The organism is Rhizobium sp. KNZ14-9A (assembly GCF_056755015.1).
In genome coordinates this window covers 1009772-1062830 of the sequence record NZ_JBPGXB010000002.1, presented here as the reverse complement: position 1 = coordinate 1062830, position 53059 = coordinate 1009772, and the positions used below count along the sequence as shown (strand labels likewise).

The window sequence follows — 53059 nt, the reverse complement described above, 5'->3', positions numbered from 1 at the left end:
GCTGGCGTCGGGTATGCGCTCCGGCGACAGGGTGCCGAGCGCCAGCCGCGTCGGCGGCAGCAGGCAGAACATGATGGCGACGCCGCGGATGATCTGCGGCCAGAACATCGCGTCATAATCGGTCTGCGGATCCTGAAAGGCGCTCATGCCGATGCCGATGGCAAAGAGCGTAAAGCCCGCCGCAGACAGCAACCGGGCATCCATCCGCTTTTCCAGGGCCACCGCGATCGGCGCGGTGACGAGCTGAGCAATGCCCGTCACCAGCATCGTCATGCCGATTTCGAGCGCATTGTGGCCGCGCACGAAGGCGAGAAAGACGGGCATGAGATAGACGGAGCCGAAGAGGCCGATGCCAAGAATGAAGCTCATTGCCGAGCCGGCCAGAAAGTTCCTGTCGCGGAAATTCCGGAGCTCGACCAGGGGTATGCGTCGGCGCAGCGACCGCCATGCGAACACGAATCCGGAGACCGCCGACAGGGAGATGAGGCCGGCGACATAAAGCGAGGTCCAGCCGCTCGTCGGCGCCTCCTTGAGGCCGAGTTCGAGTGCGGCAAGGCTCCCCGCCATCAGCAGCAGTGACAGGGCATCAAGATGCCACAGCTCGGAGAGGTTGACGCCCTCCCGAGGGAGCGAGCGCATGGCGACGAGCGCTGCCACAATACCGGGAATGATATTGATCAGGAACAGCCAGTGCCACGAATAGGTCTCTGTCAGCCAGCCGCCGACGATCGGCCCGACGGTCGGCGCAAGAACCGCAAGAACGCCGGCAATCGTCGTCGCAAGCGCCTGGCGCTCATCGGGAAACAGGATGAACACGGCCGAAAACACCGAGGGAATGAGCGTGCCGCCGGAAAAGCCCTGAATGACCCGCCAGGCAACGAGACCGCCGAAACTGTCGCTCATGGCGCAGCCCGCCGAGGCGATCACGAACAGCGACAGCGACGTCACGAAGAGCCAGCGCATCGTCAGCAGGCGGGTGAGAAACCCCGTCAGCGGTATCGCCACCACTTCAGCGATGAGATAGGCGGTCTGCACCCAGCTCATCTGATCCGGATGGATATCGAGCGCGGACTGGATGGTCGGAAGCGATGTTGCGACGACCTGAACGTCGAGGATCGCCATGAACATGCCGAGGCACATCGCTAGAAAGCCGATCCATCTCAGGTGTGATGGAGCTGCCGATAAAACGAGTTCAGACCGGTCGGGCATGGAATGGTCCTAGAGCGGTTCCAGCAAAAGTGCGCGGCGGTTTTGCGTCCGGAATTGCGTGAAAACAAAGAGATGGAGCATCGTTCTCAGCCCTGATCTACATGTCAGGATCAACGCATTGACGACGGACAATAGCAGGGCATCGAGTGGCATGCCAAAGCATAATGGGAGGATTGCGACTGCCGTGATCACAAAGAGGTGGTGTTCGGCAGATGCCGCTACCGCGCTGCTGCGATGAGAAGAAAGGCAATAATGGAGAGCCCTCCGAGGGCAGCAGTGATGCCGAGCGATGGCGCAATGCCGATATTTGCCATGCCGAAGGCCAGGACGAAGGGAGCGAGTGCGGAAAGGATCAGCCGCGCCGCCATCATCTTGCCCTGCAGCTTGCCGTAGCCATCACTGCCGAAAAGCTGCAGCGGCAGCGTGCCGGTGACGATGCTGAGAAGGCCGTTGCCCATGCCGAAAATGACGGCAAAGAGCATCGCGCCCGCCACTGATGGTGCCGTCAGCAGAAGCACCAGCACGCCGCCGGGGATCAGCACTGCCGAAATCAGCGCCAGCGAGAGTGCAGGCAGCCCCTTGCCGAAGATCATATTGATCAGCCGGCTACCGACCTGCGAGGGGCCGAACAAGGTGCCCACCAGCGCCGCGGTGCCGCCGAGCCCTAGTCCTGACAAGAGCGGCACCATATGCACCAGCATCGCCGAACCGACAAGCGACATCAGCGAAAAGCCCGTGACCATCAGGCAGAATCCAAGGCGGCGGCGCGGCGGCGGCAGAATGCCTTCCACATGCGGCGCAGCTGTTGATGCCGTTGCCAGCCGCTCGGCCGCACCGCGCGAAAGCCACGCATGAAGGGGCACGCAGACGACCATGTTGAGGGCAGCAAAGACCAGATAGACATTCTGCCATGAAAGGGCGGCATGCAGCGCCGTGGTAACCGGCCAGAAGATCGTCGAGGCGAAACCGGCAATCAGCGTCAGATAAGTGATGCTACGCGAGGCGACCCGCGGCCTGAGCTGCACGAGCAGCGCGAAGGCAGCCCCATACTGCACGAAATTGGCGGCAACCTCGATGGCGATAAGGGCCGCGACATAGGATGCCTTGCCGGGCGCATAGGCGCAGGCAAAGAGCGCGAGCGCGGCAACGGCCGAGCCCGATGCCATCACCCGCCCTGCCCCGATCCTGTCGATCAGCACGCCGAGCCACGGCGCCGTCAGGCCGCCGGTCAAAAGTGCCACCGAAAGCGCCCCGAAAATCCATTCGTTCGACCAGCCGAACGTAGCGGCCATATCGGAAGCAAGAATGCTGAAACTGTAATAGAGGGTGCCGTAGCCGATGATCTGGGTAATGCCGAGTGCGATAATGGCAGAGACCGGCACGCGCTCAGACAAGGCGCTTACCATCAGCATCGAGAACCTGCTCGCCGTCTTCCTTGGTGAACGGGCCTTTATGCGTATCGGGCAGAATGTCCAGAACCACTTCCGAAGGCCGCGCGAGGCGCGTGCCGAGCGGCGTGATGACAAAGGGGCGATTGATCAGGATCGGGTCTTTCAGCATCGCATCGAGCAGTTGCTCGTCCGTCAGATCAGAACTGTCGAGGCCGAGCTCGGCATAGGGCGTGCCCTTTTCGCGGATCGCATCGCGGACGCTCAAACCGGCATCCGCAATCATCTTGATTAGCTGTTCGCGCGACGGCGGGTTTTGCAGATATTCGATGACCGATGGTTCGATGCCCGCATTGCGGATCATCGCCAGCGTGTTGCGCGAGGTGCCGCATTCCGGGTTGTGATAGATCGTAACATCAATAGTCATGAGGCGGATTCCGTCTTGGTGAGGGTCTCAGGATTGCGGGCGTCCATCAGCAGCCATCCCGCGAGCATCAGCGCCAGCAATGCGCCGAGGACTTCGGCGATGATGAAGCCCGGCAGATCGATCGGGCGGATGCCGGAAAACGTGTGCGTCAGCGATCGGGCAATCGCGACTGCCGGATTGGCAAAGCTGGTGGAAGCGGTGAACCAGTAGGCAGCGGTGATATAGAGGCCGACCAGCCATGCCACGGCATCGGCGCGAAAGCGAATGCCCGCGAGGATGACGAAGACGAGGCCGAAGGTTGCCGTCGCTTCGGAAAGCCATTGCGCCCCACCTGATCGTACGGTTTCCGAAGCCTGCAGCAAGGGCAGTGCGAACATGCCATGCGCAAGCATCGTGCCAGCAACGCCGCCGGCGATCTGGGCGATGATGTAGGCCGGAAGCGACGAGGCTGGCAGTTCACGCCGGAGCGCGAAGACCATCGAAACAACAGGGTTGAAATGCGCGCCGGAGATCGGGCCGAGAACGTTGATCAGCACGACGAGCATTGCCCCCGTTGCCAGCGTATTGCCGAGCAGCGCAAGTGCCGTATCGTCCGTCAGGCTATCGGCCATAATGCCGGAACCGACGACGGTTGCCACGAGCAACAGCGTGCCGAGCGCTTCGGCGACCAACCGCCGCGACAGAGGAAATACCGCACTCATTCCGCCAGGCTCCGGACCATCAGGGCGGCGGATGCCGGGCACAGGCTTGCGGCCTGGCGCGTCGTCAGGATGGCGGTCGGCGCTTCATTGCGGGCGATCGGACGAAAGCCGAGCGATTGAAAGAAAGGGGCGGCTGATTCCGTCAGCAGATAGACGGCATCTGCGCCCTTCCTGTGAGCCTCATCGAGCAGGCGGAGCGTGATCGCATGGCCGAAACCGAAGCCTTGCCGATCGGACAGCACGACGATGGATCGCAGAAGTGCCGCCTCGCCATAGAGTTCCAGCCCGCCGAAGCCGATCGTCTCGCCATCACGCGAAAACCGATAGAAGCTGCGGCCGGCATCTGTGAGATCATCGACCGGAAGTCCGGCGCCGGAAAGTGCGGCGCGCAGGCTTTCGTCATGGCCTTCCAAGGGCTGCTGATTCAAATCGAAACCCATCAGCTCGCCCTGGGCTGCTTGATGCTGGCGCCTTCCATCGAACCGATCTGGTGCAGGTGCGATTCCAGCGCGAGCTTGTCGATCGAGGCGAGCGGCAGGCTGATGAAGGACATGATGCGGTTCTTGAGGAAACGGGCGGCCTGTGCGAAGGCACGGCCTATTTCCACTTCGCTGCCTTCTACGGCGGCCGGATCCTCGACGCCCCAATGGGCGGTCATCGGATGGCCGATCCACACCGGGCAGGCCTCGCCGGCGGCACTGTCGCAGACCGTGAAAATGAAATCCATCTCCGGCGCACCCGCTTCGGCGAATTCATCCCAGCTTTTCGAGCGGAAGCCCGTTGCAGGATAACCCAGCGCTTCAAGCTCCTTCAGCGCATGCGGATTGACCTCGCCCTTCGGCTGGCTGCCGGCCGAATAAGCCCTAAAGCGGCCTTTGCCTTCCGTGTTCAGGATGGACTCCGCCAGGATCGAGCGAGCGGAATTACCCGTGCAGAGAAAGAGCACGTTGTAGACGCGGTCAGTGTTCATTGCAGTTTCTCCTCCGTTTTAGGGGTGCAGCAGGCCGCGACCTCAGCGGCAGGCGCACAGATCTCCGGATGACCGGAGCAGCAGTCTTCCATCAAGAAGCGGATAAGGCCGCCGAGCGCTTCATAATTCGCCGTGTAGATGATCGAGCGGGATTCCCGCTGCTGCGCGATCAGGCCGGAGCGTTCCAGTTCCTTCAGATGGAAGGACACATTCGACGGCGACACCTCGAGCTTTTCCGCAATCGCGCCGGCCGCCATGCCGTCAGGGCCGGCGACGACAAGCATGCGGATGATGTGCAGTCGCGTCTCCTGCGACAGTGCGCCGAATGCGATCAGGGCTTGACGTTGATCCATATTTCAACAATCCTTGAATAATTGAAACGAGGAATAACGCAGATGAACGCGATCGACAACAGCAAAATGCAGAAGGACGATATCGCCCTCGGCGAGCTCATGAGCACCCTCTCCGGCGCCAAGGATTCACCGCTGGTTTTTTACTATGATGGCCGCCCGGTGAAGCCCGGCTATCATGTGACCGAAGTCAAGGCCGGGCAGTTCTCGGCGCTCGACTGCGGCGCCAATCCGGAAGCCTGGAGCGAGATCTTCATTCAGCTTTGGGATATCGAAGAAGACGACCGCACGCATATGCCGGCCGGCAAATTCCATGCGATCATCCGCAAGGTCACCGAGCATGTGAAGCTTGATGATTCGGCCAAGCTGACATTCGAAGTCAGCGATGGCGTTCAGCCGATGCAGCTCTATTGCGCGGCAATGCCGACGCTTCGCGCCGGCGCCGTCCATGTCGAGCTTTCACCGCGGCCGGCGAGCTGCAAGCCGCGCGATCGGTGGCTCGCCGAACAAAGCCAATCGACCTCCTGCTGCGCTCCGACCAGCGCCGCCAAGTGCTGCGGCTGAACGACCACCGTGTGAACGATCCGCCGATTTCCGCGGCCGCTCGCTCAGCGCCAGAGCCGCGGCACTCGCCGGCCCCCAGCTGATTGTTGCAGCGATACACGCAAGCAGGAAATATCGGAGATTCCAGCTTTCGCCCCTTGCAATCCGCCTCGCCGCGTATCATATCCCGGCTTCACCTGAAAACGGACTTGCGCTTGGTATCGACGTTGGTCGAGCCGCGTTCGAGTTCACAGGACAAGGGCGCTCCCCGCAGGGGTTGAGCGCCCTTTTGATTCCGGCCGATGGGCGGGAGGGCCGTACCATCAGGCCACGCTTGTCACGGTGCTTGCACGATGCGGCCGCTGCCTCTTATCTCCGAACGTCGAATGGTTGGGTTACCGGACAGTTCGACATTGCCACTTCCGAATATCGAGATATCCGCATCCGCCTTTGCGGTCATTTGCGCGTCGCCACTGCCGCGGATCAGGATCTGTGCGGACTTGGCGGTCAGATCCTTGAGCCGCGCCGCTCCCGAACCGGAAATATCCACGCCGACCGTATCGGCGGCTCCAGTCGCGGCAACGCTGCCGCTTCCGCGGATGCTCAGCCGCAGTTGAGGCTGATTGATCTGCGATAAGGTCAGGTCGCCACTGCCGAGCAATTTCCAATCGGTAATCGCCGGTCCCGACACGCTGACATCGAGTCCGGACGCAAACCAGCCCGGATCACAATCCAGGCTCAGCCTGCTGCCCTCCAGCCGCACATGGTCGAGAAGCGTTGGATCGCCGCTCACGACAGCTTCCGCCGTATCTCCGGGCTGATAGCGCACCGAAGCCGGCAAATCGATCGTCAAGCCGTCGCCTGCGGTCAGCGGCAACGCAATCTTCTGCCGGATGGAGGCGGCCGATCCGCACGTGGACTGCGTCGCATTCCACAATTCCCTTGCATCGGTCCAATCCCGGCCGGAAAGTCCGATACCCAGCGCCAAAAAGACGGCTGCACCAATCGTTCCCGCCGTGGCGACGAATGCCAATTTTCCGATCATTGTCCAGTTCCCTCACACACTGTGATGAATGTTCAAACGCGGCCCTGATCCACCTGAGCCAGGCGGAAGTGTAGCCGGGCATAGTGGCCAAGCACGCGTATGCCCGCGCCCAGTCCCATCAGCAGCAACGCACCGCCACCCAGCAGGCAGCTCAAAAGCCCGGCGCCGATAAACAGGCGCGCTACGACTGCCGTCACTGGTTCACCGAACTGGAACAGCAATGTGGTGAAGATGATCTTCACACCGACTGCGCCGAGGACTGCCAGCCCGATTGCAAGGCCGGTCGCAACCGCAATGGTGACGATCAGCAACGGCAGCAGGAAAAGAATGTCGACGATCGCAAGGCCGGCGAGCGCCATCGCGGCCGCCGCAAGGTTCGACAGGCTCCACTGCGCTTCGAAACGGCGCAGTCCGGCGTCGGCGCGCAATTCCCTGGCAGTTCTGGCCGGATCGCCCAACGCAGCCGCGACCTCCTCCTCGCTGCGGCCAGAGGCATTGGATTCGGCAAAATGGGCGGCGTAATCGCCGACGATCTCTTCGATCTCCTGAGGCGGCAGACCCGCAAGTCCCAGTCTCAGCGTGCGTAAGAAGGCATCCTTCGTCATGGCAAATCCTCGAGAAGTTTATCGACTGCGTCAGCGAAGGAGCGCCAGTCACGGCGATGAGCTTCGAATATCGTCTGGCCGAGCGGCGTCAGCCGGTAATATTTGCGCGGCGGCCCGCTGCTCGAACTCGACGATACGGGTGGCCACCAGGCCGTCATTCTGCATCCGGCGCATCAGCGGATAGATCGTGCCTTCCCCCATGCCCACGGCATCGACCAGTGTGCTGGCGATTTCGTAGCCATAGCTCTCACCGCGTGAAAGCACGGCCAGTACGCATAGGTCGAGGGCGCCTTTCCGCAATTGAACTTGGATCGAGTTGGTCATGGATACCTCTGCTTTAAAGATTAGATATAACAAGCTATCTGTTTATACAAGGTAGTGTCGAAAATTTCTGACGCGACCGGTCAAGACCTTGATGCGGCGGCTTCACCTGAAAACAGACTTGCGCTTGGTATCGACGTCGGTTGAGCCGAGCTCACAGGACAAGGACGCTCCCCCGCAGACGTGGAGCACCCATTTTTATTCGAGCAGAATCAGGCGTAAGCCGTGCCCGCCATGGCCGCCTTCACACCTGCACTCCCCTGATCGACGAGCGCGAGAAAGACAGCCTTCGCCTTCACCGTATCCCGCCCCTGCCGAAAAGTCCGGTGCGCCTCGACGAAGGCCACACTCCAACTCGCCAGCAGCATCGCGGCCGCGAGCTTGGCGGTCGTATCAGCGGGGTCTTGGCCCACGGATTCGGCGAGCGCCACCGCCAATTCCCGAGCGATCTCGTCGCGGATCGCCCGCGCCCTCGCCTTCAGCGTTTCGCTGTTCTCCACGGTCTCTATGAAACCCTGGCTGGCGGTGGAAAATAACAAATAAGGCGTCTGCTGCCTGACGAGTTGATGCGCGAGCAAGCGTAGTGTCTCGATGGGAGAAACGCTGCTGTCGCGCTGCCGCAGCGCTTCGCGCAGGGTCTCGCGCGCCTCCTCGTCGCGATCGAAGAACATGTCCTCCTTGCGCGGGAAGTGGTTGAACACGGTCATCCGCCCGACATCGGCAGCGGCAGCGATCTCGTCGACCGTCACATTCTCGAAACCGCGCTCGAAAAACAGCCGGTCGGCGGCAAGCGAGATGGCGCGCCGCGTGGCGAGGCGCTTGCGGGATCGCCGGTCCAGCGGCCCCGAATCCGAGACTTCCACATCTGAAGGGGCTGAGGGTGTTTTATCTGATGGCTTCGGCATGGCGCTCTCAATAGCAGGATTTATGTACTGAGTACATCAATCTTGACAGCGAGTGTCCGAGATCCTATTACTGTACTCAGTACATATTTGGATGAAGTACAGCATAAATCCGTTAAACCTGTTCCCGTGGAGGCGCGCGGCCGTGCTCGTGACCGCGAACGGAATAGCTGTGCCCTGCATCCGCCGCCCCGAAAGGACAAACACTTGAAAGCTATTCAATTCAGCCGCTATGGCGGCCCTGAAGTCCTCGAATTCGTCGAGATCGAGGCACCGCATCCCGGCCCCCGCGAAGTGCGGATCGCGGTACGCGCCGCCGGCGTCAACCCGTCCGACTGGAAGCGCCGCGAAGGGCAATATCGCGCCTTCGAGGAGGTGCACTTTCCCGCAGCCCTCGGCGTCGAAGCCTCCGGCATCGTCGATGAGGTCGGCCCCGATGTCTCCAATACCTATGTCGGCGATGCCGTCTTCGGTTATGGCAACGGCACGATGGCCGAACATGCCGTCCTCACGCACTGGGTCCACAAGCCGGATGACCTGCCCTTCGAGATAGCCGGCGCCATCCCCGTCATATCGGAGACGGCATGGCGCAGCCTCGACGAACTCTGCGTCAAAGCCGGAGAGACGTTGCTGGTCAGCGGTGCCGCAGGCGGCATCGGCTCCGCCATCCTCCAGCTTGCCCGCATCAGGGGCATCACCGTCATCGGCACCGCCAGCCCGCAGAAACACGATTACCTCAGGGAACTCGGCGCCATCCCGACGGCCTACGGGCCCGGCCTCGCTGAGCGGGTGCGGCAGCTTGCGCCCGATAGCATCGACGCGGCAATCGACGTCGCCGGCTCCGGTATCATCCCCGAACTGATCGCGATCACAGGCGATCCCGCTCACGTTCTCTCCGTCGCCGATTTCTCGGCCGAGGAGTACGGCGCGAAATTCTCGCACGGCCCGCCGAAAGAGCCGGAACGGATCCTGGCCGATGTGGCCCGGCTCTATTCCAAGGGCCTTTTCCGCCTGCGTATCGAGCAAGCCTTTCCGCTGGAGAAGACGGCCGAAGCACAGATCGTCAGCGCCGCCGGCCGTGTCACCGGCAAACTCGTCATTTCTCCATGAGCTCCCCCATGAACAAATCTGGCATGAACAAACCGCTCGTCGTCATCTTCACCGCCATCTGCCTCGATGCCGTCGGCATTGGGCTGATCTTCCCCATCCTGCCCCACCTTCTTCAGGACGTGACCCAGACGCAGGACATCGCCTTCTATGTCGGCCTCATGACGGCGCTCTATGCCGCCATGCAGTTCGTCTTCGCCCCCGTGCTCGGCGCGCTCAGCGACACGATCGGCCGGCGCCCCGTGCTGCTGATCTCGCTTGCCGGTGCCGCGATCAATTACGCCATCATGGCCTTTGCGCCATCCCTCACTCTGCTGCTGATCGGCCGCGCCATCGCCGGCCTCACCAGCGCCAATATGTCGGTCGCCTCCGCCTACATCACCGATATTTCACCTGCGGATCAGCGCGCGCGCCGCTTCGGCCTGTTCAACGCCATGTTCGGCGCCGGCTTCATCATCGGCCCGGTCCTTGGCGGGTTGCTCGGCGATTACTGGCTGCGCCTGCCCTTCATCGCCGCCGCCGTACTCAACGCCTGCAATCTGCTGCTTGCCCTCTTCGTCCTGCCAGAATCCCGCACACTTGAATCTTGCACACCGTCTCGCCAGAAGATCGATCTCGCCACGCTGAACCCGCTGCGGCCGCTGAAATGGATCGTCTCGATGAAAGGACTTCTGCCCATCGTGCTGGTCTATTTCGTCTTCAGCGCCGCCGGCGAATCCTACGGCACCTGCTGGGCGCTCTGGGGCTTTGACACTTTCGGCTGGAACGGATTCTGGATCGGCCTGTCGCTCGGCGCCTTCGGCATCTGCCAGACCCTCTGCCAAGCCTTCCTGCCGGGGCCGGCAACCCGCCTGCTCGGCGAGCGCTGGTCGGTCATGACAGGCATCGCCGCCGCCGCGATCGCCCTCCTCGTGATGGCACTGGCCAACCAGGGCTGGATGATCTTCGCCATCATGCCGGTCTTCACCCTCGTCGGCATCGGCAATCCCGCCTTCCAGGCGCTCGCCACCCGCACGGTCGAGCCCGACCGCCAAGGTGAACTGCAGGGCGTGCTCGCCTCCACCGTCTCCCTCGCCTCCATCATCGCGCCGCTCGGCTTTTCATCCCTCTATTTCGTGACGCGACAGAACTGGCCGGGCGGTATCTGGCTCTCGGTGATCGCCCTCTACGCGATCGCGGTGCCGCTGGTTCTGATGAGCACGAGAACCCGTTGTGAATGTCTCGATCATCAACGGTGAAACTCCCTGAAGAAGTTCCACACCTCAACCGCTGTCTCGATATCGTTGCTGCATCCGCCGAAACGGGGTCCATCTACCGGATCATCATGACCGGAGCTGGTATCGGACTTGGCGAGACGGGGCCAGCAATGGCCTCCGTTTTCGATACGATACAACTGAACCCCCGTATCGGCCTGGCATCCGGACCATTGAACCAGGCTGGCGCGGGTCAGGTCATGCGGGTCGAGATGCGGCAGCGCCGTGGCATTTTCCCCGGTGCAGCCGTCGATCCGGCGCCAATATTCCGTTGTCTCCGGAACGGAAAGCAGCCTGCCGAAGGAGCGGATATAACCATCGTAGCGCTGCACGTCATCATCAGTGCCGTTCACCATCATGACCGGCATGGTGTGGCCGGGCTTGCAGTCTTCGACCTGCGCTTCGTTTATCGCGCTGGCGACGGGAGCAATCGCTGATATCCTGTCAGGAAGCGCGCAGGCCAGCGTATAAGTCATCAGCGCGCCGAACGAGAAGCCCGTGGCATAGACCCTTGTGCCGTCGGCAATCTTCCGGCTCACCAGATCGTCGATCATGGTGCGGAAAAAGCCGATGTCATCAACCGGCTCGCCATTGATGACAGGCTTCCTGTTTTTGATATTCCAGGCGCCGTCGATCGCTTCCGGATAAAGGGTGATGAAGTTCTCGCTGTCAGCGACAGCATCAAATCCGCTGTTTTTCTGGAAGTTGGCGGCCTTGTCGTCTGACCCATACATCACGATGACAAGCGGTGCGGGGTGTCCTTCCGCTCCCTTGGGAATATGCAGGATCGCCGTGCGGTCCACGCCCTGCCACTTGTAAGTCAGAACTTCATCGGCATGAGCGGCCGTCCAGCCGAGAAGAAAAAGGAAGGCGGCGAATGGCAGGCGGAGCAATGCGCGGCACATGAAACATTCCCGCTTTCGAACGAAAATACAGCGACGAAACATAAGTCATTCGGTGTCGCTGGCAATGACCGAAAGTAGCGACGCCTAGGGACACGATGTCGCTTCCGGCGGATCGTGGACGAGGCGCGAAGTCCGCTCCCGTCCCATCGGTTTCCCGCAAGATCGAAAACACCCTCAGCGCTCAGGCAAGCCCGCCTGTCGCAAACCCTCGGCGGTCTGGGCCGCCCATTGCGGCACCCCCCGAAACACAGGCCTCGACAAATAACGCTCTATCGTAAAATGCGGCTCGATCTCCATGAGCTTGCCCGCAGCCCACCGGGCCGTCTTCACGTCACCGCTCATCGCCGCCCAGGCCGCCATCATCCGGTAGCACCAGGTCACATCGGGATGTTTGTTGACGACCTCCCGGGCAATTGCGACGGCCTGCGAAAGGGAGCCGGCCATGGCGAGCGACAGGGCCATGCCCATGCGCATGTTGAACGCAAGCGGATCCGCCGGGCTCAGCGTCAGCGCCCGTTCGAACCGCTCCGTAGCGCCAGTCTCGCCCTTGTAGCTTGCAACCCAGCCATAGCGCGCCCATGCCCAGGCATTGTTCGGGTCGAGCGCCAGCGCCCGTTCAAGATAGGCCGCCGCCCGCTCCTGATCGCCGCAATGGCTGAGTGCCCCGCCGACGGCGGTCAGGGCGGTCGGATCATCATCGATGGAGCCCACTGCGGCTTCGACAGATTTTAAAGCCCGCTCCAGATCCCGCTCCGGTTCCTCGGTCCAGATGTAGCCAAGGTGCTGGGCGTAGCACCATGCCAGAAATGCGTGGGCGCGGCCGTAAGCAGGGTCGATCGCGATGGCATCCAGAAGCAGCGGTATTGCCCGCTCGTTCGTCGCCTTGCTCTGGCCCCAGAGATACGGGTAGGCGCGCATGACGAGATCATAGGCGCGCAGGCTGCTGGGCGGCTTGCGCTTCGACAGCTCGGTTTCGGCACTCTGGATGGCCGGATGGATGGCGCCGGTCACCTGAGCCGCGATCCTGTCCTGAAGCTCGAATATGTCCTCGGCCGCGCCCTCATAACGCTCTGACCAGAACTGCATGCGCGTCTCGGTATCGACCAGCTGCACGGATATCCGCAGCCGCTCTCCTCCGCGCCGAACCGTACCCTGGACCACGTAGTTGACGCCGAGTTCCCGTCCGAGGTCACGCACGTCGACGAAGCGTCCCTTGTAGGTGAAGGCGGACTGGCGCGCGATGACGAAGAACTCCCGAACGCGCGAGAGCGCCGCGGTGATTTCCTCCACGACCCCATCAACGAAATACTCATCGCCCTGACCGCTGAGATTGTCGAAGGGCATGACGACGATCGACGGCTGGTCTCTGCCGAAGCGCGGCGCAAGTGACGGCGTTAGCCCTGGCCCGGCCTCCCCGCTTTCAGCCGCCTCCTGCCAGTCGACCCGAAAGACGGAAATCGGCCTCGGGATATTCTTCATAGAGCGTTCGCCAAGGCTCGTCAGCGTGAACGGCACCTTGCCATAGAGATGCTCGCGTACCGACCCGGAAATGCATATGCCTGCCGGCGGCGCCATCTCCTGCAGGCGCGCGGCGATATTGACGCCGTCGCCGAGCAGATCGTCACCCGACACAATGACGTCACCCAGATTGACGCCGATGCGGAACTCCAGGCGGCGATCCCCGGGGATGTCTTTTGGATTGCTCGAGAGGCGTCGCTGGATTTCGACCGAGCACCGGATAGCCTGAACAGCGCTTGCGAACTCGGCGACAAACCCGTCACCCGCAGTGCCGAAGATGCGGCCGTCATGCTCGCCCACTATTTCGGCGATCTGGCTGAGGCACGCGTTGAGAGCACGAACCGTGCCCTCCTCGTCCAGCGCCGTAAGGCGGCTGAAACCGGCAACATCGGCGGAAAGGATGGCTGCGAGCTTTCGATCCACAGCAGTGATTGCTCCGGCGGCGTATCATACCGTTGGATGAATATGCGCGGATTTTGCCAAATTCATAGAGTTTTGTCGCAAAGGGGACGGATGAATGACCGCCTTTGGCATGGCGTATCGCTGCGCTCTGACACCTGTCGGCCCGAAGCAGACCAAGCTTTGAGGCGCACTGCCAAACCTGCCCCGATCCTTCGCCGCTCCTGGCGTCACATATCCTTCACCGTTCCCGATTAGGCAGACCGAAATCCGGAGACTGCCCATGGACTCGACCACCCAGCCGAACCGCCCAAAGATCGCCGAGACCGTCATCCACCCGACGGCAAACCTGAGGGATTCCAGCGTCGGCAAATGCTGCGAGATCCTTGAGAATACCTCTCTGCACACGGTCGAACTCGGGGATTATTCCTATCTCGGGCAGCGCTGCATCGTCGGCGATGCCTCGATCGGGAAATTCTGCGCCATCGCCGCGGAAGTCAGGATCGGCGCACCCAATCACCCGATGGACCGCCCGTCGATGCACCGCTTCACCTATTGCGCGGAATATTACTCCGCAGACGCCGCGCGCGATCACTCCTTCTTCGCCGAACGAAAGGCGGACCGCGCCATCATCGGCAATGACGTCTGGATCGGCCATGGCGTCATCGTGCTTCCGGGTGTGACGGTTGGAGACGGCGCCGTGCTCGCGGCAGGCGCGGTGGTGACCAAGGACGTTGCGCCCTATACGATCGTCGCCGGCGTTCCCGCCAGGTTCCTGCGCGAGCGCTTCTCGCGAAACGTTGCGGAAAAACTTGTCGCGATCGCTTGGTGGGACTGGCCATTCGAGACCATCATGGCACGGCTCGCCGATTTTCAGTCCAGCGATATCGAAGCCTTCTGCGAGCGCTGGGCCTAGTTTGGGATTTCATTGAGAGAGACAAGCGGATCATGAGCGACGAGAGACATGAGCATAATGCGGCCTGCCACTGCGGCCGCGTCAAATTCCGGCTCCGGTTGGCGGACGAATTCAACACGATCCGCCGCTGCACCTGCTCCTACTGCCGCATGCGCGGCGCAATCGCCGTCTCGGCTGAGCTTGCGGATATCGAGTTCGTAGAGGGCGAAGACAACCTGACGCTCTATCAATTCAATACCCGCACGGCGAAGCATTATTTCTGCAAGACCTGCGGCATCTATACCCATCACCAGCGCCGCTCGAATCCGAACCAGTTCGGCATCAATGTCGCCTGCATCGAGGGTATCAGCCCCTTCGACTTTCCGGAGGTGCAGGTCATGGATGGCGTCTCCCACCCCTCCGATTCCGGCACCAAGGCGAGGGTCGCCGGCATACTTCGCTTCGAGCCGGCAAAGTGAGGTCATGCCAGGCGGGCGCTCCTGCCCCGGAACGGCTCCAGCGGCATACGGCCGCCAAAATGAAACGAGGCCCAGGCATTCGCCGGGCCTCGCTGATTGAGACGGATATGAGCCACGCTCAGCCTGGTGCGGCGTGACACGACCCCGTCAATAATCCCAGAAGATCGGCACCCAGCGAAAGGCTTCGCCGTCGACCGCCACATGGCCGATGGACGGGAACGGCAGGTGCGTGGCCACCAACAGTTCGCCGGTCGCCGCCAGTTCGCGCAGAAGTCGGATCCGAACGCGGACCGCTTCTTCGGGGTCGTGTTCGAAACCGTTGAACCAGTCGGGATGTTCGAAGCCCACCGCGAATACGGCGTCGCCGGCAAACATCAGCTTGTCGCCGCCGGAGGCCACGCGGACCACGCTATGCCCGGGGGTATGGCCACCGGTGCGGGAGACGACGACACCCGGCGCCACCTCGTATTCTTCATCGAACAGCCGCAGCTGGTTTTGGTACTCCTTGGCGAACCGCTTGGCGGCTGCCCGAAGCGCGTCCGGAAAGCCCGGCGGCATGGAGACGTGAGAGAAATCGGGCACCTCCCAGAATTTGACCTCGGCGGCGGCCACATGGATGCGCAGGTCCGGACGCAGCCGTTCCTTCACCCCTTCGACGAGCAGCCCGCCAACATGGTCCATGTGCATGTGGGTCAGCACAACGTCGGTCACGGAACCAAGATCGATGCCTGCGGCCTCCAGTCGCTTGATCAACTGTCCGGCCCGCGGCAGGTTCAAGTCCGGGTCGATCCCGAGCCCCGCATCGACGAGGATGGTCTGTGCGCCGCTACGCACCACGACCACGTTCAGCGACCAGTCGAAAGCGTCCGGCGGCAGGAACATGTCGCCCAGCCAGCCGGCCCGCACCTTCGGGTCGGCGTTGTGTCCCAACATCGCGGTTGGCAGCGGCAGAACCCCATCGCTGACCACCATCACCTCGATGTCGCCGATATCAAGCGCATAGCGCGACGGAACCAGCTCGCCGGGCTTTGCTCCACCGGGAGCCGAACTGTTCTGCGAGGACATATTTGTCTGTTGCGGACCCGTGCTACGGGCTTTTGTTTCTAACTGCGACATGACGCGCTCCTGTGTTGCGTGGACACCAGCCTGTCACTGTCCATTCGGTAATACGCGGATGTCGCATACCAGCATGGATCCGGCGCTCGAACCTCACGTTTCCAGACGTTTCCGTTTTCGAGCGCTCTTTGGTGTCGGCCCCTAACAACTACAGCCGCCCTCAGGCGCCCGTAATCCAAACTTACGTTTAAGACGCGGCGGCTGACCGTATGTCGCCTTTCGATCATGTTGCCAAAAGAGCCGGCACGCCGTTCAAACAAGAAACGAAATCAGGCTCTTACCATCGAAGGCGAGCTCGCACGTCTGCTTTCAGGATGATCCACGCAGCAGGGAGGCGATAGGATTCAGGGCCTAAGCTGCCATTCGCTTAGTGAGAGCCCTTCGTCAAAACTGGCTCCAAGGCATCGAGCAGAGCGCTCGGCGATACTGGCGGCCCGCCAGCTTTCCAGGAGTTCTGGAACTCGGCAATTTCTATCCCGACGAAGCCATGTTCTGCGATAACCTTGCAGCAGGCTCGCACATCATCCAGCGACAGGCCGCCTTCGCATTCGTAATCTGTCGGCACGATGCCGGGCTCCAAGACATCGCAGTCGAAATGCACATAGACGGAGCGGCCGGCGATCGCGCTCCCAAGGTCGGTCGCGAGATCGGCTCCTGGTTTGATATGCGGAATGTCGTGTTTCGCGATCAGATCCAGTTCATACGGATCGAGGTCACGTTGACCGACGAGAACAACCTGATCAAAGCTTAAACCCGCACCGAGACCGGAATTCCAAAGGCCAAGTGGCCCCGCAAGCGCCAGCCCGCCGAGATATCCGGTGGGGCTGGCCTCTGGTGGATTTAGATCGCCATGTGCATCGAACCACACGATGCAGGCCGCGGGATGGTGCTTCGCAACGGCTGGAAGGGTTGCCAGCGAAACCGCGCACCGGCTGGTGGCGGCGATCGACGCCGCGCCTGCGGCCAACACCTCGTCAAACCGGGACTGCAACTCTCTGAGCGACGGCAGGGCCGCATCGAGCTCTTCGCGCCATCCGCCATTCACGGCGGGCTCCGGGGTGCCGATCACTGCAGGAGAAATGCCGGTTCGGCGTTCCAATTCCTCGCCGATCGCCTTCGCACCCGGCATGGCCAGGTCGTTGTGATCGCCTGCGCGTCCCTGGAACACGGTATATTCTGCTTTTCCAGCCATCGCTTACAACCTCGCAACGTGTTGTTCCCACCCGTTTAACTGGATTCCGTGCGGAAAGCGAGAAGGTCAGCAAGCGCCGCGTTGCACCCATGTCGTCTGGGGTTTCAGCAATGTGCCCTACCCCGGAAACGGCTTCAGCGCCCCAACCCAGGCAACGAGCGCGACAACACAGGCGGCGATCACGAGTTCCCCCACGAACGGCATCTTTCGGGTGCTGTGGTCCAGTGCGCCATGGCGCGATCTGCCGGAGCGCTACGGCCGCGCACGACGACCGGCCCAACCGGACGTCGGAGGCCCCGATCAATCGGAGCCCCCCTTGCCTTGTGTCAGCCAACGTCTTGTGTCAGCGAACGCGCTTCTGGAACGACTTCTTCACATCATGCCGCCCATGTCAGGCATGCCGCCTGCTGCGGAATCTTTCTTGGGTATATCGGCGATCATGGCTTCCGTGGTCACGAGAAGCCCGGCAACCGAAGCCGCATTCTGCAGCGCCGTACGAACGACCTTGACCGGGTCGACGATGCCCATGGCGATCATATCGCCATATTCAGACGTCTGGGCGTTGTAGCCGTAGTTGTCTGTATTGCTCTTGAGAATGTTGCCGACAACGATCGAGCCTTCATCACCGGCATTTTCGGCGATCTGGCGAACCAGCGACTGGAGCGCCTTGCGGATGATGTTGACGCCGGCATTCTGGTCGTCGTTCTCACCCTTGACGTCAAGAACGATAGAGCAGCGCAGCAGGGCCGTGCCGCCGCCAGGAACGATACCCTCTTCGACAGCAGCACGCGTCGCGTTGAGAGCGTCGTCGATGCGGTCCTTCTTTTCCTTCACTTCGACTTCCGTCGAGCCACCGACGCGGATAACGGCAACGCCGCCAGCGAGCTTGGCAAGACGTTCCTGCAGCTTTTCGCGGTCGTAGTCAGAGGTGGTTTCTTCGATCTGGGCCTTGATCTGGGCAACACGGCCTTCGATGTCGGACTTGGCGCCAGCGCCGTCGACGATCGTGGTGTTTTCCTTGGAGATCGAAACCTTCTTGGAACGGCCGAGCATGTCGAGGGTGACAGACTCGAGCTTGATGCCGAGGTCTTCGGAGATGACAGTGCCGCCCGTGAGGATAGCGATGTCTTCCAGCATGGCCTTGCGGCGATCGCCGAAGCCCGGAGCCTTGACGGCGGCAATCTTCAGGCCGCCGCGCAGCTTGTTGACGACGAGGGTCGCAAGAGCTTCGCCTTCGACGTCTTCAGCGATGATGAGGAGCGGCTTGCCGGTCTGAACGACAGCTTCGAGAACCGGGAGCATGGACTGCAGGTTCGAGAGCTTCTTTTCGTGCAGCAGGATGAAGGCGTCTTCGAGGTCAGCAACCATCTTTTCCGGGTTGGTGACGAAGTACGGGCTCAGGTAGCCGCGGTCGAACTGCATGCCTTCGACGACTTCGAGCTCGGTTTCAGCGGTCTTGGCTTCTTCGACGGTGATGACACCTTCGTTGCCGACCTTCTGCATGGCATCGGCGATGTACTGGCCAACATCCGTCTCGCCATTGGCCGAGATCGTGCCGACCTGGGCGATTTCTTCCGACGTGCTGATCGTCTTGGCCTTGGAAAGCAGGTCCTTGACGACAGCAGCAACGGCAAGATCGATGCCGCGCTTCAGGTCCATCGGGTTCATGCCGGCTGCAACAGCCTTGCCGCCTTCGCGAACGATGGCCTGTGCGAGAACCGTGGCGGTCGTGGTGCCGTCGCCGGCGATGTCGTTGGTCTTCGACGCAACTTCGCGGACCATCTGGGCGCCCATGTTTTCGAACTTGTCATCCAGTTCGATCTCTTTGGCGACGGCGACGCCATCCTTGGTGATGCGCGGAGCGCCGAAGGACTTGTCGATCACGACGTTGCGGCCCTTCGGACCAAGCGTGACCTTCACCGCATCGGCGAGAATATCGACACCGCGCAGCAGCTTTTCGCGCGCATCACGGCCGAATATGATTTGTTTGGCAGACATGGAAACCTCCCGGGCTGATCGCCCAATGATCATTATAAAACAGAATAGGGATGCGGTCGACGATCAGGCGATAATGCCCATCACATCCGCTTCCTTCATGATCAGCAGATCCTCACCGTTGATCTTGATCTCGGTGCCGGACCACTTGCCGAACAGGATGCGATCGCCGGCCTTGACGTCGAGCGGAACGATTTTGCCGGCTTCGTCACGAGCGCCGGAACCGACAGCGACGATTTCGCCTTCCTGCGGCTTTTCCTTGACCGTGTCAGGAATGATGATGCCGCCCTTGGTCTTGGCTTCAGCCTCGATCCGGCGCACGACGACGCGGTCGTGTAACGGCCGAAAATTAATCTCTGTCATTGTGGGGTTCCTCGGCGGGATCGCAGCCGAATGGCCAATCCCGATGAACCGTTTTAGCAGTCTTACGTTGAGAGTGCTAGTGAGATTCGTGTTTTGGTAGAATCCGAGAGTGTGATCTCCACCGGGCCTTGAATGACTGCGGATCGGTGCGGCCCACTTGTTTAAAATCTTTTGGATCTTATTTAAATTTTTTAAGGATCGAACGTCTGGCATCGATGGAATTCGAACCGGAATAGTTGCGGTCGCCATGCGAACCTCGTGCACCAAGAAGAGCTCAAATCTGCCTGATATCGGCCACCCAAGGAGACGCGATATGATCGAATTCCGGAAAAAGAGTGAAAACGAAGTCAGATCTGCCGAGATAGAAGCAAGTCTGAAGAAACTGGATGCGGAAATGGCCTCCCCGAACATCAAGGAAGTCAAGCATGAAGAGCTCTCCAAACTCCGCGATCAGCTGACCATCGAGCAGGCAGCAATACGAGAGCCAACCAAGCGCGTTTGAGAATGGAAAGCTTCGCGGCAGCCTGATCGCCGCGAATGGGCTCCAGATGACCTCGACTTCGTCCTTGCCCGTTTATGGATGGATGAGCATTTTCCGGCTTAGCTCCGGAAGGTGGCGTTAAGCAGCGCCCTACCCCGGAAACGGCTCCAGCGTCCCGAACCAGGCGACGAGCGCCACAACGCCAATGGCAATGACGATCTCCCCCACGGTCCCCGCCGCCAGCGCTTTCCCGGCGAAGTGCGACCGCCCCATGCGCGGCACCAGCCCATAACGGTTGAAGACGGCAATCAGCATCATCAGCAAGGCAAGCGCGATCTTCAGGGAAAGCAGCCGCTGATACGGCAGGCTCCAGTCAAGCGGCAAGCCGCCGATGATCAGCAGACTATTGGCAACCCCGGATAAAATGACCAGGGCCACCGCGACATGCCCCGCCGTCGAGAAGCGGATCAACGCTGTCAGGGCATCCGCCCCTGCCGCGCTATCACCAAGCCGGGAAAGCACGAGCGCCACGGGGATCAGCGCCCCGACCCAGGCGCCGCCCGACAGCACATGCACCATGTCGTTCGCCCGGTGCAGCACCCGCAGCCACCCGTCATTCATGGACGCATGGCCGGTCAGCGACAGGCCGCAGAGAAGAAGCGCGGAGACGACAGCCGTAGCGGCAACCTGCTGCCGTAACGGCAGCAATGTCACCGCCAGGAGAAGTGCGGCAAACACCGCCTGCCAGGCCCAGGCAGTGCCGACGGAGGTTCCCGTCAGCACTGAAGTCATCACATCCCCATCCAGCCCATCCGCCCAGCCATTGCCGAGCATGGCGCAGCGCACCGGCAGCAGCACCAGCGTCACGAGGACAGCCAGTGCCACCACGGCAACACGCACGGCCCGGAGCTTCACCCAGATGCAGCCGCTCAAGCCCTCGGGCACGAGCAGCCACAGATAGGCGGCGCTGCCCCAGAGAAACAGGACAGCCCCGTCGAAGACGAAACGGCAGCCGATGTTGGCGGTATCAGGTGTCATCAGGGCTTTACGGTGAAGGTGAAGTTGCCCTCTGTCTTGTGCCCATCGGTCGAAAGCACATGCCAGTCGACCGTATAGCTGCCGGGAGCGAGCTTATCAGACACCGGCACCATCAGCACCTTGCCGCCATCCTCGAGCATGGTGTCGCCGAGTTTGATCTCTATCTTGTCCGGCCCGGTGACGGTGACGCCGCTGAACTTGAGGTTCAGTTCCTCGGTGAAGGTGAGATCGAGTTCGCTGAGGGACGCGACGGCGGCCTTGTCGGCTGGAGCGGAGCTTTTCAGATGCGCATGCGCAAAGGCCTGGCCGGCAAGCGCGATGCTTGCGATGGCGGCGACGGAGAGAATGCGGGTCAGTTGAGACATCAGATCATGCCTTTCGGTTTCATTGGGACAGGCGATGGCGTTTGGCCCTTGCCTGGTTAGACAGTCGGAGAGCGGATTTATTCCGGGCGATGCTGCAATTTGCTGCTGGGGTTTGCGCTTTGTGCGGAGGAACGTCATCTCACAGCCCTCCGCCGAGCAACACATCACGGATCTTCGCCAGCGCCTCATCCCGATCCGTGCCATACGGAATCAACCCCTTCAGCCGCCCATCGGCGCCGATCATCAGCAGCGAAACCGTGTGGCTCATGTGATAATTGCCGTCTTCGCTCGGCAGCTTCGACGCATGGATGAACCAGCCGTCGGAGACCTTCCTCATCTCCGCCGGCTCACCGGTAATGCCCGTGATGCGGCTGGAGAAGGCGGTGACGTAGTCATGCATCACTTCTCGCGTGTCGCGCTCCGGATCGATCGAGAAGAAATAGGCCTTCAGCGCCCTGCCCTGATCGCCGAGCGTCACCAGCCAGTCGGCCACCTCGTAGAGCGTCGTCGGGCAGGCCTCCGGGCAATGGGTATAGCCGAAATAGACGAGCGCCGGATGCCCCCGGAAGATCGACTGGTCGACCGCATTGCCCCTGTCGTCGACGAGAGAAAAATGCGTGTTGAAAGGCCCGGTGCGCGGCTCCGAAAGATAGAGCGACACCATCAACGCGACGAGCGCGCCGACGAAGACCGCACTTGCGGCAAAGCCTGAAATGGCAAGGGTGCGCGCGCTCATTGGCCATGCCCCTCATGGCCGCCCTGACCGGCATCACCAGCCTCGCCCGCCATCATGACGGTGCCTTCGAAGCTCGCAAACAGCGCCAGCACTTTGGGGTCGAGCCTCGCTTCAGCCTCCGCGAGATCCGCCGCCAGCGCCTTGGCATCGTCAGCCGAAAGCCCGGCCTTCTCCAGCGCCGCCGCTTGCCTGATCCCATCACCGCTGCAGAGAAAGACGCTCCAGCCATGATGGCCCTTCTTCAACAGCGCTCGTCCGCCCCGCCCATCCTGCTGCCAGCCGGCAATCGCCCAGTCATTCCTGACGACCACGGGCAGAATGGTCAGCGGCTTGTCCGGCCGCTCGAACATCGTCTTCAGCGTCGCTGGAATGGCCTCTTCAGGCGGCGGCCCCGACATGTCCATGCCTTCCATGCCAGGCATATCCATCGCCCCATGGTCCATGCTGCCATGGTCCATGCCGCCATGATCCATGTGACTGGCCCCGCCGACATCGTCCAGCGGTCCAGCGATCTTGCCGACGGCGAAATCGACCGTGATCTCACCAGCCTTCTCGAAGCTCAGCACCGCCCGGATCGTCTCGCCCTGCTTGAAGGGCTTTTCGACGTTCTGGAACATCAGATGATAATTGGGCTCCAGCGTCACCGTCTGCCCGGCCGGAATGGCAAGCCCGCCCTTCAGCTCGCGCATGGTCATGATGCCATTTGCCATGGTCATCTGGTGCAACTGCACGGTCTTCGCCCGATCCGAGCTTGCGGCAACAAGTCGGTCCGGCTGGCTGCCTGTATTGGTGATCGTCAGGTAGCCGTCGCCGACCTTGGCGCCCGGCACCATGGAATGTGAGGCCGCATGGTCGATCCTGATCGTCGGCTCCTGCGCCACCGCAGCCGTCGCAATCATCAGGCCCACGAAGAGAGAAACAATCGTCTTCATCATCATCCCCTCCTCAGGCAAAGGCGCGCTTCAGCGGCGGCACGAAGCGGATCACCATCTGGTCGAAGGCGATCATCACTAGGATCACCAATCCGCTCATCGGAAAGGCGATGGCGAAGGCGAGCACAATGGTCCAGAGCCCGAGATAGACCGAGCGTCGCGGCGGCATGGGCGGCACTCCGAGCCTTCCGGCCGGCCGCCGCTTCCACCACATGACGATGCCGGTTACGCAGGAGAGGATGATGACGAGGCAGGTCGCCAGCATCAGCAACTGGTTGAAGAGCCCGAATTCCTGGCCCTGATGCACGTTGATGCCCCATTCGATCGCCCGGCCGAAAAAGGGATACTGCCCGAAGGAGAGATCGATGAGCGGTTTGCCGGAATATTGGTCGATATGAAGCGTGCGCTCGTTGGTGAGATCGTCAGGATAGACCGCCGCCGTATAAACGCCCGTCTCGCCGCCGGGAATGGCAAGATCGAAACCCGGCGCCATGCCAAGACCCCGCGCAATCTCCACCGCCTTGTCAAGCCCGATCGGCTTCTTCGACTGCGCCGCCGCAATCTCCGACAGCGGCACTGGCGCCTTCTCGACGATCCAGCCGGCCTTGGGAAGAATATCCTCCGTCACCTTCTGCGATTTCGGCACGGCATCCCACAGCTGCACCGGATAGCCGAGATCGTGGCTCGTCAGCCAGGCGTTGGCATTGGCGCCCCAATAGCCGGACCAGGGCATGCCCGTCATCGCCATGAAGAAGATCAGGATACCGGCGAAGGCACCGGTCACCGCATGGAGATCGCGCCAGAAGACCCGCCGCGAAGGCGTGCCGCGCACGGTTACCACCCCACCCGTCTGCCGCCGCGGCCACCAGAGATAGATGCCGGTCACGACCAGCACCATGGCAAAGCCGCCCGTGATCTCGATCAGCTTGTTGGGCAAGCCGCCGAACAACGCAAGGCTGTGGATGCGCTTGACGACATAGTTGAACTCCTCGGTGGAGCCCACCGTATCAAGCACCTTGCCGTCATAGGGATTGACGAAAACCAGCGTCTGGCCGGCATCCGAAGACACGGTTACGATCGCTGACCGGTCGAGCCCGGCCGGGTCCCTGTAGGAGCTCGCAACCGAGCCCGGAACAGCAGCCGCCGCTATATCGGCAATCTTCTGCGGCGACAGCGCCTCGCCGGCGGGCTCGACGATATAACGATAGGCAAAGACCGTATCGTTGATCTCGTCCTTGAAGAGATAAAGCGAGCCGGTAATGGCGAGATTGAGCAGGAAGGGAATGACCAGCAGGCCGGCAAAAAAGTGCCAGCGCCAGATGGCGCGATAGAGCGAAACGCCTGGTACGGCGTTCTCTGCCGCCTCAGTGGCAGTGGTGATAGACATGAAAGTGGATCCGAATCCTCGGCCGGCGGCGTCAATGCGGCCCGGCCATGATTGCAAGACGCATCACGGCCTTGGCCGCAATGCGGGTTCAGGCAAGGATCGGGTTTGCAGGCGGGGCGCGCGGCCCGGTATTCGGCGGGAAAAGCTGGCGATGGAAAGCCTCCACGCGGCGCGGCAGCTCCACCTTGAACGTAAAGCCGATGCGCGCACCGGTGATATCGGCCGGCTGCGGCAGCACCACGGAAGCGCCGATGCGGCAGGCTTCGCACGGATTGAGATGCGCAATCTTGCCATGCTCCTTGCCGTGGTCGTCGACAACGGTGACGCAGAGCGTTGGAAGCGTGCCGTCGGGCAGCACATATTGGGCAAGCGCCGCAGGGCTCAGAGCATCTTCGGCAGCTGCTGGAACCTGATGCACAAGACCGACGAAGACGAGCGCGATGGTGCACAGAATGCGCACCAGCCATTGCTCGATCCTGTCCAGACGATGTTGCATCGTTCCCCTGCGCCGCGAGGCCCCTACCTCGGTATTGAATCCGTGATAGCGGCATCTCGCGCAAAGCTCAATGCGACATTCATGACCAGACGACGGATCATAGCGGCTCAGGCAGCCGGATTGAATGGTGACGGATGGGACGGAAGCAAGGTCGCCCCATCCGTCGAAATCCCGCTACACGCATCCACGTCGGTCAGATGCGCCAGTTCCATCTGGGCCTTGAGGCCAGCCGGTCGCCCGAGTTAAGCGCGATCGAAGGCGGCGCGGTTTTGCTCGACGAAAGCCTCCACCGTCATTGGCGGCGTTCCCGTGAACTGCTCGATGACGTCGTTGGTGCCCGCAAAGACGCCGTTGCGGCAGTCCTCGGCGATGCACAGGAAGTGCTGGATGATGAAATCGTCAAGGCCGAAACTCTTCAGGCGCGCCGTATAGGCTTCGGCAGTCGCCGGCCGGTAGCCGATCTTGCGGCCGAGCACTTCGCTCATCCTTGCGGCGATCTCCGCCTCGCTGAGCTCCACCGGACCGAACAGCGGATAGATCTTGCCAGCGTGTTCGGCCGGGTTTTCCAGCATGGCCGCAATCAGCCGCGCCTGGTCCTCGCCAGTAACAGGCGCATGCCTCCCCTCGCCATAGGGCAGCTCGATCACGCCCTCACTGGCAATGACGTCGCTCACCCAGGGGAATGTCAGCCATTCGGAGAAGAAGGTCGGGCGGATATGGGCGGTCGGCACACCCGACCAGTCCAGCACGCGCTCGGCGACCCAATGGTTGCGGGCAGCATGGCTTTTCGCCACCTCGCGCGCCGAAATCTGCGACATGTTGACTATGAGCTCCAGCTTTGCCCGCCGTGCGGCATCGGCAAAATAGGCCGTCACATCGATGAGATCCGGGCGGATCGGATAGCAGAGATAGGCGGCATTCACGCCCGCGACCGCGCTGATGACGGCATCATGATCGGTGAGGTCACCGACCACGACCTCCGCCCCTGCCGCAGCGAGTGCTTGAGAACGCGCATCTTCCTTATGCACGAGCGCGCGTACCTTGTGGCCCTTTTCCAGGAGGATGCGGGTCGTATGCTTGCCGGTTTTACCTGTGGCTCCGGTCACGAGATAGGTCTTGGACATGGTCTTCTCCAGTTGTGAAAAGGGCGCAGGATTCCACCGGAGCGAACCACAAGGCTCGCCCGTTACAAATCGCCCGCCCTTGAAATTTAGATTACGAGTGACATCTAATTAGATGTTGGTTACAATCTAAATTGTCAAGGTGCGGGAGACCGGAAATGCGAAAATCAAACGAGGAAGCGGCAAGGACGCGCCAGACCATCGTCGCCACCGCAGCCGACGAGATCAGGCGTTCGGGCATTGCTGAAGCAAGCGTCGCCGACATCATGGCCGCTGCCGGCCTGACACCGGGCGGCTTCTACCGCCACTTCGAAAGCAAGGATCATCTGGTCGCCGAAGCGCTGGAAAAGGCGGGAGATCAGGTCGCCGGAAGCATGCGCAAAGTGCGCGACGAGGCCAGCTTCGACGATGTCGTCAACGCCTATATCGACGGCACCCGGGCCGGCGGCAAAGCCGTGCCCTCCTGCCCCATCTCCTCCCTCGGCAGCGAGCTCGCCCGCTCCGGCCCAGAGACGCGTGAAGCTGCCACCAAAGTGATCGAAGACATGTTCTCCGTCTTCAGCTCTGGCCCCGCCGGTACCAAGGCCAGCCGCCGCAAGGGAATGGCCGCCTTCGCCACGCTGGTGGGCTCACTGACTTTGGCGCGTATTGTGACCGATGAAGAGATGGCGGATGAGATTCTTGATGTAGCCCGGCAGAAGCTGCACCGGGCGGAGTGACCCCGCTCATTGGACACTCTTGCGAATCGCATAAGTGTATGCTTATGTGTTGTCATGATGGAACACGATATTTTTCGCGCGCTCGCCGACCCGACCCGCCGCACGATCTTCGAGAAGCTGGCGAACGGCAGCATGAATGCCAGCGCGCTTCGCCAGGGCATGGATATCAGCCAGCCGGCCATGTCCCAGCATCTCGCCGTGCTGCGTTCGGCACGGCTGGTGCGCGAACAGAAGGAGGGCCGTTTCGTGAATTACGAGGTCGATCCCGAGGGGCTCACCCTCATCGCCCAATGGCTGGCGAAATATCGCGCCTACTGGCCAGCCCGCATCGATGCTCTCAAGCTCTTGCTGAAGGATATGGACCAATGAACGAGGTGAAGACCGAGATACAGACCAAGCAACAAACCGGCTTCGAACAGAGATACGAGCTGGATGCGCCGCCGGAAAAGGTCTGGCGTGCGATCAGCATCGCCGATTTTCGCGAGAGATGGCTGCCGAAGGAAGCGCTTGCCGATCCGCAATCGCTCTCCGAAACACCGGGAAAGGAGGTTCGCTACAGATTGCGCGACGACAGCCCGCCCTTCCTGGAAAGCATCGTCACCTTCGCGATCGCACCGAATGCATCGGGCGGGACCAGCCTGCGGATCGTCCACGAGTTGACTGGTGACACTTTCGAGCGGCTTTCGAGATCGGTCGCCAACAGCAACAGCCAGACTATGATGCTCGCCGCCTGACGCGGCAGGCCTTCCCGCTTATCAATTCTGAAAGATTGGAGTTCGCCGATGCGCGAAGCGATGCAACTCGTCCCCATGGTCGTCGAACAATCCTCCCGAGGGGAGCGATCCTTCGACATCTATTCCCGCCTCCTGCGCGAGCGGATCATCTTTCTGAACGGCGAGATCAACGACGGCGTGTCCGCCCTCGTCTGCGCCCAGCTTCTGTTCCTGGAGGCCGAAAATCCCAAGAAACCGATCAACCTCTACATCAATTCGCCGGGCGGCGTCGTGACCAGCGGTTTTGCCATGTACGACACGATGCGTTTCATCCGCGCGCCGGTGCACACGCTCTGCATGGGAACGGCCCGTTCCATGGGCTCCTTCCTGCTGATGGCCGGCCAGCCGGGAGAGCGATATGCCCTTCCGAATGCCAGCATCCTCATCCACCAGCCCCTCGGCGGCTTCCAGGGCCAGGCGTCCGATATGCTGATCCATGCCGAGGAAATCAGGAAGACGAAGCAGCTCATGACGCGGCTCTACGCCGAACATTGCGGCCGATCCTATGACGAGTTCGAGCAGGCCATGGATCGCGATCGTTTCATGACGGCGCAGGAAGCCCTGGAATGGGGCCTGATCGACCGCATCCTGCAGGAGCGTGAAGAGATGGCGGACGCGCTACCGCAATAGTCCCTGATGTCACGGACCACGACCACCTTGCGAGATCAGCCGTCCCTGCCCTAAATAAGTGAGCGACACCTCATAGTTGCCCACCACTCCTGAAGGCAGGTCAGAAATGAAACGCCATGATTTCGATGATCTCGCCGCCTTCGTCATCGTCGCCGAGGAGCGCAGCTTCACCAAGGCCGCCGCCCGCCTCGGCATTTCCTCCTCCGGTCTCAGCCACATGATGCGCCAGTTGGAGGAGCGGCTCGGCATGCGGCTTCTTGCCCGCACCACCCGCAGCGTGGCCACCACGGAGGCCGGCGAGCGCCTGCTTCTCACCCTCCAGCCCGCCTTTGCCGAGATCAACCGCGGCCTGCAGGAACTCGGCAATCTCCGGGAAAAACCCTCCGGCACAGTACGCATCACCGCAGGCAAACATGCCGCCACCGCGCTCGTCATGCCCATCCTGCCGGAATTCCACCGCACCTATCCCGAAATCAAGGTCGAGTTGATCGTCGGCGACCGTTTCGAGGATATCGTCGCCTCGCGTTTCGATGCCGGCATCCGCTTCGGCGAGCGCATCGACAAGGATATGATCGGCCTGCGCATCGGCCCGGATATCCGCGCCGCCGTCGTCGGCTCTCCCGATTATTTCGCCCGCTACCCGCAGCCGAAGACGCCCCACGATCTCGCCGATCATGATTGCGTCACCTATTACATGGCTTCGTTCGGCGGCGCCTACGCCTGGGAATTCGAGGAGGATGGCCGCGACATCGAGGTGAAGGTGTCGGGCAGCTTCATGGTCAATGATTCCGACATGATGATCGAGGCTGCGCTTTCAGGTTCCGGCCTCGTCTATGCCTTCGAGGATTTCACCGAGCAGCATGTCGCCAGCGGCCGGCTGATCCGCGTGCTGGAGGATTACTGCAAGCCCTTCAGCGGCTACTCCCTCTATTATCCGAGCCGGCGACAGATGCCGCCGGCCCTTTCGGTGTTCATCGAGGCGCTGCGCGCCATCCCGAAGCGGTCAGGATATCAAGCTGCCTGAGCCACAGGCATCGTCGCCATGTCGATGACGAAACGGTAGCGCACGTCACCGCGCTCCAGCCGCTCGAAGGCTTTGGCGATGTCCCCCATGGCGATCATCTCGCATTCCGGCAGGATGTTCTTGCGGCCGCAGAAATCCAGCATCTCCTGCGTCTCCTTGATACCGCCGCTCGGCGTGCCGGCAATGCGCCGGCGCCCCATGATCAGCGGCAGGTTGCTGAATTTGGGCGTATCGACCAGCGAGCCGGCGATGACCAGTGTCCCGTCGGTATCAAGCGTGTTGAGATATGGGGTGAGATCGTGCTCGTAAGGCACTGTATCGATGATAAGATCGAAGGCGAAGGCGGCAGCCGCCATCTGCTCGGCATCGGTCGACAGCAGCACCTTGTCGGCGCCGAGCGCATGGGCCGTATCGACCTTGCCTTCCGAGCGCGTCAGCACCGTCACTTCAGCGCCGAGCGCAGAGGCGAATTTCACGGCCAGATGCCCGAGCCCGCCAAGCCCGATCACGCCCACCCGGCTGCCGGGGCCGACATTCCAGGTGCGCAGCGGCGAATAGGTGGTGATGCCGGCGCAGAGCAGCGGCCCGACGCGCGACAGATCCAGCCCATCGGGAACGCTGAGCACGAATTCCTCGCGCACGACGATATGATCGGAATAACCGCCATAGGTCGTCTCGCCGGTCACCCGGTCCTGGCCGTTATAGGTGACGGTGACGCCCTTGTAGCACATCTGCTCTTCGTTGCGGCGGCAGTTGGGGCACTCCATGCAGCTGTCGACGATCGTGCCGACGGCAACATTGTCGCCGACCTTGAAGCGCGACACGCTGCTGCCAATGGCAGAAACACGCCCGACGATCTCGTGGCCGGGTACCACGGGATAGACCGAAAATCCCCAGTCGTTGCGCGACATGTGCAGGTCCGTATGGCAGACACCGCAATAGAGAATATCGATCGCCACGTCCTCGGGACGCAATTCCCGGCGATCGAAGGAGAAAGGTTGCAACGGCGTGTTCGCATCGGTTGCGGCAAATCCTGATGTTCTCAATGGCTTATCCCTCGCAATGCTGTTGAAAGCTGACGGGCAGCAGAAGCTGCACCGAAGGGATATAGCGTCCACGGACTATCCGAATTAGACGAGGCAGGCGGGATAGGCTTGTGAGCCGGGCTCAGCAATCGATTATCAATGCGCATATGGCGGTGGGATCAGCGCTTGCGCACCGCCATCCGATGAAAAAGCCGGCCAAACATCAAACGAGGCCAGCCCGATGCGTAGATTCAAAGAGTTAGAGCGCCGTGCGTCCGAATGGACGCACGGCGCTCTGGTTTCTCAAAAATCCGACAGCCAGGGCTGGACAGGGCAAACGTAACTTTATAACAACGGGAATGTAATGTTATTACATTAAAGGAGGTTTCATGTCCCGGCGCCTTTTCGCTATCTTCGCAGTCGCCACCGCGCTCACATCCGCCGCCTTGCCATCGGCTTCCCGCGCCGAGGAGGAACAGCAGGAAAGCTGGCGGCTTTTCGTGGCTGATCACAGCCTGCCGGTCGTCCACGCCATCGACCTTGCAAGCGGTAGACAGATCGGTCGCTTCGATCTCGAAGGTTATGCCGCCTTGTCGCTGAGCGACACCGGGCGCACGGTCTTTGCCGTCCAGGGCGAAGAGAATGTCGTTCATGCCATCGATACCGGCATTGCCCTTTCCGATCATGGGGAGCATCGCGATCTCGAGGTGGCGCCGCCAAAGCTGATCGGCACGACGATAAAGGGCGAGAAGCCCGGTCATGTGGTGACGCATGGCGATGACGTGGCGATCTTCTACGATCGCACCGACCGCTTTGATCTCTTGAAAGAAAGCAGCTTGCTGCAGGAAAAGCCGGAGCCGAAGGCTGTCGATACCATCGCCGCCCATCACGGCGTCGCGGTGCCGATGGGTAATCACCTGCTGGTTTCGGTGCCGAACATGCAGGCGCCGGTCAAGGAGGGCGAACTGCCGCCGCGCCTTGGCCTGCGGGTGCTCGATCGTGATGGTCGGCAGATCGGCGATGTCGCGCCCTGCTCCGGCCTGCATGGCGAGGCGACCTCTGCTCGTCTCGTCGCCTTCGGTTGTGAGGAAGGCGTGCTCGTTGCGCGTCCGGGCGGCGCGGAAGGCCCCACGGTCGAGATGCTCGCCTATGGCGTGTCGCTGCCGCGGGGCAAGGTCTCGACGCTGCTCGGCGGCCGCTCCATGCAGTTCTTCCTCGGCAATTACGGGGAGGACAAGCTGGTGCTGATCGATCCTGACAATACGGACGCGCCTTACCGCATCATCGACCTTCCGACGCGGCGCGTCGATTTTGTACTCGATCCGGCAAAGTTCCAGAATGCCTATATCCTCACAGAAGATGGCAGGCTGCATCTGCTCGATACGGTAAAGGGCGAGATCGTCAGATCGGAAACCGTCACAGAGCCCTACAGCAAGGACGGCCATTGGCGCGATCCGCGTCCTCGGCTGGCCGTGGCCGGCGATGATATCGCCATCACCGATCCTCGCCACAGCCTGATCCGCCTTGTCAGTAGCGAAACACTGAAGGAAACGCGCACGATCCCCGTCGAGGGCCAGCCTTTCACGCTGGTCGCCGCCGGCGGCTCGGGCACCAGTCACTGAGCCTGTTGGCCGACCATACTTCGCATTCCCCACGCTTGACGTAGCCCATGGCGGCGTCATAGATCGGGGTGACGGTTCCCCGAGGAAGACTCCAAGGGGATTAATAGGGAACACGGTGCGGACGACCCAATAGGGACCAAGACCGTGGCTGCCCCCGCAACTGTAAGCGGATTGCCGGTTATATCCGGAATGAATGCCTCGTCGTTCATTCCAGGAAATCACCGGCGAGCTGGTCATATCGGGAGTGATCGCTTGCGATCATCTCCGCCGGCCTCAGGGCCATGCCACTGCGCGCGAGCGCGGGAAGGCAGATGACCGGCTGACATCCGCGAGCCAGGAGACCTGCCGTCAATCGCAATCCAATCAGCCAGGCGGGGATGCCTGGACAAGGAGCAGATATGATTGACCTTATTTCCTGCCGCTTGCCGTACGCGATCCGTCCCGATTGGACCACCCGCCGCTAGCCCTCCTCCACGCTTGGCTCACGCATCTGCGCGTGCCGGCGTCTGCTAGCCCTTTTCCTTCCGATCGAGAGTTTCCAATGCGCCAGATTATTCCAGGCTTTTCCCTTGCGCTCGGGCTCGCCAGCCTTTGCCTGGCCGGCCTTGCAGCACCCGCCTTCGCCGCCACCCAATATCCCCTGACCCTCAGCAATTGCGGCCAGAATGTCACTTTCGACAAGGCCCCGGCCAAGATCGTTTCGATCGGCCAGGGCATGACCGAAGTGCTCTTCTCGCTCGGCCTTGCCGACAAGATCGCCGGCACGGCCGTCTGGGTCGGCCCGGTCCTGCCGCAATATGCCGAGGCCAACAGCAAGATCAGACGGCTGGCCGATAACGATCCGAGCTTCGAATCCGTCGTCGGTGCCGAGCCCGATCTGGTGGCTGCCGAATTCGAATGGCATGTCGGCATCCAAGGCTCCGTCGGCAAGCGCGAGCAATTCAAAGACCTCGGCATCAACACCTATATCGCGCCGGCCGATTGCGTCGCCAAGATCAACACCGATGGCGGAGACGGCGTGCGCAAGGAGCTGTTCACGATGGACCTGATCTATCAGGAAATCGCCGAACTCTCCGAAATCTTCAACGTGAAGGACCGGGGCGATAAACTGATCGCCGACCTGAAGAAGCGCGAGGCCGCGGCCGTTGCCTCCGTTTCAGGCGCTGCAGCCAAGAACCTGCCCGTCGTCTTCTGGTTCTCCAGCAAGGAGGTGAAAGGCGATGCCTTCATCGCCGGCAAGAACAGCGCGCCGGCCTATATCCTGAAGACGCTCGGCGCAAAGAACGTCGTGACGACTGAAGAGGAATGGCCCCTCGTCGGCTGGGAAACGATTGCGCAGGCCAATCCCGCCGTCATCGTCATCGCCACTATGGACCGCCGCCGCTATGCCGCCGACGATCCCAAGGTGAAGGTGGATTTCCTGGAAAACGATCCGGTCACAAGGGAGCTCGATGCCGTCAAAAACAAGCGCTTCATCATGATGGACGCGCAGTCGATGAACCCGACGATCCGCACGATCAACGGCATCGAAATCCTGGCAAAGGGCATCGCCGCCTCCGGTCTGGCGCAGTGAGCCAGGCTGCCTTGCCACAGAGACGATGGTGGGTGCTTGCCACGCTCACCATCGCCGCCTTCATCCTGCTCGGTATCATGATCAGTCTCGCCGTCTCGATCGGCGAGATATCGATCCCGCTCGCCACCACGGCAAAGGCGGTCTCCAACCGCCTGTTCGGCACGGCATTCGAACTCAGCCGCATCCACCAGGGCATCGTCTGGGATTACCGCCTCAGCCGCGCGCTGGTGGCGGCCGGTGCCGGCGCGTCGCTGGCGCTTTGCGGCACGGTGCTGCAGGCCCTGCTGCGCAATCCGCTCGCCGAACCCTATGTGCTCGGCATTTCCGCCGGCGCCTCCACCGGCGCCGTCTGCGTCATGATCCTAGGCCTCGGCTATGGCGTGCTCGGCATTTCCGGCGGCGCCTTCATCGGCGCCGTCGTCGCCTTTCTTCTGGTCGGCATTCTGGCGGCGGGCGCGGGTGGCACCAGCGAGCGCATCATTCTCTGCGGCGTGGCGGGCTCGCAGCTCTTCAATGCGCTGACGTCCTATATCGTCACAACCTCGGCCAATGCCGAACAGGCGCGCGGCGTACTCTTCTGGCTCGTGGGGTCGCTCAGTGGTGTGCGCTGGCCGGATGTCTATCTCTCCGTGCCGGTCGCGCTGACAGGCTTGATCGTCTGTCTTGCCCATGTGCGCGCCCTCGATGCCTTTGCCTTCGGCACGGATGCCGCAGCCTCCCTCGGCATCGCCGTGCGCCGCGTGCAGTTCACCCTGCTCGGCGTGACGGCGGCGATGACGGCAGGCGTGGTCAGCATGGTCGGTTCCATCGGCTTCGTCGGTCTCGTCATTCCCCATGCCGCCCGCTTCCTCGTCGGCCCCGCGCATGGCCGCCTGCTGCCGGCGACTGCGCTTGGCGGAGCGATCTTCATGGTCGGCGCCGACATCGTCTCGCGCATCATCATTCCCCAACAGATCTTGCCGATCGGCGTCGTCACCGCGCTCTTCGGCGCACCGGCCTTTGCCATCATCCTCTATCGCGTGCGGAGAAGCGCATGAGCATATCAGTCGACAAGGTCACCTATGCCGCCGGCAATACCGTCATCGTCAACGGCATCAGCATATCAGTCGAAAAGGGCAAGGTGCTCGGCCTGCTCGGGCCGAACGGTTCCGGCAAATCGAGCCTGCTACGCCTGATCTGCCGGCTGCGGCAGGTCAAAAGCGGCGTCATCCGCCTCGGCGACGACGATGTCTCCGGCCTCTCGCGCGCTGCCCTTGCCCGCCGCATCGCCTTGGTCGAGCAGCAGTCGACGACCGACACGCAGCTCACCGTGCGCGATATCGTCCGCCTCGGCCGCACCCCGCATCGCGGCCTCATCGCCTCCTGGGGACCCGATGACGATGCCGCCGTTGCGGAAGCACTCGCCCGCGTCGACATGACCGCGCGCGCCGGCCAGCTCTGGCAGACGCTGTCAGGCGGCGAACGCCAGCGCGTGCATATCGCCAGAGCCCTGGCGCAAACGCCGAGCGAACTCCTGCTCGACGAACCGACCAACCATCTCGATATCCAGCATCAACTCGATATCCTGGCGCTGGTCGCCAGACTCGGCCTCACCTCCATCATCGCGCTCCACGATCTCAATCTGGCGGCGATGTTCTGCGATCACCTGGCCGTGCTGCAGAAGGGCGAGGTCGTGGCCGCAGGCACGCCCGAGGAGGTGCTGACCGAAGCCTTGATCGCCCGCGTCTTCGGCGTGCGCGCCCATATCGAAAGATCGGCCGTGCATGGCCGCACACATATCCAGTATCGGATGGGCTGAGAGATGGATGGCGTAAATTTCGATCTGAAGGAAGAGATCCGCGACTACTGGTCGAAACGCTCGGAAACCTTCGATCTCGCCTTCGGCCACAAGATCGCCCCCGGCCCGGAGGCAGATGCCTGGCAGAAACCGATCCGCGATACCCTCGGCCCTGAGCCCAAACGCGTGCTGGAACTTGCCTGCGGCACCGGCGAAGTGACGCGCCTGATCCACGATCTCGGCCATGACGTTACCGCGCTCGATTTCTCCGAAGCGATGCTGAAGGTTGCCCGCGCCAAACACGCCGGCAAGGAGCGCCTGCGCTTCATCTTGGCGGACGCCGAAAACACCCTGGAGCCGGATGCGCATTACGACGCGATCATCTGCCGCCACCTCGTCTGGACGCTGACGCGGCCGGAAGAAAGTTTTGCCGAGTGGTTCCGCATCCTCAAACCCGGCGGCCTTCTGCTCTTCTTCGATGGCGACTGGGCAAGCCCGAAACCGACCGGCCGCATCGCCAGCCTGCTGATAACATGGATCGACCGTTTCATCGGCGCCGACAGCAACTATGATGGCGCGCTCAGCACCCGCCATGCCCGCATCATGTCAGCCCTGCCCTTCGGCTCCGGCCTGCGCCCCGACATGCTACTGCCGCTCCTGAGACCGGCAGGCTTTACAGGCATCGAACTACACTCCCACGCCCCGATCGCCCGGGCGCAGAGGAAGAATGCCAACCTCAGAAATAAGCTTAGAACGCTGGTCTACCGCCGTTTCATCCTGACCTGCCGGCGGCCCTGATACTTCGAATGGGGGCCGACCGGTCAGCCGCTGCCTACCAGTTGCCAGGATCGGCAGTATGATCAACAGCGGCGAATTCGTCCGCCTTAGCCCGATCCAGTGTCACAGTTCTCGTCCTCTTCGTCTCGTCCGCGACCAGATAGCGAAGCGGTGCCGCGTCCTTGGCAAGCTCCTGATAGACGAGAAGCGCGGCCTCCTCGGCGGTATCGGCCTCGATCTCTCGCGTGATGGACACAGTGAACTTCTGCATGGCTTCGGGCCTTCTCGATCGTCGCGGGCATGGGCGCAATGTCCACCGCCTGACAATAAGCGCAGAGCCGAATAGTTCAAGCTGCCCCTGCCCTCAACGATCAGCCGCCACAGACGGAAGCCATTGGCAGCGGCCGGCTTTGAGCGGCGTACCGTCGTGGCAATGGGAGACGGTGATCAAGGAGGCCACATGACAGAACGGCGGCGCTAATATTCGCCCTGTTGACCCAAAAGAACTGTCGGCACCTATTTGAACATCTCAGGCGAATAGGTGCCGTCGCTGTTCAATATCTCAGCGCGTTGCTGCAGCCGGCAGAGATATTGGTGGATCGAGCATCTGATTGCTGTCAGCGGTCGAACCATAAAGCGCCGCATAACGCCGACATCTATCCAGATGAGCCGGAAGTGGGGAGCATCCGGCTCACAGGTTTCGGCATAACCAAGAAATGGCGGAGATCGAATATCCGAGCCATCAACGAGCTTTCACGGTTTGCGTGCTCGGATGTGTAGGAAGATTGGCGCAACGCGGGTATCGGCTACTACAGGTTCGGCAAGGGCGACTTCCGGCGATGCCATTGGTTCGCCAAACGCCTCGATTATGAAGCCGGCACCGACGATCATGGATACCCAGCTTGTCAGCGTGCGATGGAAACGCGGCACCGAAAAGGGTGTCAGCGCTGCACGCTCTTCAGCTGGAATCTCGGAAAACAGCCAGCGCTCGATGCGCCCGTCGGTCTCATCGAAATAGTCGGCAACCTGAACGGCAACTGCAGCGCCGCTCTCATCGCGGATATTGCGGCGGGTCGGCGGAACGAAACATGGATGCAGAATCGAAAACTGCAAGAACCCACCGGGCTTCAGAATGCGGTGAAGGCTCCCCAGAACTTTTTGCTGGTCAGCCATGTCCATCAGCGACATAAAGGCGGTGACGAAATCAAAATTCCCTTCCGGAAAGTCAAGGCTCTGGCCGTCGCCAACCACGTAGTCGATACCGAGTGGGTCCTGTGCCTCCGTTTGGCGGGCATAGCGAATGAAGGTAGGTGCGATGTCCACCCCGGTCATGCGGGCACCAAGTTGGGCTACTGCGCGGGTATTGGTGCCTTCACCACAACCGAGATCAAGTCCCGTCAGACCTGCGATCGGGGGTAACATGTCCAGAAAGGCGGGCGTGTTAAGTGCGTCGCGATATTTGTCGTAACCAGCACGACTATAGATCGTCCAAGTCTCCGCATTGCTTTCCCAATGGGTGGCGACATCGTTTGTGTTCATGCTCATCGTCCTTCACGCCCTTCCAATCTTTGCTTCTACGTCCGCTTGCCATCCGCAGTGGCATTCGCACAAACCGCAGCGCGAGCCTCGAGATCAGCTCATTTCCGCCGTCGGCTGAACGACCGCCGACGCAGGCGCGTGTTTCCAGTTCTTGAGGTCCGACGCCTTAAGACCGCAATGAAAATCGATCAGGTCTGCTGGTTTGCCAAATCCAATCCCCCTCGGCGCACAATCACAAGGTGTTCTCTCTTATCGAGAAAACACCTTGTGTAGAGCTTATCCGAGAAGAACGTGGGCCGCTGCCCGCCTCAGCAACCCATCCCTGCCGCTCAAACAGACCGCATTAACCCGCCATCCACCTTCAGGCTCTGCCCGGTAATATACCCCGCCCCGTCGGACACCAGAAACGCGATGGTCGCGGCAACTTCCGCACTCGTGCCATAGCGCTGCATCGGCACGGTCTCGCGCCGCTCCTCGGTCGCAGGCAGGCTGTCGATCCAGCCGGGCAGCACATTGTTCATGCGGATGTTCTCGGCCGCATAGGTATCCGCAAAGAGCTTGGTATAGGCGGCAAGGCCGGCGCGGAAGACCGCCGAGGTCGGGAACATCGTCGACGGCTCGAAGACCCAGGCCGTGGAGATATTGACGATCGCACCCTTCTTCTGCGCCTGCATGATCGGCGTCACCAGCCGCACCGGGCGGATGACGTTCATCAGGTAGACGTCCATGCCCGTATGCCACTGCTCGTCGGTGATCTCATTCAGCGGTGCGCGCGGTCCATGTCCGGCGCTGTTGACGAGAACGTCGATACGGCCCCAGGCCTGCATCGCCGCATCGACCAGCCGCTTCAGGTCTTCGTTTGACTGGTTGGAACCGGTGACCCCGACACCGCCGAGCTCCTTGGCCAGCGCCTCGCCCTTGCCGGAGGAAGACAGGATTGCAACCTTGTATCCATCGGCCGCAAGGCGTCTCGCACTTTCGGCGCCCATGCCGCTGCCGCCTGCGGTGATAACAGCCACTTTTTCTACTGACATTTCGGTGCCCTCCTGAAGTGATATCGTCGATTGATCGATGTGTGCACGCACGATACCATCTCCGTCACGTGAGCGCGAACCAGTTCTCCTCTTTTATGGCAGTAGAAAAACTACTCGATGAGCGATATCCCGGGAAAGCTTCCCTCCCTCAATGGCCTCAGAGCCTTCGAAGTCGCGGCGCGCCACCTGAACTTCAGGCTTGCCGCCGAAGAGCTCGGTGTGACGCAGGGCGCCGTCGCCCAGCAGGTTCGCGGGCTCGAAGCGCAGCTTGGCTTGACCCTCTTCGAGCGGCTTCCCCGCACGCTGGCGCTGACGGCCGAGGGCCGGCGCTACATCGCCGATATCAGGCGCGCCTTCGAGCTCATCGCCCGCGCAACGGACGAGCTGAAGCCGCAGGCGATCAAGCTCACCATCAGCACGACGCCGACCTTCGCCTCCAAATGGCTGATCCCGCGCCTGCCTGACTTCACGGCTCTGCACCCCGATCTCGATCTGCATATTCTGGCGACCGAGCGCATCTCGAATTTCGTCGTCGATGGCGTCGATCTCGCCGTCCGCTATGGCCGCCCGCCCTTCGGGCCGGGCCTGAACGCCGAGCTCCTGTTCGAGCAGGAGGTCATTGCCGTCTGCAGTCCGCTGCTGCTTGCCGGCCGGGATGCACCGCGCACGGCCGAGGAGCTTACGGCCTATCCGCTGCTGCACGATGCCCACAATCTCTGGCCGGAATTCGTCGAGCGCCACCTCACAAACAGCCGCAGCCCCTCCTTCAAGGGCATCAGCTTTTCGCAGACCTCGCACGCCATCGAGGCGGCGATTGCCGGACAGGGCATCGTTCTCGCCAATGGCGGCTTCGTCACCGACGATCTGGCCAAGGGCCGGCTGGTGCGTGTCTTCGAAGCCAGACTGCGCGGCCCTTCGGACATCTACCTCGTCTGGCCCCGCTACCGGAAATCTCCTGCGCGGGAAACCGTGATCGGCTGGTTGTTCACTGAGGCGCAGAAGGCAGGCTGAGCGCTCGCGCACGGGGCAGCGTCAGCTTGGCGGACATGAAGAACGACTAGCCCCTTGCGCAGGACGCCGGAGACACCAGATTCAATCTCTTCATTCCCTCCGATAAGCATCGATAATCACAGGCCTATTTAATGTTCCATTTCATTCTCGGGCTTCCATGGCTGGTTGTCCTCCTTCGCTTCATCCTGCCTTTGCCGTGGATATGGCCTGCCAAGGCGCTGCTTGCCGGCGTGCTCCTGGTCGCCTCCCAGCAGGTGCTGCTGAACCGCATCTCGTCAGGTTCCGTCTTCGCGCCCGAATATCCGCGCCCGCTGATTATCGTGCTGAATTTCCTCTTCGGTGCGACGCTCCTGCTGGCCGTCTTCCAGATCGCGCTCGATGCCGTCTTACTTGTCCCAGCTCTCGTCGAGGGACAGTTTCTGGCCGTGCCCCCTGAGGTCCGCTATGTCATCGGGCTCGCGGCCTTCACCCTGGCCGCTTTTGGTGTCGCCGGAGCCGTGCGCATTCCACCCGTGAAGAATATCGAGATAGCAATCCGCGACCTTCCCGAATCTTTCGACGGATATCGCCTGCTGCAACTGACCGACCTGCATCTCAGCCGCCTCTTTCCGGCGTCCTGGGCCGAAGCAGTCGTGAAGAAGGCCAATGATCTGAAAACCGACCTGATCGTCGTGACGGGCGATTTCATCGACGGCCGCCTGGAAAAGCGCCGTGCGGACATCGCACCCCTGGCGAAGCTCGAGGCGCGCGACGGCATCTTCGCCATTCCCGGCAACCACGAATATTATTTCGGCTACGACGATTGGATAGCGCACGACGCCAGTCTTGGCATGCGCATGCTGATGAACGACCACGCCGTCATCGAGCGCGGTGCTGATCGCATCGTCATTGCCGGTGTGACGGATCTGGCAGCATTCGGCAGACCGATGCCCAATCCCGATCTTGCCGCGGCCCTGAAAGACGCTCCGGCCGAAGCCCCGATCATTCTTCTCGACCATCAGCCAAGAATGGCAGCCGAGACGGCCAAATCCGGCATTGCCCTGCAGCTGTCAGGCCACACCCATGGCGGCATGATCCTCGGCCTCGACCGGCTGGTCGCCCGTGCCAACGGCGGCTTCGTCTCCGGCCTCTACCGGGTCGGCGCAATGCATCTCTACGTCAACAATGGCACCGCGCTCTGGCCGGGCTTTGCGCTCAGGTTGGGGCGGCCCTCGGAACTGACGGTCTTCACGTTACGGAAGGGTTCCTGACAGCAGATCGGCAACCGGCCGGCTTTCGCTCTCCCTCACCAGCAGGCGAATACGCTCGGCCACATCGGGATCGACGGGATTGTAGACGACCATGTTGAGATCCGGCCGGCCGTCGATGGCAAAGCCGGAATATTCGAGCGCGATATCGCCGAGGATGGGATGTTTCAGCCGCTTGGTTCCCTCGCCATGCGCGATCACCTCGTTCTCCTCCCAGATTCGCTTGAATTCCACGCTGGTGCGACAAAGCTCTTCCACCAGCTCTGCTATCTCCGAGGTCGCGCCCGCCCGCGCCGCATCCGCCCGGAAGGCGCCGACGACGAAGCGGGCCATCGCCTGCCAGTCATACTGAACATTGCGCACGCCGGAGTTGGAAAAGAGCAGCCGCAGGATGTTCCTGTCTCCGGGCGCAAGCTTCCCGTAATCGGTCATGACGATGGTCGCCGCCCGGTTCCAGGCAACGATATCCCAGGCAGCCGTGCGCACCAAAGCCGGGCTGACCTCCAGCGTATCGATAAGCCGCTGCAGCCGCGGGCTGATGCCCTCGACGGCGCGGTAGCGCACCTCCGGCGGCCGGCCGAGGCCGAGAATGAAGAGATGCTCGCGCTCCGGCTCGGTCAGCATCAGGCCGTTTGCGATCCGGTTCAGCACGTCGGCGGAGGGCGCCCCGCCGCGCCCCTGCTCCAGCCAGGTGTACCATGTGGGGCTGATATTGGCGCGCTGCGCCACCTCCTCGCGTCGCAAGCCCGGCGTGCGCCGGCGGCCCGAGAATCCGAACACGGCCGGATCGAGGCGCGAGCGGCGGTCGCGAAGGAAGGTGCCAAGGGGGTTGCCGTCGGTGCTCATGCTGTCCCTGTTAGCCATTATAATAGGATAACGTCACTACTTTAACAGCATAAAACATAGCGCAATATTGGGCTCCCTAGCAAGAAGGAGACACCGCATGCGTATTTTCCTCACCGGCGCCACCGGCTTCATCGGCTCGGCGATCATCCCCGAACTCCTGAAGGCAGGCCATCATGTTGTTGGTATGACCCGCTCGGATGCCGGCGCAAAAGCGCTCGAAGAGGCAGGTCTCGACGTTCACAAGGGGACGCTGGAAGAGCCCGAAAGCGTCCAGCGCGGCGCCGAAAAGGCCGATGCCGTCATCCACACGGCCTTCGACCATGATTTTTCGCGTTTCGTCGAGAATTGCCAGAAGGACAGCCGCGTCATTGCCGCAATGGGCGAGGCTCTCAAGGGCTCGAACCGCCCGCTGCTCATCACCTCGGGCACCGGCATCGGCAATGCCCATCTCGGAGAGCTCGCGAGCGAGGATGTCTTCAATATCGAGCATCCGAACCCGCGCATCGCTTCCGAACTTGCCGGCAACGCACTTCTGGATGCCGGCGTCAACGTATCCGTCATGCGCCTTCCCCAAGTCCATAACACGTTCAAGCAGGGCCTCGTCTCGCCACTCATCGAAATATCAAAGGCAAAGGGCGTTTCCGCCTATGTCGGCGAAGGCCGCAACCGCTTCCCCGCCGGCCACCTGCTGGACGTCGCCCTGCTCTACCGGCTGGCCATCGAACGTGCTGAACCCGGCGCCCGCTACAATGCCGTCGACGAGGAAGGTGTGACCATGCGCGAGATCGCCGAAGCTCTCGGCCGCGGCCTGAAGCTGCCAGTCGTCTCGGTCACGCCGGAAAAGGCGGCGGAGCATTTCGGATGGATGGCAATGTTCGCCGGCCTCGACTTCCCGGCCTCCAGCGAAAAGACCCGCCGGACCCTTGGATGGAATCCGACAGGTCCCGGCCTGATCGCCGATCTCGATGCGATGGATTACGACAGCCTGGCGGCTTAAACCAAGGCGCCGATCAAGGCCTCGCTTTTCACCCAGAGCTGCCGTGCCTTGTCGGTATCCAGCGCATAGGACCTGACACCGTCGGCAAACGGGCTCTCGGCGTCGTTGATCGGCGCAACTGCGCAATCTTCGAGATAACGCCCGCCGATCTCATCCCTGTCGGCCACAACAGCCGCCCAGACGGATGTTGCCGCCGCCTGCGGAATTTCTTTCAGTTCCGCAGGCGGAAGCCCCGCCTCGGCGCGCGCCTTGCCGACGGTCTCCAGAAGACCTTGCAATGCCTCCGGCGAGAAATGCCGGGGAAGATCCGTGATGCTGTTGCCAGGCATCACCGACGCAGCCCGGATGCCGCGACCCCGGTGCCGCCGGTCGAATTCCACAGCAAAGAGAGCATTGGCCGTCTTCGACCGCCCATAGGCGACGAAGGGCTGGTACTCCTGCGCTTCGAAATTCGGATCGTCGAGATCGACATCGGCAACGCGATGCGCCTGCGACGACAGCACCACCAGCCGCCCATTGTCGGCAAGCAACGGCTCGATGCCGACGATCAGCGCGAAATGGCCGAGATGGTTGGTCCCGAACTGCATTTCGAAACCGTCGACCGTCCGGCCGAATGGGGTTGCCATAACCCCGGCATTGGCGATGACGGCATCGAAGCGCCGGCCATCGGCAAGCAGCCTGTCCGCCGCGGCCCGAACACTTTTCAGGGATGCCAGATCGAGCCCGATCAGTTCCAGACTGCCGCCGCCCTGCTTTGCTGCCTCCCGAACAGGCGCAGCGGCGGGCTCGCTCCTGGCGAGGTCCCTGACCGTTCCGACGACGCTTGCGCCATGGGACACGAGCGAGCGCGCCGTTTCGAGCCCGATGCCCGATGAGACACCGGTGACGAGAAACCGCTTTCCCGTGAGATCGACGCCGGAAAGCACTTCGTCGGCGGTCGATTTTGCGCCAAAGCTTTTGGTCATGTCTTGTCCTTCAATGGTTGATCTCGGAGTTTCGATATTCGACGCCTGCCAGGCGTCAGATTGCCAGGCCACCGGCCACATCGATCACGCTGCCGGTCATGTAGCCTCCATGCGGTCCCGCCAGATGGCAGATGAGCGCGGACACTTCCTCAAGCGTCGCGATACGGCGGATCGTGTGCAGGTTCATCAGCGCGTCGGGCACGCCATCACCCAGCACTTCGGCAGACATGTCTGTCGGCATCACGCCAGGCTGAACGACGTTGACCGTGATGTTGCGTCCACCGAGATCGCGGGCAACGCCTTTCGCATATCCGACGATGGCCGCTTTCGTTCCCGAGTAGTCGGCAGCGCCGGCAAACGGCACATGCGTGCCGAGCAGCGAGCCGATGAAGATGATCCGCCCGCCATCCGACAGCACGGGTGCTGCCGCACGCGTTGTCGCCACTGCGCCCATCACATTGATCTGCCACTGGCGATCGAGATTGACCGTATCCAAATCGGGATTGTCGACCGTCTTGCCCTGCACGGCGATCGCCGCATTGTTGACGAGAATGTCGAGCTTGCCGAAATAGGCGATCACCTTGTCGACCAGCGGTTTGGCCGCCGCCATGTCGGCCTGGTCGCTCTTGATCGCCAGCGCTCGAACACCCCTCGCCCTGAGCTTCTCCACCACCGCCTCGGCCTTCTCGGCGGAAGCCACATAGCTGATCGCAACATCAGCACCCTTGTCGGCAAACGCCTCCGCCGTAGCGGCACCGAGCCCACGAGAACCACCGGTCACGAGCGCAACCTTTCCCTTCAGAATATTCGACATGGAAATCCTTTCTACACACTATCGGGCGCTGCCTGCCCTCATCGAGCGGCCGCGCCTTTTTCGTAACGATCGTTACTGTAATGATTGGTATGAAATGTAGACAAAGCCTGTCAAGTGGTTTAATAACGATCATTATGAAATTGGCGAGTTGATCTGATGGGACGCCATCGCGAATTTGACATGGAGAAAGTGCTCGATGCGGCGCTATGCGTTTTCTGGCGCAAGGGCTACGAGGGAGCGTCCTATGCTGACCTGACAGAGGCTGCCGGCGTCGAGAGACCCGCCCTCTATTCCGCCTTCGGCAACAAGGAAGCGCTCTTCCGGCGGGCGCTGGATCGCTATTCCGAGCGATATCTGGATTATCTTCCGGAAGCGCTCAAGCTCCCCACCTCGCGCCAGGTCGCAGCCCACATCCTCTACAATGCGGTCGACCTCAATACGCGTTTTCCCAATCATACGGGCTGTCTCGGCATCAATGGCGCCGTGGCGGGATCGGACGAAACCGAACCCGTGCGACAGGCGCTGATCGACTTCCGCGCTGCTGGCCAGGCACAGCTTCATGAGCGCTTCGAGCAGGCGAAGGCAGAAGGCGATTTGCCGGAAACGGCCAATACGGAAGCCCTTGCGGCATTCGTGATGGCGATGACCCACGGCATGGCGGTACAGGCCAAAGCCGGTTTCAGCCGCGACATGCTGAACGCCGTTGCCGATCAGGCGCTGTCCACCTGGCCGGCAAAATCATCCTGAACCTCGTGGACGGAAACCTATCCTGCCGCATTCATCTTGGCGCGCACCTCCAGAAAGGCCGCCGTCAGTCGCGCCAGAACCGGCGATTTGACTGATCCGTTCGCCCCGCCGATCGGGTCCTGGATATGGATCCTTCTGAGATCCTCCATGAACTCGTCCCAGAGCGGCTGGCCGCCCTCTTCCAAGAGTTCGGCGCGAATGCTGAGATCCTCGCTGACCGGCAGATGCCTGCGCCCCCAGGCGCCGATCATCGCAAACATCGGCACGAGTTGGATCGAGGCTTCCGTCAGGCTGTAGATCGACTTCTGGCTGTGGGAGGGATCATCGAGCTTGGTGATCAGCCGGTAGGACATCAGCCGCTTGAGACGTGCCGCCAGAATATTGGAGGCGATACCCTCCTCCGACTGCGTCAAGAGCTCGCGAAAGTGACGGCGATTGCCGAACATGATATCCCTGATGATGACAAGGCTCCACCGATCGCCCAGCACCTCCATCGTCAGGTTGATCGGGCAGCCCGACCGCATTTCGATATTCATATCCAACTCCGTGGGAAAAACCAGTTGCATCATAGGATCGGTTATGCAACAACTCAACCGATTTCAAAATGCAATCAGATGGAGGCTGACATGACACGTGTACGTGTTGCTGCATTTTCCCTTTCTATCGATGGTTTCGGCGCCGGTCCTGACCAGAGCCTTGAAAATCCCCTCGGCAAAGGCGGCATGGCGGTGCACCAATGGTTCTTCCCCACCCGCACCTTCCGCACCATGATCGGCAAGGACGACGGCACGACTGGCGTTGATGACGAGTATGGTGCGGCAGGCATGGCGGGCTTCGGCGCTTTCATCCTCGGCCGCAATATGTTCGGCCCGATCAGGGGCGAATGGCCTGACGAAGAGTGGAAAGGCTGGTGGGGTCCGAACCCGCCCTATCACGCGCCCACCTTCATCCTAACCCACTACGCCCGCGAGCCCATCGTCATGGACGGCGGCACCACCTTCCATTTCATCACGGGCGGCATCGAGGAAGCGCTTGAAAAGGCCAAGGCCGCAGCCGGCGACAAGGACGTCAAGATCGGCGGCGGCGTCAGCACTGTCCGGCAATATCTGCAGGCAGGGCTGCTCGACGAGATGCATTTCGCCATTTCCCCCGTCGTCCTCGGCAAGGGCGAAGCCATGTTCGAAGGCATCGACCTGCCGGCGCTCGGCTTCTCCGTCAAATCCCACGAGATGACGGAACTGGCCGCGCATGTCGTGCTCTCGAAGTGAGGCTTGCCCATGTCCGCCGCCATGTCGCTGGTGATCTACCTGCACCCGCTCTCCTCTTACTCCCAGAAGGCGAAGACCGCCTTCTACGAGAAGGACCTGGCCTTCGAGGTGAGGCTTCTTGACGGAAGCGAGCCGATCACCTCGGAGTTTTCGGCAAAGTGGCCGATCAAGCGGTTTCCGATCCTTGAGCATGGCGGCGACTTCATTTTCGAAGCAACAAGCATCATCGAATATATCGACGCGCTCAGCCCCGGCGACCAACCGCTGATCCCCAAGGATGCGGCAACGGCCATCAAGGTGCGCATGTGGGACCGCTTCTTCGATAACTACCTGCAATATCCCCAGCAGCGCATGGTCAATGCCGCGCTCGGCCGGGAGGTCGAGCCCGATGACGGCTATGTCCGCTGGCGCCACGCGCTCGAAACCGCCTATGGCATTCTCGACGCGCATATGAAGGGCAGGCAGTGGGTGGCCAGCGAAACCTTCAGCCTCGCCGATTGCTCGGCCGCCCCGGCCTTGCTCTATGCCGACTGGGCGCATCCGATCCCCGAGCATTTTGAGAATGTCCGCGCCTATCGCGCCCGCCTGCTCCAGCGCCCGAGCTATGCCCGCGCACTCGATGAAGCGCGCCCCTACCGCCACCTCTATCCGCTAGGAGCACCTGCCGGGCGTGATTGAACGGGTGAGCGCTCCGCTTTCGCGCAGGTACCGCGGCAAGCGGTATCGGTGCAAAACCGCCTTTGTTCGATAGCTGATAACGGCAGCATCTGAGATATCGGGTATTTACTGTAACGTACTTCCGCCCTGCGCCATTTTTCCCTACCGATCGCCCCATAACAGCCAGGCGCATCGGCAAGCGCATGATAAACCGGCCAGCGGGGGCAGCAATGACACTTGCGGAATGGATCATGCTCGCTCTGAGGGCCAGCCTGTTCTCGATCGTCTTTGCACTTGGGCTGCGGGCGACGCTCAAAGACATCGCGTATCTGCTGGCCCGCCCCATGCTGTTGTTCAAATCCATCCTGTCGATGAATATCGTCATGCTCGGTTTTACCCTCGCAGCCGCCTATCTCTTTCCGCTGCCCCCGCCGCTCCAGATCGCGCTCCTCGGACTTGCCATGGCCCCGGTTCCGCCAATCCTGACGTGGAAGCAGAAACGAGCGGACGGGACATCCTCTTACGCGATCAGCCTGTGCGTAACGGCCTCCTTTCTGGCCGTCCTCCTCGTTCCACTCGCCATCGCATTGGCAGACATCGTCTTTCACGCAGACTACCGGATGCCCGCGACGCGCGTCGTGCCCATCGTCCTCATATCCGTCATCGTGCCGCTCGTGCTCGGCATGCTGGTCGAGCGCCTCGCGCCCACCATCGCCGCCAGGATCGCCCAACCGGTCGCGATATCAGGAACGGTCCTTCTCATTCTGGCCGCCCTGCCCGTTCTTTTCGTGACGCTGCCTGCGGTCTGGGTGCTCGTCGGCAGGGGACTCCTTCTGTTCCTTGCCCTCTTCACCGCCTTTGGCCTGCTGGTCGGCCACGTCCTGGGTGGGCCGCACACGCATGATCGCGTCGTTCTGGCGCTCGCGACAGGCACGCGGCATCCCGGTGTCGCAATGGCGATCGCCGCATTCAATTTTCCCGATGAAAAAGCCGCGGTGGCGGTCGTGCTGATGCACGTTTTCATAGGCGCACTGGTCTCGATACCCTATTTGAAACTTGTCCGGATAAGCGTCGCGCCTGCGAAGAGCCTCGACAAGTAATGGATATAGGCCACCTCATCTCGTTGCATTGGCCGGTATCCTGCGACACCGGCCAATCCATTGCAGACGATCAGACGAGCCCCTGGCTGAAGCCGAATTCGCCCTCCGCTTCCGCCGCACGCACATCCTCGCCAAACAGCATGTCATTATGCGGCCGGCCGCTGCGAACCATGGGATAGACGTTTTCGAGCGCCGCGACACGGCAGTCGAACAGGACAGGCCGGTCGATGGTGATCATTTCCCTGATCTTCGCATCCAGCTCATCCGGCCTCTCGCAGCGCAAGCCCACCGCGCCATAGGCTTCCGCCAGCTTGACGAAATCCGGCAGCGAGGCGGAATAGGATCGATCTCGCCGATTGCCGTGCAGGATCTGCTGCCATTGCCGGATCATGCCGAGCTGCGCATTGTTCAAGATGAAGATCTTGACCGGCGCCTGATGCTGCATCGCCGCCGAAAGCTCCTTCAGCGTCATCTGCACCGAGCCATCGCCGACAATGCCGAGAACCAGCCGCCCGGGATGGGCAATCTGCGCGCCGATGGCCGCCGGCAACCCGTATCCCATCGTGCCGAGCCCGCCAGAAGTGAGCCATCGGTTCGGCCCCTCGATGCCGAAGAGTTGCGCCGCCCACATCTGATGCTGACCGACATCGGTCGTCACGATCGGGTCGAGATCGGTGGTCAGCGCATGCAGCCGCTCCAGTGCATATTGCGGCATGATCTCGTCCCGGCGCCTCTCATAGGCAAAGGATTTTCGCCCCCGCCACTGCCCGATCTCGGTCCACCACGCATCCATCCGCTTCCGCTCTGGTACGGCGGGAAGCGCCCGCCAGGCTTCGATCATCTCCGAGAGCACCGCCGCCGCATCGCCCGTGATGCCGATATCGACTGATACATTCTTGTTGATCGAGGATGGATCGATATCGATATGGATCTTTTTCGAGCCCGGCGAAAAGCGGTCGACGCGCGAGGTTACGCGATCGTCGAAACGCGCCCCGATCGCAACCATCAGGTCGCAATCATGCATCGCCATATTAGCTTCATAGGAGCCATGCATGCCCGGCATTTTCAGCCAGTTCGGCCCTGACGCGGGATAGGCGCCAAGCCCCATCAGCGTCGAGGTGATGGGAAAGCCCGTCAGCTCCACCAGCTCCCGCAGCAGGCGCGAGGCCTCCGGCCCGGAATTGATGATGCCGCCGCCGGTATAGAGGACCGGCCGCTTCGCCTGCGCCATCAGCCTGACCGCAGCCGCGATCGCCTCGCGATCGCCGCCCGTCCGCGGCTCGTAGCGTGCCGGCACCGATATCTCCTTCGGGCCGACATAAAGCCCGCTCGCAAACAGCACGTCCTTGGGCATATCGACCAGAACCGGCCCCGGCCGGCCCGATGTGGCGATCCTGAAAGCGAGATGGATCGTCTTAGCCAGATCATCAATGTGATCGACGAGGAAATTATGCTTGGTGCAGGGCCGCGTGATACCAACCGTATCGCATTCCTGAAAGGCATCCGTGCCGATCAGCGTCGTCGGCACCTGGCCGGTCAGGCAGACGAGCGGAATGGAATCCATCAGCGCATCCTGCAGCGCCGTCACCGCATTGGTGACACCTGGTCCTGAGGTCACCAGCATGACGCCGACCTTGCCGGTCGAGCGGGCGTAACCTTCGGCGGCATGGCCGGCCCCCTGCTCGTGGCGCACGAGCAGATGCTTGATCTCGTCCTGCTGAAAGATCTCGTCATAGATCGGCAGCACGGCAGCGCCGGGATAGCCGAAAATGTGCTCGACGCCATTGTCGCGCAGCGCCTGCAGAACGATTTCGCCGCCGTTCATCAGGCGGCCAGAGGGAGTATTCGCGGAAGTCTCGGGAGAATTTTGGGTAAAGCTAGCCTTATCGCCGGTCATAGCAATGTTCCGTCGTTGAAGAGGTGATTGGGGGTGCGACGGGGCATAAAAAAAGGCCCCGTCAGGGACCTTGTGTTCGGCGCATGGGTGGCTGATGCCGGACGGTTACACCGTCCTGCCCATGCGCGATATCACCACGACGAGAACCATTGCGATTTTCATGGGCGTAAGAGCTAACCGCAATTTTGCGCTCCGTCAATCGCATCTGTGCGTTCGGCCCGAACCGCTGTTCGCCTTGTCAGATGTTGATGGCTGATGGGTTATCGATCCGGCTTGGCTGCCGGGGCGTCCCCGGCCCGCAGGCGAAACATGCCGCGCGGGACCGTCAGATCGTCTGCCGTCCCGAAAGCACCTCGATCGAAAGGCTGAAGAAGATCGGCCCGTCCACAGGCTCATCCGTATCGCCGTCGAAATTGAAAGATCCAGGCTCCCACCAGAAGGCACGCTTTTCCAGAAGCGACCATGCATGGATGCGTTCATTTCGGCGCGCGGGGGTATCCGTCAGCTCCTCGAAACGACCGTGAACAAGGACGCTTTTCCACTTTCTGTCCTGGCCGAGCTCTTCGGCATGGAAACTGGCCAGGGGGTTTGCCCTGAGACGGTCGATCTTCAGGCCAGGCATGGAAAACATGAACAGCCGGCGTCCTTCATAGGCGTAGTGAATGGGAACGATATAGGGATATTGCTCACCGCTGCACCCGAGATGGCCAAACATGTGGTTCGCCAGAAACTCGATGCAGGCATTATCGGTCATTTCTCGCAGCTGCATGCTAGCCTCCGGTACTTTAAAGGTCCTGCCGTTGCTGACCCGGCGGGCCGAGCATCAATTTCGTCAGAAGTGCGATCTGCTCCTGCTGCTGGGCGACGAGCGATTTCAGATCGGTATTTCTGAGCTCGTCGAGCTTGTCATGCAGCGCCATGATTTCGATCTCAGCCTTCAAATTGACCTCGTAGTCGTGCGCGGCATCCACTCGGTCTTTGGCGGCATGCCTATTCTGGCTCATCATGATGACCGGCGCCTGCACGGCCGCCAGCATGGAAAGGATGAGATTGAGGAAGATGAAGGGATAGGGATCGAAGGCGCGCGTCGCGGCCAGCAGATTGCCGGCGACCCATACTGCAAGGGCGATCCCGAAGAGGATGATGAAGGTCCACGAACCGCCGAATTCCGCCACCTTGTCCGCCAGCCGCTGCGACGGTGTCAGCTTTGCATCGAAGGACTGATTGGAATCATGGGCAATCGCGTGCCGGGAGATCAGTCGCCGGAAGACTGCCCGTTCGCGCTCGGTTAAGAGCTCGAACGGTTTGCCGAGGTATCTGTTCGCGCCGGAACCGATTGCCTCGTCGGAGATTTCAGCAACAGTGCCGGCCGACATGATATTCTCCCGTCGAATGCACCGGCCGGCACCGGACCATGACAATATGGCCGATCAGCCGCACCGGCATTGATCCCAGATTACGGTGTCACTTCGGATTGCGATGTCACATCAAGGGAATCTTCGATACGCTTCAAGTGGTAGATAACCCGTCTCTTGCGATCGTACAGCCTGCCCAACAGCGCATTTTCGACATCCAGCGGCCTCCCCGTCAGCCGCAGCCTTTTAACGACGATTTCCTGGCCGGTGATGCGCTGCTCCGCCTTCACGGCGTGGAGCCTTGCGAACCTCAGATCCTTATTTCCATATCGTGCCGATTGCATATCTATCTCGCCAATCATTTTTTTATCCGCGCCTGGCCGAGACGCTGTCTTTGCGGCCATTGCCCCTGGGGGTCGACGGCACGAACGTTATGATCCGCGCTTCTGCAGCAGGTTCCCCGCCTGTTCGATGGGTGCCGGCCGAAAGTCAAATTCATAGATAGAAAAAGAAATCATAGCACGTTCTTCGATTATTCTCATATAATAAATATTATATATCGAAATTAGAGACTTTTCTAAAATCAGAAAATAAAATAGCGAAGAAAATCGCGTCACGTTATACGAACAATCTTCCTTTTGTCTCTGCACGCTCCGGCTACTGCGCAACAATTCTACGTTACAGCGCCTGTTATCTTCGGCGAAAAACGCCATGAAGCCGTCACCTGGAATTGGGGTGACGTGTGTTGGACTTTCATGGCTGCTAGAGCTATCGCAGACAGGCAGGCCGCCAATCGCGTCTCTGCACCCCCTATTGCTTATGGCATCGGCTGAGCAATATCCGTTGCTGTCGCTATCGGCATGCCGTGCAAGCGTTGGCGACAAGATCAGCCGGGCCGCATGGCGTTCCAAGCCCTCTTGGTACCTCGTTGCGGCCAAAGACGAAACGATCCCGCCGGCCGTGGAATGCGATTCCGCCGCGCACATGAAGGGCGAGACGCTTGTCCTGCAAAGCGGCCACGTCCCCATGCTGTCGCAGCCCGAAGCGGTCGCAGACTTTGTCGCCAGTGCCGCGGCCGCGATCGACGCCTGACCCTCCCGAGGGCGTGGCTTTCGTCGCGCCCTCGCAGGGAAACTTTCTCAATCGAATGTCGCCTGCACGATCCATGCCTCCTCTTCGCTCGGAATATCAAAGCCTTGGACATATTTCGCGAGCAGCTCGTCCGTTATCGGAAACGCGGCATTTGCATCACGTCGTGCTGAGCGTTCTCTCAAACGACCGCGCAAAATCGCCTCCTCCACCTGAAGATAAATGACGCGGCACCGGTGATCACGGGCTTCGACAAGCCCACGGTAGCGGGTGCGAGCCGCCCCATTCCAGAAGGCAAAATCGATCACTGCCTTCGTGCCGCGCATGAGCTGGT

The 53059-nt window shown here is 61.4% G+C and carries 60 protein-coding genes, 1 pseudogene and 1 riboswitch (2 of these 62 cut by a window edge); of the genes and pseudogenes, 24 read left to right on the top strand and 37 right to left on the bottom strand.

Translation table 11 applies throughout. From position 1 onward, the window contains the following. The 7 genes from ACR9ZQ_RS11455 to ACR9ZQ_RS11425 all read right to left on the bottom strand — a co-directional run. Positions 1-1209 carry the 5' portion of a DHA2 family efflux MFS transporter permease subunit gene (locus tag ACR9ZQ_RS11455; RefSeq protein WP_481427827.1) on the bottom strand. The gene continues 339 nt to the left of window position 1, outside the view, so only the first 1209 of its 1548 coding nucleotides appear in the window; the start codon lies at positions 1207-1209; its stop codon lies beyond the left edge, outside the window. Between the two features lie 218 nt (positions 1210-1427). Next, a complete protein-coding gene (arsK, locus tag ACR9ZQ_RS11450; protein WP_481427826.1) occupies positions 1428-2621 on the bottom strand; it encodes an arsenite efflux MFS transporter ArsK in 1194 nt (397 codons plus the stop codon). Beyond that, positions 2596-3024 carry an arsenate reductase (glutaredoxin) gene (arsC, locus tag ACR9ZQ_RS11445; RefSeq protein WP_481427825.1) on the bottom strand — a complete coding sequence of 143 codons (429 nt, stop codon included), beginning with the start codon at positions 3022-3024 and terminating at the stop codon, positions 2596-2598. The genes arsK and arsC overlap by 26 nt, the downstream gene beginning before the upstream one ends. Then, the gene (locus tag ACR9ZQ_RS11440) at positions 3021-3725 is read right to left on the bottom strand and encodes an aquaporin (protein WP_481427824.1); all 705 of its coding nucleotides are present in this window, start codon (positions 3723-3725) and stop codon (positions 3021-3023) included. The genes arsC and ACR9ZQ_RS11440 overlap by 4 nt, the downstream gene beginning before the upstream one ends. Beyond that, positions 3722-4165, bottom strand: coding sequence for an arsenic resistance N-acetyltransferase ArsN2 (gene arsN2, locus ACR9ZQ_RS11435; RefSeq protein WP_481427823.1), 444 nt, complete (start codon positions 4163-4165; stop codon positions 3722-3724). The genes ACR9ZQ_RS11440 and arsN2 overlap by 4 nt, the downstream gene beginning before the upstream one ends. Next, positions 4165-4695, bottom strand: coding sequence for an arsenate reductase ArsC (locus ACR9ZQ_RS11430; protein ID WP_481427822.1), 531 nt, complete (start codon positions 4693-4695; stop codon positions 4165-4167). The genes arsN2 and ACR9ZQ_RS11430 overlap by 1 nt, the downstream gene beginning before the upstream one ends. After that, positions 4692-5048: an ArsR/SmtB family transcription factor gene (locus ACR9ZQ_RS11425; protein ID WP_481427821.1), complete on the bottom strand. Its 357-nt coding sequence runs from the start codon at positions 5046-5048 to the stop codon at positions 4692-4694. Before ACR9ZQ_RS11425 ends, ACR9ZQ_RS11430 begins: the two co-directional genes overlap by 4 nt. Before the next feature lie 42 nt (positions 5049-5090). Here ACR9ZQ_RS11425 and ACR9ZQ_RS11420 point away from each other — a divergent pair, with 42 nt between their 5' ends. Further along, positions 5091-5609, top strand: a complete 519-nt coding sequence (locus tag ACR9ZQ_RS11420) for a DUF6428 family protein (protein ID WP_481427820.1) — start codon at positions 5091-5093, stop codon at positions 5607-5609. Positions 5610-5925: 316 nt separating this feature from the next. Here ACR9ZQ_RS11420 and ACR9ZQ_RS11415 read toward each other — a convergent pair whose 3' ends face one another. The 4 genes and pseudogenes from ACR9ZQ_RS11415 to ACR9ZQ_RS11400 form a co-directional block, all read right to left on the bottom strand. Further along, a complete protein-coding gene (locus ACR9ZQ_RS11415) occupies positions 5926-6633 on the bottom strand; it encodes a GIN domain-containing protein (protein ID WP_481427819.1) in 708 nt (235 codons plus the stop codon). Positions 6634-6665: 32 nt separating this feature from the next. After that, on the bottom strand, positions 6666-7238 hold the full coding sequence (locus ACR9ZQ_RS11410) for a DUF1700 domain-containing protein (RefSeq protein WP_481427818.1): 573 nt from the start codon (positions 7236-7238) through the stop codon (positions 6666-6668). Next, a pseudogene (locus tag ACR9ZQ_RS11405) lies at positions 7235-7562 on the bottom strand (PadR family transcriptional regulator). The gene ACR9ZQ_RS11410 and the pseudogene ACR9ZQ_RS11405 overlap by 4 nt, the downstream one beginning before the upstream one ends. Before the next feature lie 209 nt (positions 7563-7771). Continuing rightward, positions 7772-8464, bottom strand: a complete 693-nt coding sequence (locus ACR9ZQ_RS11400; RefSeq protein WP_481427817.1) for a TetR/AcrR family transcriptional regulator — start codon at positions 8462-8464, stop codon at positions 7772-7774. Between the two features lie 204 nt (positions 8465-8668). Here ACR9ZQ_RS11400 and ACR9ZQ_RS11395 point away from each other — a divergent pair, with 204 nt between their 5' ends. Continuing rightward, positions 8669-9571, top strand: coding sequence for an NADP-dependent oxidoreductase (locus ACR9ZQ_RS11395; RefSeq protein ID WP_481427816.1), 903 nt, complete (start codon positions 8669-8671; stop codon positions 9569-9571). A gap of 23 nt (positions 9572-9594) precedes the next feature. Beyond that, entirely contained in the window at positions 9595-10806 is a 1212-nt protein-coding gene (locus tag ACR9ZQ_RS11390; RefSeq protein WP_481429297.1) for a TCR/Tet family MFS transporter, read from the top strand. On the opposite strand, the gene ACR9ZQ_RS11385 is transcribed toward ACR9ZQ_RS11390, so the two are convergent. Beyond that, the gene (locus ACR9ZQ_RS11385; RefSeq protein ID WP_310386668.1) at positions 10797-11726 is read right to left on the bottom strand and encodes a CE1 family esterase; all 930 of its coding nucleotides are present in this window, start codon (positions 11724-11726) and stop codon (positions 10797-10799) included. The two genes, ACR9ZQ_RS11390 and ACR9ZQ_RS11385, sit on opposite strands and share 10 nt — an antisense overlap. 174 nt (positions 11727-11900) lie before the next feature. Continuing rightward, positions 11901-13667 (bottom strand): adenylate/guanylate cyclase domain-containing protein, encoded by a 1767-nt coding sequence (locus ACR9ZQ_RS11380; RefSeq protein ID WP_481427815.1) that lies wholly within the window; start codon positions 13665-13667, stop codon positions 11901-11903. Positions 13668-13926: 259 nt separating this feature from the next. Here ACR9ZQ_RS11380 and ACR9ZQ_RS11375 point away from each other — a divergent pair, with 259 nt between their 5' ends. Both ACR9ZQ_RS11375 and ACR9ZQ_RS11370 read left to right on the top strand, forming a co-directional pair. Next, a complete protein-coding gene (locus ACR9ZQ_RS11375; protein WP_481427814.1) occupies positions 13927-14559 on the top strand; it encodes a DapH/DapD/GlmU-related protein in 633 nt (210 codons plus the stop codon). 32 nt (positions 14560-14591) lie between these two features. Beyond that, positions 14592-15017 (top strand): GFA family protein, encoded by a 426-nt coding sequence (locus ACR9ZQ_RS11370; protein ID WP_113323955.1) that lies wholly within the window; start codon positions 14592-14594, stop codon positions 15015-15017. Between the two features lie 147 nt (positions 15018-15164). Here the strand turns inward: ACR9ZQ_RS11370 and ACR9ZQ_RS11365 are convergent, their stop codons facing one another. The 4 genes from ACR9ZQ_RS11365 to ACR9ZQ_RS11350 form a co-directional block, all read right to left on the bottom strand. After that, positions 15165-16082, bottom strand: coding sequence for an MBL fold metallo-hydrolase (locus ACR9ZQ_RS11365; RefSeq protein ID WP_481429296.1), 918 nt, complete (start codon positions 16080-16082; stop codon positions 15165-15167). A gap of 418 nt (positions 16083-16500) precedes the next feature. After that, complete coding sequence (locus ACR9ZQ_RS11360; protein WP_481427813.1) at positions 16501-17325, bottom strand: arginase family protein; 825 nt, start codon at positions 17323-17325, stop codon at positions 16501-16503. A gap of 372 nt (positions 17326-17697) precedes the next feature. Then, positions 17698-19323 carry a chaperonin GroEL gene (gene groL / locus ACR9ZQ_RS11355; RefSeq protein WP_481427812.1) on the bottom strand — a complete coding sequence of 542 codons (1626 nt, stop codon included), beginning with the start codon at positions 19321-19323 and terminating at the stop codon, positions 17698-17700. Positions 19324-19386: 63 nt separating this feature from the next. After that, on the bottom strand, positions 19387-19683 hold the full coding sequence (locus ACR9ZQ_RS11350) for a co-chaperone GroES (protein ID WP_481427811.1): 297 nt from the start codon (positions 19681-19683) through the stop codon (positions 19387-19389). 313 nt (positions 19684-19996) lie between these two features. Between ACR9ZQ_RS11350 and ACR9ZQ_RS11345 the strand changes: the two genes are divergently transcribed. Next, the gene (locus tag ACR9ZQ_RS11345) at positions 19997-20185 is read left to right on the top strand and encodes a hypothetical protein (protein WP_037110174.1); all 189 of its coding nucleotides are present in this window, start codon (positions 19997-19999) and stop codon (positions 20183-20185) included. 129 nt (positions 20186-20314) lie between these two features. On the opposite strand, the gene copD is transcribed toward ACR9ZQ_RS11345, so the two are convergent. The 7 genes from copD to ACR9ZQ_RS11310 all read right to left on the bottom strand — a co-directional run bounded on the left by copD (position 20315) and on the right by ACR9ZQ_RS11310 (position 26242). After that, positions 20315-21202, bottom strand: coding sequence for a copper homeostasis membrane protein CopD (gene copD / locus ACR9ZQ_RS11340; protein ID WP_481427810.1), 888 nt, complete (start codon positions 21200-21202; stop codon positions 20315-20317). After that, positions 21202-21567: a copper homeostasis periplasmic binding protein CopC gene (gene copC / locus ACR9ZQ_RS11335; RefSeq protein WP_310387154.1), complete on the bottom strand. Its 366-nt coding sequence runs from the start codon at positions 21565-21567 to the stop codon at positions 21202-21204. The genes copD and copC overlap by 1 nt, the downstream gene beginning before the upstream one ends. A gap of 139 nt (positions 21568-21706) precedes the next feature. Further along, positions 21707-22303: an SCO family protein gene (locus tag ACR9ZQ_RS11330; RefSeq protein ID WP_310387156.1), complete on the bottom strand. Its 597-nt coding sequence runs from the start codon at positions 22301-22303 to the stop codon at positions 21707-21709. After that, on the bottom strand, positions 22300-23238 hold the full coding sequence (locus tag ACR9ZQ_RS11325; RefSeq protein WP_481427809.1) for a copper uptake system-associated protein: 939 nt from the start codon (positions 23236-23238) through the stop codon (positions 22300-22302). Before ACR9ZQ_RS11325 ends, ACR9ZQ_RS11330 begins: the two co-directional genes overlap by 4 nt. 10 nt (positions 23239-23248) lie before the next feature. Continuing rightward, positions 23249-24622: a PepSY-associated TM helix domain-containing protein gene (locus ACR9ZQ_RS11320; protein ID WP_310387160.1), complete on the bottom strand. Its 1374-nt coding sequence runs from the start codon at positions 24620-24622 to the stop codon at positions 23249-23251. Between the two features lie 88 nt (positions 24623-24710). Beyond that, complete coding sequence (locus ACR9ZQ_RS11315; protein ID WP_310387162.1) at positions 24711-25118, bottom strand: hypothetical protein; 408 nt, start codon at positions 25116-25118, stop codon at positions 24711-24713. A gap of 242 nt (positions 25119-25360) precedes the next feature. Continuing rightward, complete coding sequence (locus ACR9ZQ_RS11310) at positions 25361-26242, bottom strand: NmrA family NAD(P)-binding protein (protein ID WP_310387163.1); 882 nt, start codon at positions 26240-26242, stop codon at positions 25361-25363. Positions 26243-26397: 155 nt separating this feature from the next. On the opposite strand from ACR9ZQ_RS11310, the gene ACR9ZQ_RS11305 reads away from it, so the two are divergent. From ACR9ZQ_RS11305 to ACR9ZQ_RS11285, 5 genes are all read left to right on the top strand, one after another. Beyond that, the gene (locus ACR9ZQ_RS11305) at positions 26398-26958 is read left to right on the top strand and encodes a TetR/AcrR family transcriptional regulator (RefSeq protein WP_310387165.1); all 561 of its coding nucleotides are present in this window, start codon (positions 26398-26400) and stop codon (positions 26956-26958) included. 54 nt (positions 26959-27012) lie between these two features. Next, the gene (locus tag ACR9ZQ_RS11300) at positions 27013-27327 is read left to right on the top strand and encodes an ArsR/SmtB family transcription factor (RefSeq protein ID WP_113321365.1); all 315 of its coding nucleotides are present in this window, start codon (positions 27013-27015) and stop codon (positions 27325-27327) included. Then, a complete protein-coding gene (locus ACR9ZQ_RS11295; protein ID WP_310387167.1) occupies positions 27324-27692 on the top strand; it encodes an SRPBCC family protein in 369 nt (122 codons plus the stop codon). Before ACR9ZQ_RS11300 ends, ACR9ZQ_RS11295 begins: the two co-directional genes overlap by 4 nt. A gap of 48 nt (positions 27693-27740) precedes the next feature. After that, positions 27741-28361, top strand: coding sequence for an ATP-dependent Clp protease proteolytic subunit (locus ACR9ZQ_RS11290; RefSeq protein ID WP_310387169.1), 621 nt, complete (start codon positions 27741-27743; stop codon positions 28359-28361). 106 nt (positions 28362-28467) lie between these two features. Continuing rightward, positions 28468-29385, top strand: a complete 918-nt coding sequence (locus ACR9ZQ_RS11285; protein ID WP_310387170.1) for a LysR family transcriptional regulator — start codon at positions 28468-28470, stop codon at positions 29383-29385. Here ACR9ZQ_RS11285 and ACR9ZQ_RS11280 read toward each other — a convergent pair. After that, complete coding sequence (locus ACR9ZQ_RS11280) at positions 29373-30431, bottom strand: NAD(P)-dependent alcohol dehydrogenase (RefSeq protein ID WP_310387172.1); 1059 nt, start codon at positions 30429-30431, stop codon at positions 29373-29375. The two genes, ACR9ZQ_RS11285 and ACR9ZQ_RS11280, sit on opposite strands and share 13 nt — an antisense overlap. 368 nt (positions 30432-30799) lie before the next feature. On the opposite strand from ACR9ZQ_RS11280, the gene ACR9ZQ_RS11275 reads away from it, so the two are divergent. The 5 genes from ACR9ZQ_RS11275 to ACR9ZQ_RS11255 all read left to right on the top strand — a co-directional run bounded on the left by ACR9ZQ_RS11275 (position 30800) and on the right by ACR9ZQ_RS11255 (position 36180). Further along, positions 30800-32032, top strand: a complete 1233-nt coding sequence (locus tag ACR9ZQ_RS11275; RefSeq protein ID WP_310387174.1) for a hypothetical protein — start codon at positions 30800-30802, stop codon at positions 32030-32032. 55 nt (positions 32033-32087) lie between these two features. Beyond that, positions 32088-32396: riboswitch (cobalamin riboswitch) on the top strand. Between the two features lie 177 nt (positions 32397-32573). Next, positions 32574-33605: an ABC transporter substrate-binding protein gene (locus ACR9ZQ_RS11270; protein WP_481427808.1), complete on the top strand. Its 1032-nt coding sequence runs from the start codon at positions 32574-32576 to the stop codon at positions 33603-33605. Between the two features lie 11 nt (positions 33606-33616). Continuing rightward, positions 33617-34642, top strand: coding sequence for a FecCD family ABC transporter permease (locus ACR9ZQ_RS11265; protein WP_481427807.1), 1026 nt, complete (start codon positions 33617-33619; stop codon positions 34640-34642). Then, positions 34639-35403, top strand: coding sequence for an ABC transporter ATP-binding protein (locus tag ACR9ZQ_RS11260; protein WP_310387180.1), 765 nt, complete (start codon positions 34639-34641; stop codon positions 35401-35403). The genes ACR9ZQ_RS11265 and ACR9ZQ_RS11260 overlap by 4 nt, the downstream gene beginning before the upstream one ends. Before the next feature lie 3 nt (positions 35404-35406). After that, positions 35407-36180, top strand: a complete 774-nt coding sequence (locus tag ACR9ZQ_RS11255) for a class I SAM-dependent methyltransferase (protein ID WP_481427806.1) — start codon at positions 35407-35409, stop codon at positions 36178-36180. Positions 36181-36214: 34 nt separating this feature from the next. Here the strand turns inward: ACR9ZQ_RS11255 and ACR9ZQ_RS11250 are convergent, their stop codons facing one another. The 3 genes from ACR9ZQ_RS11250 to ACR9ZQ_RS11240 form a co-directional block, all read right to left on the bottom strand. Beyond that, entirely contained in the window at positions 36215-36430 is a 216-nt protein-coding gene (locus tag ACR9ZQ_RS11250) for a hypothetical protein (protein WP_310387183.1), read from the bottom strand. 482 nt (positions 36431-36912) lie between these two features. Next, positions 36913-37698: a class I SAM-dependent methyltransferase gene (locus tag ACR9ZQ_RS11245; RefSeq protein WP_310387185.1), complete on the bottom strand. Its 786-nt coding sequence runs from the start codon at positions 37696-37698 to the stop codon at positions 36913-36915. 329 nt (positions 37699-38027) lie between these two features. Beyond that, positions 38028-38732 (bottom strand): SDR family oxidoreductase, encoded by a 705-nt coding sequence (locus ACR9ZQ_RS11240; RefSeq protein ID WP_310387186.1) that lies wholly within the window; start codon positions 38730-38732, stop codon positions 38028-38030. A 117-nt stretch (positions 38733-38849) separates the two neighbouring features. Between ACR9ZQ_RS11240 and gcvA the strand changes: the two genes are divergently transcribed. Both gcvA and ACR9ZQ_RS11230 read left to right on the top strand, forming a co-directional pair. Then, positions 38850-39743, top strand: coding sequence for a transcriptional regulator GcvA (gene gcvA, locus ACR9ZQ_RS11235; protein WP_481427805.1), 894 nt, complete (start codon positions 38850-38852; stop codon positions 39741-39743). Between the two features lie 131 nt (positions 39744-39874). Beyond that, positions 39875-40993 carry a metallophosphoesterase gene (locus ACR9ZQ_RS11230; RefSeq protein WP_481427804.1) on the top strand — a complete coding sequence of 373 codons (1119 nt, stop codon included), beginning with the start codon at positions 39875-39877 and terminating at the stop codon, positions 40991-40993. Here ACR9ZQ_RS11230 and ACR9ZQ_RS11225 read toward each other — a convergent pair. Then, entirely contained in the window at positions 40976-41836 is an 861-nt protein-coding gene (locus ACR9ZQ_RS11225) for a helix-turn-helix transcriptional regulator (RefSeq protein WP_481427803.1), read from the bottom strand. The genes ACR9ZQ_RS11230 and ACR9ZQ_RS11225 overlap by 18 nt on opposite strands. Positions 41837-41933: 97 nt before the next feature. Here ACR9ZQ_RS11225 and ACR9ZQ_RS11220 point away from each other — a divergent pair, with 97 nt between their 5' ends. Then, a complete protein-coding gene (locus ACR9ZQ_RS11220) occupies positions 41934-42833 on the top strand; it encodes an SDR family oxidoreductase (RefSeq protein WP_481427802.1) in 900 nt (299 codons plus the stop codon). Here the strand turns inward: ACR9ZQ_RS11220 and ACR9ZQ_RS11215 are convergent. Then, positions 42830-43798, bottom strand: coding sequence for an SDR family NAD(P)-dependent oxidoreductase (locus ACR9ZQ_RS11215; RefSeq protein WP_481427801.1), 969 nt, complete (start codon positions 43796-43798; stop codon positions 42830-42832). The genes ACR9ZQ_RS11220 and ACR9ZQ_RS11215 overlap by 4 nt on opposite strands. A 55-nt stretch (positions 43799-43853) precedes the next feature. After that, positions 43854-44612, bottom strand: a complete 759-nt coding sequence (locus ACR9ZQ_RS11210; RefSeq protein ID WP_481427800.1) for an SDR family NAD(P)-dependent oxidoreductase — start codon at positions 44610-44612, stop codon at positions 43854-43856. 156 nt (positions 44613-44768) lie between these two features. Here ACR9ZQ_RS11210 and ACR9ZQ_RS11205 point away from each other — a divergent pair, with 156 nt between their 5' ends. Beyond that, the gene (locus tag ACR9ZQ_RS11205) at positions 44769-45359 is read left to right on the top strand and encodes a TetR/AcrR family transcriptional regulator (protein WP_481427799.1); all 591 of its coding nucleotides are present in this window, start codon (positions 44769-44771) and stop codon (positions 45357-45359) included. Between the two features lie 17 nt (positions 45360-45376). Here the strand turns inward: ACR9ZQ_RS11205 and ACR9ZQ_RS11200 are convergent, their stop codons facing one another. Then, a complete protein-coding gene (locus ACR9ZQ_RS11200) occupies positions 45377-45895 on the bottom strand; it encodes a winged helix-turn-helix transcriptional regulator (RefSeq protein WP_481427798.1) in 519 nt (172 codons plus the stop codon). Between the two features lie 90 nt (positions 45896-45985). Between ACR9ZQ_RS11200 and ACR9ZQ_RS11195 the strand changes: the two genes are divergently transcribed. The 3 genes from ACR9ZQ_RS11195 (at position 45986) to ACR9ZQ_RS11185 (ending at position 48384) form a co-directional block, all read left to right on the top strand. Then, positions 45986-46627, top strand: a complete 642-nt coding sequence (locus tag ACR9ZQ_RS11195; RefSeq protein ID WP_481427797.1) for a dihydrofolate reductase family protein — start codon at positions 45986-45988, stop codon at positions 46625-46627. 21 nt (positions 46628-46648) lie between these two features. Next, entirely contained in the window at positions 46649-47305 is a 657-nt protein-coding gene (locus ACR9ZQ_RS11190; RefSeq protein ID WP_481429295.1) for a glutathione S-transferase family protein, read from the top strand. 209 nt (positions 47306-47514) lie between these two features. Further along, on the top strand, positions 47515-48384 hold the full coding sequence (locus tag ACR9ZQ_RS11185; RefSeq protein WP_481427796.1) for a Na+-dependent transporter: 870 nt from the start codon (positions 47515-47517) through the stop codon (positions 48382-48384). A gap of 70 nt (positions 48385-48454) precedes the next feature. On the opposite strand, the gene ACR9ZQ_RS11180 is transcribed toward ACR9ZQ_RS11185, so the two are convergent. From ACR9ZQ_RS11180 to ACR9ZQ_RS11165, 4 genes are all read right to left on the bottom strand, one after another. Continuing rightward, positions 48455-50209, bottom strand: coding sequence for an acetolactate synthase 3 large subunit (locus ACR9ZQ_RS11180; RefSeq protein WP_481429294.1), 1755 nt, complete (start codon positions 50207-50209; stop codon positions 48455-48457). Positions 50210-50606: 397 nt separating this feature from the next. Next, entirely contained in the window at positions 50607-51050 is a 444-nt protein-coding gene (locus tag ACR9ZQ_RS11175) for a pyridoxamine 5'-phosphate oxidase family protein (RefSeq protein WP_310387209.1), read from the bottom strand. Positions 51051-51066: 16 nt separating this feature from the next. Further along, positions 51067-51657: a DUF1003 domain-containing protein gene (locus ACR9ZQ_RS11170; RefSeq protein WP_439015722.1), complete on the bottom strand. Its 591-nt coding sequence runs from the start codon at positions 51655-51657 to the stop codon at positions 51067-51069. An 80-nt stretch (positions 51658-51737) separates the two neighbouring features. Continuing rightward, a complete protein-coding gene (locus tag ACR9ZQ_RS11165; protein WP_310387213.1) occupies positions 51738-52040 on the bottom strand; it encodes a hypothetical protein in 303 nt (100 codons plus the stop codon). A gap of 439 nt (positions 52041-52479) precedes the next feature. Between ACR9ZQ_RS11165 and ACR9ZQ_RS11160 the strand changes: the two genes are divergently transcribed. Then, positions 52480-52728, top strand: coding sequence for an alpha/beta fold hydrolase (locus ACR9ZQ_RS11160; RefSeq protein ID WP_477920712.1), 249 nt, complete (start codon positions 52480-52482; stop codon positions 52726-52728). Positions 52729-52775: 47 nt separating this feature from the next. Here the strand turns inward: ACR9ZQ_RS11160 and ACR9ZQ_RS11155 are convergent, their stop codons facing one another. Further along, a protein-coding gene (locus tag ACR9ZQ_RS11155; RefSeq protein ID WP_310387216.1) for a P-loop nucleotide/nucleoside kinase family protein crosses the window boundary here: on the bottom strand, positions 52776-53059 show its 3' portion. The gene runs 262 nt beyond the window's last position; 284 of the gene's 546 nt are visible here — the last part of the coding sequence; its start codon lies beyond the right edge, outside the window — the gene reads right to left on this strand; its stop codon occupies positions 52776-52778.

Coding starts and splice junctions, on each gene's coding strand:
- ACR9ZQ_RS11320 (WP_310387160.1), bottom strand. CDS start 24,622: ATGTCTATCACCACTGCCACTGAGGCGGCAGAGAACGCCGTACCAGGC.
- ACR9ZQ_RS11315 (WP_310387162.1), bottom strand. CDS start 25,118: ATGCAACATCGTCTGGACAGGATCGAGCAATGGCTGGTGCGCATTCTG.
- ACR9ZQ_RS11245 (WP_310387185.1), bottom strand. CDS start 37,698: ATGAACACAAACGATGTCGCCACCCATTGGGAAAGCAATGCGGAGACT.
- ACR9ZQ_RS11270 (WP_481427808.1), top strand. CDS start 32,574: ATGCGCCAGATTATTCCAGGCTTTTCCCTTGCGCTCGGGCTCGCCAGC.
- ACR9ZQ_RS11230 (WP_481427804.1), top strand. CDS start 39,875: ATGTTCCATTTCATTCTCGGGCTTCCATGGCTGGTTGTCCTCCTTCGC.
- ACR9ZQ_RS11165 (WP_310387213.1), bottom strand. CDS start 52,040: ATGGCCGCAAAGACAGCGTCTCGGCCAGGCGCGGATAAAAAAATGATT.
- ACR9ZQ_RS11190 (WP_481429295.1), top strand. CDS start 46,649: ATGTCGCTGGTGATCTACCTGCACCCGCTCTCCTCTTACTCCCAGAAG.
- arsK (WP_481427826.1), bottom strand. CDS start 2,621: ATGCTGATGGTAAGCGCCTTGTCTGAGCGCGTGCCGGTCTCTGCCATT.
- arsN2 (WP_481427823.1), bottom strand. CDS start 4,165: ATGGGTTTCGATTTGAATCAGCAGCCCTTGGAAGGCCATGACGAAAGC.
- ACR9ZQ_RS11240 (WP_310387186.1), bottom strand. CDS start 38,732: ATGTCAGTAGAAAAAGTGGCTGTTATCACCGCAGGCGGCAGCGGCATG.
- ACR9ZQ_RS11410 (WP_481427818.1), bottom strand. CDS start 7,238: ATGACGAAGGATGCCTTCTTACGCACGCTGAGACTGGGACTTGCGGGT.
- ACR9ZQ_RS11370 (WP_113323955.1), top strand. CDS start 14,592: ATGAGCGACGAGAGACATGAGCATAATGCGGCCTGCCACTGCGGCCGC.
- ACR9ZQ_RS11295 (WP_310387167.1), top strand. CDS start 27,324: ATGAACGAGGTGAAGACCGAGATACAGACCAAGCAACAAACCGGCTTC.
- ACR9ZQ_RS11275 (WP_310387174.1), top strand. CDS start 30,800: ATGTCCCGGCGCCTTTTCGCTATCTTCGCAGTCGCCACCGCGCTCACA.
- ACR9ZQ_RS11310 (WP_310387163.1), bottom strand. CDS start 26,242: ATGTCCAAGACCTATCTCGTGACCGGAGCCACAGGTAAAACCGGCAAG.
- ACR9ZQ_RS11260 (WP_310387180.1), top strand. CDS start 34,639: ATGAGCATATCAGTCGACAAGGTCACCTATGCCGCCGGCAATACCGTC.
- ACR9ZQ_RS11305 (WP_310387165.1), top strand. CDS start 26,398: ATGCGAAAATCAAACGAGGAAGCGGCAAGGACGCGCCAGACCATCGTC.
- gcvA (WP_481427805.1), top strand. CDS start 38,850: ATGAGCGATATCCCGGGAAAGCTTCCCTCCCTCAATGGCCTCAGAGCC.
- arsC (WP_481427825.1), bottom strand. CDS start 3,024: ATGACTATTGATGTTACGATCTATCACAACCCGGAATGCGGCACCTCG.
- ACR9ZQ_RS11345 (WP_037110174.1), top strand. CDS start 19,997: ATGATCGAATTCCGGAAAAAGAGTGAAAACGAAGTCAGATCTGCCGAG.
- groL (WP_481427812.1), bottom strand. CDS start 19,323: ATGTCTGCCAAACAAATCATATTCGGCCGTGATGCGCGCGAAAAGCTG.
- ACR9ZQ_RS11400 (WP_481427817.1), bottom strand. CDS start 8,464: ATGCCGAAGCCATCAGATAAAACACCCTCAGCCCCTTCAGATGTGGAA.
- ACR9ZQ_RS11170 (WP_439015722.1), bottom strand. CDS start 51,657: ATGTCGGCCGGCACTGTTGCTGAAATCTCCGACGAGGCAATCGGTTCC.
- ACR9ZQ_RS11200 (WP_481427798.1), bottom strand. CDS start 45,895: ATGAATATCGAAATGCGGTCGGGCTGCCCGATCAACCTGACGATGGAG.
- copC (WP_310387154.1), bottom strand. CDS start 21,567: ATGTCTCAACTGACCCGCATTCTCTCCGTCGCCGCCATCGCAAGCATC.
- ACR9ZQ_RS11360 (WP_481427813.1), bottom strand. CDS start 17,325: ATGGCTGGAAAAGCAGAATATACCGTGTTCCAGGGACGCGCAGGCGAT.
- ACR9ZQ_RS11375 (WP_481427814.1), top strand. CDS start 13,927: ATGGACTCGACCACCCAGCCGAACCGCCCAAAGATCGCCGAGACCGTC.
- ACR9ZQ_RS11385 (WP_310386668.1), bottom strand. CDS start 11,726: ATGTGCCGCGCATTGCTCCGCCTGCCATTCGCCGCCTTCCTTTTTCTT.
- ACR9ZQ_RS11215 (WP_481427801.1), bottom strand. CDS start 43,798: ATGACCAAAAGCTTTGGCGCAAAATCGACCGCCGACGAAGTGCTTTCC.
- ACR9ZQ_RS11390 (WP_481429297.1), top strand. CDS start 9,595: ATGAACAAACCGCTCGTCGTCATCTTCACCGCCATCTGCCTCGATGCC.
- ACR9ZQ_RS11415 (WP_481427819.1), bottom strand. CDS start 6,633: ATGATCGGAAAATTGGCATTCGTCGCCACGGCGGGAACGATTGGTGCA.
- ACR9ZQ_RS11175 (WP_310387209.1), bottom strand. CDS start 51,050: ATGCAGCTGCGAGAAATGACCGATAATGCCTGCATCGAGTTTCTGGCG.
- copD (WP_481427810.1), bottom strand. CDS start 21,202: ATGACACCTGATACCGCCAACATCGGCTGCCGTTTCGTCTTCGACGGG.
- ACR9ZQ_RS11290 (WP_310387169.1), top strand. CDS start 27,741: ATGCGCGAAGCGATGCAACTCGTCCCCATGGTCGTCGAACAATCCTCC.
- ACR9ZQ_RS11430 (WP_481427822.1), bottom strand. CDS start 4,695: ATGAACACTGACCGCGTCTACAACGTGCTCTTTCTCTGCACGGGTAAT.
- ACR9ZQ_RS11365 (WP_481429296.1), bottom strand. CDS start 16,082: ATGTCCTCGCAGAACAGTTCGGCTCCCGGTGGAGCAAAGCCCGGCGAG.
- ACR9ZQ_RS11205 (WP_481427799.1), top strand. CDS start 44,769: ATGGGACGCCATCGCGAATTTGACATGGAGAAAGTGCTCGATGCGGCG.
- ACR9ZQ_RS11180 (WP_481429294.1), bottom strand. CDS start 50,209: ATGAACGGCGGCGAAATCGTTCTGCAGGCGCTGCGCGACAATGGCGTC.
- ACR9ZQ_RS11250 (WP_310387183.1), bottom strand. CDS start 36,430: ATGCAGAAGTTCACTGTGTCCATCACGCGAGAGATCGAGGCCGATACC.
- ACR9ZQ_RS11220 (WP_481427802.1), top strand. CDS start 41,934: ATGCGTATTTTCCTCACCGGCGCCACCGGCTTCATCGGCTCGGCGATC.
- ACR9ZQ_RS11225 (WP_481427803.1), bottom strand. CDS start 41,836: ATGAGCACCGACGGCAACCCCCTTGGCACCTTCCTTCGCGACCGCCGC.
- ACR9ZQ_RS11255 (WP_481427806.1), top strand. CDS start 35,407: ATGGATGGCGTAAATTTCGATCTGAAGGAAGAGATCCGCGACTACTGG.
- ACR9ZQ_RS11300 (WP_113321365.1), top strand. CDS start 27,013: ATGATGGAACACGATATTTTTCGCGCGCTCGCCGACCCGACCCGCCGC.
- ACR9ZQ_RS11330 (WP_310387156.1), bottom strand. CDS start 22,303: ATGAGCGCGCGCACCCTTGCCATTTCAGGCTTTGCCGCAAGTGCGGTC.
- ACR9ZQ_RS11350 (WP_481427811.1), bottom strand. CDS start 19,683: ATGACAGAGATTAATTTTCGGCCGTTACACGACCGCGTCGTCGTGCGC.
- ACR9ZQ_RS11425 (WP_481427821.1), bottom strand. CDS start 5,048: ATGGATCAACGTCAAGCCCTGATCGCATTCGGCGCACTGTCGCAGGAG.
- ACR9ZQ_RS11195 (WP_481427797.1), top strand. CDS start 45,986: ATGACACGTGTACGTGTTGCTGCATTTTCCCTTTCTATCGATGGTTTC.
- ACR9ZQ_RS11210 (WP_481427800.1), bottom strand. CDS start 44,612: ATGTCGAATATTCTGAAGGGAAAGGTTGCGCTCGTGACCGGTGGTTCT.
- ACR9ZQ_RS11440 (WP_481427824.1), bottom strand. CDS start 3,725: ATGAGTGCGGTATTTCCTCTGTCGCGGCGGTTGGTCGCCGAAGCGCTC.
- ACR9ZQ_RS11285 (WP_310387170.1), top strand. CDS start 28,468: ATGAAACGCCATGATTTCGATGATCTCGCCGCCTTCGTCATCGTCGCC.
- ACR9ZQ_RS11325 (WP_481427809.1), bottom strand. CDS start 23,238: ATGATGAAGACGATTGTTTCTCTCTTCGTGGGCCTGATGATTGCGACG.
- ACR9ZQ_RS11420 (WP_481427820.1), top strand. CDS start 5,091: ATGAACGCGATCGACAACAGCAAAATGCAGAAGGACGATATCGCCCTC.
- ACR9ZQ_RS11185 (WP_481427796.1), top strand. CDS start 47,515: ATGACACTTGCGGAATGGATCATGCTCGCTCTGAGGGCCAGCCTGTTC.